Here is a 55828-nt window from a genome sequence, read left to right as displayed (position 1 = left end):
GTTCGGTGTCGGTGACGGCGGAGCGGTAGATGAACTCGTCGCGGAAGGTGACGAGCCCGGGGTTCTCCATGGCTCCGGCGTTGAACTCGGGTACGAAGGCCTGGTCGTAGGAGTCGAAGGGGTAGGGCTCGGTGAACTTCTCCTGGTACCGGTCGAAGCAGTCCTTGGTGAGGGAGAGGATCTCCTCGGCGTCGGTGTCCAGGTGGGGGGCGAGGGACTGGCGGCAGTGGATGCCGAAGGGCAGTCCGGCGTGTTCGGTGGTCACGCTGTGCCAGGGGCCTGCGGCGACGGCGGCGAGGTAGGTGGAGATGAGGGGGGTGGGGGCGGATGCCCAGACGCCGGCGCCGTCCGCTTCTCGGGTTCCGGTGCGGGTGGTGATGCCGTTGGCGAGGACGGTCCAGTGTGCGGGGGCGGTGACGGCGAACTCGAAGACGGCCTTGAGGTCGGGCTGGTCGAAGGCCGGGAAGACGCGCTGGACGTCGTCCATGAACATCTGGCTGTAGACGTACGCCTCCCCGTCGGCGGGGTCGGTGAAGCGGTGCAGGCCCTCGCCGGTGCGGGAGTAGCGCATGCGGGTGTCCAGGCGCAGCTCGTGGGGTCCTTCGGCGAGGCCGGTGAGGGGGAGCCGGTTGTCGTCGAGGGCGGCCGGGTCGAGGGGGTGGCCGTCGAGCGTGGCGGAGCGCAGTTCGTCCGGTTTCAGCTCCAGGAAGGTGTCTCCGGCGGTGCGGGCGGTGAACCGGATGACGGTGGTGGAGTCGAAGGTGTCGCCGCCGGTGGTGAGGTCGAGGGTGACGGCGTAGTGGTGGACGTCGAGGAGCTGGGCTCGGAGCTGCGCTTCGTTGCGCGTGAGTGCGGACATGGGGCCATGCTGCCGCACGGTCCGGCCGGGGCCCCAGCGTGTTTCGCCGGTGCCGTGGCCGGGAGGTCTGCCGGGCGTCTCGGCGCGGTGGGGCCTCCCGGTCGCGGCACCGGGGGTGCTGGGTGCTGGGGGGGGGCTGGGGGGCTGGGCTGCTAGGCCTGCTCTTCGCCGGCCGCGATGGTCTCGTGGTGGCGGATGACCTCGGCGATGATGAAGTTGAGGAGCTTCTCGGCGAAGGCGGGGTCGAGTTTGGCGTTCTCGGCGAGCTGGCGCAGCCGGGCGATCTGGCTGGCCTCGCGGCCCGGGTCGGCCGGGGGGAGCTGGTGCCTGGCCTTGAGGTGGCCGACCTGCTGGGTGCACTTGAACCGCTCGGCGAGCATGTGGACCACGGCGGCGTCGATGTTGTCGATGCTGTCGCGCAGGCGGGCGAGTTCGGCGGCGACGCTGTCGTCGATCCCGTTGTCGAACCTGTTGTCGATGTCGTCGCTGTTGTTCATGGTTCCCGAGAATACGTGGCGGTGGCGGGTGGTTTCCCGGGCAGCCGATCAGTGAGACGGGAACCGGTCGTGTGCTGGTCGGGGACCTGTCGGGATCCGGTCACAGGGGCAGGATCGCGGTGACGAGCCAGCCCCCTTCGGGGGTGGGGCCGGCGGTGAGGGAGCCGCCGAGGGCTTCGGCGCGTTCGGCCATTCCGGCGAGGCCGTAGCCGCCGCCCCGGGCGTTCTCGGAGAGCGGGGCGGGATGGCCGCCGTCGTCGGCGACGCGGACTTCCAGGCCGGTGGGGACGGTGCGCAGGCCGATGCGGACGGCGGTGGCGGTGGCGGCGTGTTTGCCGATGTTGGTGAGGGCTTCCAGGACGATGCGGTGGGCGGTGGCGGCGACGTGGCCGGGGAGCCGGGCCGCGAGGCCCTCCTCGATGTAGAGGACCACGGGCGGGCCGGTGCGGGCGAAGCGCTCGGTGAGGTCGCGTAGGTCGTCGAGGCCCGCGACGGGGCTGGTGGCGGCGCCGGGGGCGGCTGGGCCGTCGTCGTTCTCGCGGAGGATCCTCACGAGGCGGCGCATGGAGCCGAGGGCTTCGTCCCCGGCGGTTTCGATGCGGCCGAAGATCTCGGCGGCGCGTTCGGCGGAGACCTTGGTGAAGCGGGCGGCGCGGGCCTCGACGACGATCCCGGTGACGTGGTGGGCGACGAGGTCGTGGAGTTCGCGGGCGAGTTCCAGGCGTTCGGCGGTGCGGACGGCGCGCAGGTCGCGGACGCGTTGGACGGACTGGAGGCGCAGGAGCAGGGAGTAGGCGGTGACGACGACGGTGAGGACGGAGAAGAGGAGGGTGAAGCGGCCGGGATCGGTGTCGCGTACGGGTACGGCCATGCAGCCGAGGCCGAGGAGGGGGCCGAGGACGGCGGCGGTGCGGGCGGGGGCGCGGAGCAGGATCTGGGAGAGCAGGACGAGCAGGGCGATGGCTTCGCCGCCGCCCCAGACGACGAGGGGGTGGTGGCCGAGGATGAGGAGGAGGGTGACGGTCCAGGTGACGGCGGCGGCGAACCAGGCGCGGGCGAGGAGGGGGATGCCGGGCCAGGGCGCGGCGCTGAGGCAGACGAGGATGCCGGATGCCCAGACGGCGCCGTGGGGGAGGCTGGGCTGGCGGGCGAGGACGACGCCCTCGAAGGTGACGAGGGCGAGGAGGACGAGGGAGAGGCCGAGGCGGATGGCGGCGGCGGGGCGGGGGTGCCGGCGGGCCCATCCCGCGAGCGGGCTCACCGGGAGGCCCCTGCTCCGGCCGGGCCGGGCCCTGGGCGGGCGGCTTGGCCGGGCCCTGGGCGGGCGGCTTGGCCGAAGCCCGGCCCTGGGCGGGCGGCTTTGCACAGCGCCGGGTCGGCTGCGCCGAAGCCCGTTGCCTTGGGGGCGGCTGCGCACAGCGCCGGGGCGGCTGCGCCGAAGCCCGTTGCCTTGGGGGCGGCTGCGCCGAAGCCCGAGCCCCTGGGGGCGGCGTTGAACGGGGCCGGGCCGGCTGCGCCGGGGCTCCCTGGGGCTCCGCCCCAGACCCCGCGCCTCAAACGCCGGCGAGGCTGGATTTGCCCGGCCCGGACCACACGGCAAGCCTGAAGTTGCCCGCCCTGGGGTGCACGGAGGAGCCGGATGCTCTCGCTCGATGGCGCGCGGCGGAGCCGGATGCTCCCGCCCTGGGGCGGCACACGGCGGAGCCGGACGCTCCAGCCCTGGGGCGGCACACGGCGGAGCCGGATGCTCCAGCCCTGGGGCGGCACACGGCGGAGCCGGACGCTCCAGCCCTGGGGCGGCACACGGCGGAGCCGGACGCTCCAGCCCTGGGGCGGCACACGGCGGAGCCGGATGCTCCCGCCCTGGGGCGGCACACGGTGGGGCCGGATGCTCCCGCCCTGGGGCGCGCGGCGGAGTCGGGGGGCGGGGGCGGGTTTGGTGGTGGGTGCGGCCTCATGCCGCATGGGCCAGGCCGCTTTCCCAGGCCCAGGCGGCGATTTCTACGCGGTTGCGGGCGTCGAGTTTGGCCTGGACGTTGGCGAGGTGGGTCTTGACCGTGGACAGGGAGACGAAGAGCTCGGCGGCGATCTCCGCATTGGTGAGGCCGCGCGCGAGGCAGCGTACGACGTCGCGTTCCCGTTCCGTCAGCGGTTCCGCGGGCCGGCGGGCCTGGGAGGCCGGGGTCCGCGGGGCCATTTCGCGCAGCAGCCGGACGGTGATGGCGGGCGAGACGAGGGAGTCCCCGACGGCCGCGGCGCGTACCGCTTCAACCAGCATGGCCGGGCTGGCGTCTTTCAGGAGGAAGCCGGATGCTCCGCCGTGGAGCGCCGCGTGGACGTACTCGTCGAGGTCGAAGGTGGTGACGATGACGATGCGCGGGCCGTCCTGGCCGGAGAGCCGGCGGGTGACCTCGAGGCCGTCGAGCTTCGGCATGCGGATGTCGAGGAGCAGGACGTCGGGCCGGTGCTCGGCGACGGCCGCGAGGGCGGCTTCGCCGTCGACGACGTCGGCGAGGACCTCGATGTCCGGCTGGCTCTCGAGGATCATCCGGAATCCGGTCCTGACCATCTCTTGGTCGTCCGCGATGACCACTCTGATCGCCATGCGCTGCCTGCCCCACTGTCGCCCGCTGCCGCCTGCGCTTCGTTCCCATGGGACCGGTGCGCGCCGGGGCCCGCAACCGCACAGGGGACCATCGGGCGGTACTCCTGGCGACGATACGTGCGTACGGAGCACGCGGCCTCGCCCTTCCGGCCGGTTCGTGCCCGGCCGGAAGGACGAGGACCAGGGGGTGGGGCGGATGCTGCTACATGCTCGCCGCTGCGCTCTTGATCGCGGCGGCGAAGGTGGAGACCTCGGTGTAGACGCCGGGGTAGTCGGGCCGTGCACAGCCCTGGCCCCAGCTGACTATGCCGACCTGGATCCAGGCGTTCGCGTTGTCCCGGCGGAACATGGGGCCGCCGGAGTCACCCTGGCAGGTGTCGACGCCGCCCTGGGCGTATCCGGCGCAGATCTCCTCGCTCGGGACGAGGGAGCTGCCGTACGAGGCCTGGCAGCTGGCGTCGGAGACGAAGGGGACGGTGGCCTTCATCAGGTAGCGCTGCTGGCCTCCGCCCTCGCGGGTGGCGCCCCAGCCGGCGACGGTGAAGGTGCCGTTGTCGTACTGCTTGGTCTCGGCGATCTTGAGGGTGGGCAGGTTGATGGGCTTGGCGAGCTTGATGAGGGCCCAGTCCTTGCCCGTGCCGTTGTAGCCGGGGGCCCTCAGCACCTTGGTGGACTTGACCTTGATGGCGCTGGAGCTGTTGAGGTCGACGACTCCGGCGGTGGCGGTGATGGAGGCGTTGTTGCCGGAGCTGCCGACGCAGTGGGCGGCGGTGAGGACGATCTGCTGGGTGTAGAGGGCGCCGCCGCAGCCCATGGAGAGGCGGACCATGAAGGGGAACTCGCCCTGGGCGGCGCGGGTGCCGCCGACGACGGGGGCCGGGCCGGCGCTGGCGGTGGAGGGCTGGAGGCTGACGGCCGCGAGGGCGACGGCTCCGACGGCGAGGGTGCGCTTCATGAACCGCACGAGGGTAGACACAGTCAACACACTGCCTTTCGTGGGGGGTTGGGCCGTGCGCGTCATCGGGTGAATGACACGTCCATGACACATCCGATGTATGGCGGACATCAAGAACGTGTTTTCGGACAACTTCTCGCCCAGGGGGCGGCATGACGGAGAACAGCAGGCACAGCAGCCCGGTCGAGCACGGATTTCCGCACCTGGAGACGGTCCGCACCTCGATCACCGCGCTGTTCCGCCGGCTGTCCCCCGACGGGATCCGGGCCTACGACACGAGCTTCGCCCCGGCGGACGCGGCCTTCGGCCGGGACGAGGACCTGCACCTGGGAGCCCACCGGGTGGCCTCCGCGATGGTGCGCGCCCTGCGGCTGCCCGACGCGCGCATGGTGGTCGCGTTCCGGCCGATGCGGGACGCGGCGACGGTGGAACTGACCGCGGGCCCGGAGTACTTCGTCGAGGTAAACGACCGCTTCCGGGTGCACCGCCGCGACCTGGCGGCCGCGCTGGCCCACGAGGTGACGCACGTCCTGCTGCACCGCCTGGACCTGCGCCTGCCCACCACGGCGCAGAACGAGATCCTCACCGACACCGCCGCCGCCTTCCTCGGCGCCGGCTGGCTGCTCCTCGACGCCTACCGCGAGGACGCGCTCACCCACCAGAAGCTCGGCTACCTCACCCCGGAGGAGTTCGGCTACGTGCTGGCGCGCCGCGCCGCCCTGTTCGGCGAGGACCCCTCCACGTGGTTCAGCAGCCCGCAGGCGTACGAAGCCTACGTGCGCGGCCGCGAGCTGGCCGGGCGGGAGCGGCGCCGGCCCCCGCTCGCCGAGGCCCCCGCGCGGGCGCGGCGCCGCTACGCGAAGGCCCTGCGCACCGGGACTCCCCCGCCGGACGGGGCGGCGTACCGCTTCGAGCCCGGCGGGTCGGGGCCGCTGGTGAACTTCCCCTGCCCGGTGTGCGGACAGCGGCTGCGGCTGCCGGTGCGCGGGCCGCTGCGGGCGCGGTGCGGGCTGTGCCGCACGGTGCTGGAGTGCGTCACCTGAGCTTCCTGTGGCCGGAGTTCACCCCTGCATGGTCGTGTTCAGGGCGATCCGCCGTGATCCATCACGATTCACCGCCCGGCCACAAAAAGTTTCCTACCGGCCAGTAGACATGGGGGCGGATCTGGCCAACTCTGGTCGCGTCCATGTCACATGCGACCCCAGGAGCGCCCCCACATGCTCATCACCCGCCGCATCCGCCGCACCCGTACGACCCGCGCCGCCGCCGGCGCCGCCGTCGCGGCCGCCGTCCTGACCCTGCTGCCCGCCACCGCCGCCGAGGCCGCGCCGACCCCGGCCCCGGCCGCCGCCACCGCCTCGGCCCAGGCCTCCGCGCCGGGCGGCAACGCGGTCCTCCTCGGCATCGACTACGCCACCTGGCAGCGGGACGTGGCCACCGCCGTCGACGCGGCCCGCCCGGCCATCGAGCGGCGGATCGCCGCCTCGCCCGCCGGTGAGAGGCCCGCGATCGTGCTCGACATCGACAACAGCTCGCTGGAGACGGACTTCCACTGGTTCTGGACGTTCCCGACCCCCGCGATCTCCAAGGTCCGCGAGCTGACCCGGTACGCCGACGAGCGCGGCGTGGCGATCTTCTTCGTCACCGCCCGCCCCGGGATCATCTACTCCCTCACCGAGCGGAACCTCAGGTCCGTCGGCTACCCGGTCACGGGCCTGTACGTCCGCGACCTGCCCGACCTGTTCGACGAGGTGAGCGCGTACAAGACCGGCAAGCGCGCCGAGATCGAGGGCCGCGGCTACACGATCATCGCGAACATCGGGAACAACCAGAGCGACCTGGTCGGCGGCCACGCCGAACTCACCGTCAAGCTGCCGGACTACGGCGGCAAGCTGTCCTGACCCCGCGTACCCGTCCGGCCCGCCGGGGCCGGACGGGTGCGTGCCCCGCTAGCCGCCGGCGCCGTACACCCGCAGCGGCGCCTGCGCCGCCGCGAGGAGCTTCAGCGCGGCCTCGCCCGCCTCGGCCGGGGTCCAGCGGGCCCCCCGATCGGCGGTGGGCCCGGGCCGCCAGCCCTCCATCACCGTGATCCGGCCGCCCTCCGTCTCGAAGACCCGGCCCGAGACCCCGGCCGAGGCCTCCGAGCCGAGCCACACCACCAGCGGGGAGACGTTCTCCGGGGCCATCGCGTCGAACTCCCCGGCGGCCGGCGCGGCCATGCTCTGCGCGAAGGCCTGTTCCGTCATCCGGGTCCGCGCCGCCGGGGCGATCGCGTTGACCTGGACCCCGTACCGGCCCATCTCCTCGGCCGCGACCAGCGTGAGCCCCAGGATCCCGGCCTTGGCCGCGCTGTAGTTGCCCTGCCCCACCGAGCCCAGAAGGCCGGCCCCGGAGGAGGTGTTGACCACCCGGGCGGCCACCGGGCGGCCTGCCTTCGCCTCCGCCCGCCACCACGCGGCCGCCGCCCGCAGCGGCAGGAAGTGCCCCTTCAGGTGCACCCGCACGACGGCGTCCCAGTCGTCCTCCTCCAGGTTCACCAGCATCCGGTCCCGCAGGAACCCGGCGTTGTTGACCAGCGTGTCCAGCCGGCCGAACGCCGAGACCGCGCACTCCACCAGCGAGGACGCGCCCTCGCCCGTCGCGATGTCCCCGCCGTGCGCCACCGCCTCCCCGCCCCGCGCCCGGATCTCGGCGACGACCAGCCCGGCCGGGGACTGCGGCCCCGGCACCCCGTCCAGGCCCGTCCCCAGGTCGTTGACCACGACCCTGGCCCCCTGCTCGGCGAACGCCAGCGCGTGGGCCCGCCCCAGCCCCCGCCCCGCGCCCGTCACGATCACGACACGCCCCTCGGCGATCCGGGTCATCTCAGCCCTCCTTGTTGACGGTTGCCGCATCCAGAAACGCGGGGCGCTCCCCGCCCCCGTGCACGAGCAGGCTCGCCCCGCTCACGTACCCCGCCCGGCCGGAGGCCAGGAACACCGCCGCCTCCCCCACGTCCGAGGGCTCCGCCAGCCGCCCCAGCGGTACGGTCGCGCCGACCGCCGCGATCCCGGCCTCGTCGCCGTAGTGCAGGTGCGCCAGCTCGGTCCGCACCATGCCCAGGACCAGCGAGTTGACCCGTACCTCGGGGGCCCACTCCACGGCCATGGAGCGGGCCAGGTTCTCCAGCCCGGCCTTGGCCGCCCCGTACGCCGCCGTCCCGGGCGAGGGGCGGGTGCCGCTGACGCTGCCGATCATGACCACCGAGCCGCGCGCCGCCCGCAGCCACGGGTAGGCGGCGAGGGAGGCGGTCATCGGCGCCAGCAGGTTCAGCTCGACCACCCTTGCGTGCCGCTGGGCCTCGCCCTCCCCCAGCAGCCGGTACGGGGTGCCGCCGGCGTTGTTGACCAGGCAGTCGAGGCGTCCGTACCGGTCCGCGACCGCCTCGAAGAACTCCTGCACGGCCGCCGGATCGCGCAGGTCGACGGCGGTGAAGGACGCCTCGCGGCCGTCCGCGGACACCGGCTCCTGCGGCGGCCGCCGGGCGCAGACGACGACCTCGGCGCCGGCGCCGAGGAACGACCGGGCGATGCCGGCACCGACGCCCCGGGTTCCGCCGGTGACGACGACGACCCTCCCGTGGAGCTCCATGGGCTGCTACCTTCCTCACCTAACAAATGTTTGGTGGAAAGGTAGCTGATCCTCTCATGGGTGTCTCCACCTCCGGCCCGGGCAAGGGCATCGCACTCGTCACAGTCGACTTCCCACCCGTCAACGCCCTTCCCGTGCGGGGCTGGTACGACCTCGCCGACGCCCTGCGCACCGCCGGCCGCGACCCCGAGGTCCGCTGTGTCGTCCTGGCCGCGGAGGGCCGGGGCTTCAACGCGGGCGTCGACATCAAGGAGATGCAGCGCGACACCGGCCACACCGCGCTCATCGGCGCCAACCGGGGCTGCTACGAGGCCTTCGCCGCCGTGTACGAGTGCGAGGTGCCGGTGGTCGCGGCCGTGCACGGGTTCTGCCTGGGCGGCGGCATCGGCCTGGCCGGCAACGCCGACGCGATCGTGGCCAGCGACGACGCCACCTTCGGGCTGCCCGAGCTGGACCGCGGCGCCCTCGGCGCCGCCACCCACCTGGCGCGCCTGGTGCCCCAGCACCTGATGCGCGCGCTGTACTACACCTCGCGCACCGCGACCGCCGCCGAACTGCACGCGCACGGCTCGGTCTGGAAGGTGGTCCCCCGCGAGGAGCTGCGGGCCGCCGCCCTGGAGCTGGCCGCCGAGATCGCGCGCAAGGACGGCTCGCTGATCCGGCTGGCCAAGGCGGCCATCAACGGCATCGACCCGGTGGACGTGCGCCGCAGCTACCGCTTCGAGCAGGGATTCACCTTCGAGGCGAACCTCAGCGGGGTCGCCGACCGGGTCCGCGACACCTTCGGGAAGGAGCCGAGTTCATGACCGACAAGAGCATGACCCCCGAAGAGGTGGTGGGGCAGCTGCGCAGCGGGATGACCCTGGGCATCGGCGGCTGGGGCTCGCGGCGCAAGCCCATGGCCCTGGTGAGAGCGCTGCTCCGGTCCGAGATCACCGATCTCACGGTGATCTCGTACGGCGGCCCCGACGTGGGCCTGCTGGCCGCGGCGGGCCGCATCCGCAAGCTCGTCGCCCCCTTCGCCACGCTCGACTCGATCCCGCTGGAGCCGCATTTCCGGGCCGCCCGGGAGCGGGCCGCCTTCACCCTCACCGAGCTGGACGAGGCCATGTTCATGTGGGGCCTGCACGCCGCCGCCAACCGCCTGCCCTTCCTGCCCGTGCGGGCCGGCCTCGGCTCCGACGTGATGCGGGTCAACCCGGAGCTGCGGACCGTCACCTCCCCGTACGACGACGGCGAGGAGCTCGTCGCCGTCCCCGCCCTGCGGATGGACGCCGCCCTGGTCCACCTCAGCCGCGCCGACCGCCTCGGCAACGCCCAGTACCTGGGCCCGGACCCCTACTTCGACGACCTGTTCTGCGAGGCCGCCGACGCCGCGTACGTCGCCTGCGAGCAGCTCGTGGAGACCGCCGAGCTCACCAAGGCCGGCCCCCCGCAGTCGCTGCTGGTCAGCCGGCACTCCGTCACCGGGGTCGTCGAGACGCCGGGCGGCGCGCACTTCACCTCCTGCGTTCCCGACTACGACCGCGACGAGGCCTTCCAGAAGCTCTACGCGACCACCCCCTGGCCCGAGTTCGCCGAGCGCTTCCTCTCGGGGGCGAGCGAGCACGACTACCAGTCCGCCGTCCGGACCTGGCACGAGGAGCAGCAGAAGTGACCGCTCGTACCCCTCTTCTCCCGGCCACCCGCGCCGAGTACTGCGTGATCGCGTGCGCCGAGGCGTGGCGCGACAACGGCGAGGTCCTCGCCAGCCCGATGGGCCTGGTCCCCTCCTTCGGCGCCCGGCTGGCGAAGCGGACCTTCTCGCCCGACCTGCTGCTGACCGACGGCGAGGCCATGCTCGTCGGGCTGGACGGCACGGCCGAGGGCTGGCTCCCGTACCGCCGCCACCTGACGATGGTCACCGGCGGCAGGCGGCACGTGATGATGGGCGCCAGCCAGATCGACCGTTTCGGCAACCAGAACATCTCCTGCATCGGCGACTGGGAGCGCCCTGCCCGCCAGCTGCTCGGGGTGCGCGGGGCTCCGGTGAACACCCTGAACAATCCGGTGAGCTACTGGGTTCCCCGGCATTCGACCCGGGTGTTCGTCGAGCGCGTCGACATGGTCAGCGGCGTCGGCTACGACCGGGCCGAGGCGGCCGGGGTGACCCGCTTCCACCGGCTCCCCCGGGTGGTGAGCGATCTCGGCGTCTTCGACTTCACCGGCCCGGGCCACTCCATGCGCCTGGTCTCGGTCCACCCCGGGGTGACCGTCGAGCAGGTCCGGGCGGCCACCGGCTTCGACCTGGCCGTCGCCGACGAGGTCCCGTACACGCGGGAGCCGGCCGGCGAGGAGCTGCGGCTGATCCGCGAGGTCATCGACCCCAAGGGGCTGCGCGACCGCGAAGTGCGGGTCTGATCCGGTGGAGACGGCGCGGAAGGAGACGCCTCGGATGGAGACGGCGCTGACGAAGCTGGTCGGGGTGGCGCACCCGATCGTGCAGACGGGCATGGGCTGGGTGGCCGGCCCCCGGCTGGTGTCGGGCGCGGCCAACGCGGGGGCCCTGGGGATCCTGGCCTCGGCGACGATGACGGTGGAGCAGCTGCGGTCGGCGGTCCGGGAGGTCAGGTCCCGGGTGCCGGAGGGGACCCCCTTCGGGGTCAACCTGCGGGCGGACGCCGGGGACGCGGCCGAACGCGCGCAGCTGATCATCGACGAGGGCGTGCGGGTGGCGTCCTTCGCCCTCGCCCCGTCCAGGGAGCTGATCGCGCGGCTCAAGGACGCGGGGGTGGTCGTCATCCCCTCGATCGGGGCCCGGCGGCACGCCGAGAAGGTGGCCGCGTGGGGCGCGGACGCGGTGATCGTGCAGGGCGGCGAGGGCGGCGGGCACACCGGGGACGTGGCCACGACCGTGCTGCTGCCGCAGGTCGTGGACGCCGTGGACATCCCGGTGGTCGCGGCGGGCGGCTTCGGCGACGGCCGCGGTCTGGTCGCGGCGCTCGCGTTCGGGGCGGCCGGCGTCGCCATGGGCACCCGCTTCCTGCTGACCTCGGACTCCACCGTCCCGGACGCGGTCAAGGCCGAGTACCTGAGGGCCGCGGTCAAGGACGTCACCGTCACCACGGCCGTCGACGGCCTGCCGCACCGGATGCTGCGCACCGAGCTGGTCGACTCCCTGGAACGGGCGGGCCGGGCGCGGGCGCTGGCGCGGGCGGTCCGGCACGCGGCGGGCTTCCGGAAGCTGTCGGGGCTGAGCTGGCCGCAGATGGTGCGCGACGGTCTGGCGATGAAGCACGGCAAGGACCTGTCGTGGAGCCAGGTGCTGCTCGCCGCGAACACCCCCATGCTCCTCAAGGCGTCCATGGTCGAGGGCCGTACGGACCTCGGCGTCATGGCATCGGGCCAGGTCGCGGGCGTGATCGAGGATCTCCCGTCCTGTGCGGAGCTCGTCTCCCGCGTCATGGCCGAGGCACAACAGGCACTCGAAGCACTGCACTCGCTGCGCACCCTGCCACCACCAGGGTGATCCCCCTTCTCCGTCACGGGAGTTGACTCCATGAGCCGTGCCCGCATCCGCCTGGCGACCGCGGCGGCCGCCGCCGCCCTCGCCCTCGGGACCCTGCCCGCCGCCTCCGCCACCGCCGCCCCCGCCACGGCCCCTGCCGCCGACGCGGGCCTCCGCCACCCGTGGGGGGCGGAAACGATCCGCCAGATCCCTCTGCAAGGCGCCGTCAACGTTCGCGACCTCGGCGGCTACCGCACCTACACAGGCGGCCAGGTCCGCCAGGGGCTGGTCTACCGCTCCGACGCGCTGAGCAAGCTGACCGCCGCCGACATCACCGCCGTCTCCGGTCTGGGCCTCAAGAAGGTCGTCGACTTCCGCATCCCGATGGAGCTCCAGTACGACGGCGCCGACAAACTGCCGCCCGGGCTCTCCCCCACCTCGCGCCCGGTCAGCGACCTCGGCCTGTACGGGACCCTCGTCGGCGCGATCTCCAGCGGCGACCCCGTCAAGCAGGAGCAGATGCTCGGCGGCGGGCGCGCCGAGGCCTACATGCGCGACATCTACCGCACCTTCGTGACCAGCCCCGAGAACCGGGCGCAGTTCGCGGCGACCCTGCGGGAGATCGCGGACGGCGGGCAGGGCCCGCTCCTGTACCACTGCACCTCGGGCAAGGACCGCACCGGCTGGGTGAGTTACGTGCTGCTGCGCGCGCTGGCCGTCCCCGAGGCCTCCGCCGAGCGCGACTACCTGGCGTCGAACACCTTCCGCGCCGCGTACGACGCCCAGCTGCGGGCGGGCCTCAAGCAGTCCGGGCGGATGCAGAACCCGGACCTGCTGATCCCGCTGCAGGAGGTCCGCCAGGACTACCTGGACTCCGCGACGGCGCAGCTGGAGGCCGACTACGGCAGCGTCTACGGCTACCTGACGGACGGCCTCGGCCTGGACCTGCGCACGCTGGCGCGGCTCCAGAAGAAGATGGTCCGCTAGCGGGCGCGACGACGCCGGGCCGTGCGCGAAGCACGGCCCGGCGTCGAGGTGCGCGAGTACGGTCAGACCGCGCGGCGGCGGCCCTGTCCGCCGGAGCCGACCCGGCTGCGCGCGGAAGCGGCGGCCGCGCCACCGGAGGCGCCGCCCCCGGTACGCCGGCCCTGGCCTGCGGAGCCGCCGGCCCCGCCGCCGCTGCCCTGGCCGCGGCGGCCCTGGCCCGAGGCGGAGGCCGCCGGGGCCTGCCCGGAGCCGCCGCCACCGGAGCGGCGGCCGCGGCCGCCGGCCGCCGGAGCGCCGCTCGTGGCGGCACCGGTACGGGGACCGCCCGAGCGGCGGCGCGAGCCGGAGCCCGAACCGGACCCGCTGCGCGGCTTGGCCGCGGCCTGCTGCGGCACCTCGAGGACCACGGGGATGCCCGAGGGCTCCTTGGCGCCGGTCAGCCGGGCCAGCTCCTCGTCGGAGGACTTGATCTGCGCGGTGCGCGGGGAGATCCCGGCGTCCGACATGAGGCGGGTCATGTCCCGGCGCTGGTCGGGCAGCACCAGGGTGACCACGCTGCCGGACTCACCGGCGCGGGCGGTGCGGCCGCCGCGGTGCAGGTAGTCCTTGTGGTCGGTCGGCGGGTCCACGTTGACGACGAGGTCGAGGTCGTCGATGTGGATGCCGCGCGCCGCGACGTTGGTGGCGACCAGTGCGGTGACCTCGCCGGTCTTGAACCAGTCGAGGGTCCGGTTGCGCTGCGGCTGCGAGCGCCCGCCGTGCAGGCCGGAGGCGCGCACGCCGTCCGCGAGGAGCTTCTTGACCATGCGGTCGACCCCGCGCTTGGTGTCGACGAACATGATCACCCGGCCGTCGCGAGCGGCTATACGCGTCGCCACGGCCTTCTTGTCGGTCTCGTCCAGGACGTACAGGACGTGGTGCTCCATGGTGGTGACCGCGCCGGCCGACGGGTCGACGGAGTGGCCGACCGGGTCGTGCAGGAACATCTTGACGAGCTTGTCGATGTTCTTGTCGAGGGTCGCCGAGAAGAGCATGGTCTGGCCGTCGGGCCGCACCTGCTTGAGGAGGGCGGTGACCTGCGGCATGAAGCCCATGTCGGTCATCTGGTCGGCCTCGTCCAGGACGGTGATCGCGACCTGCGAGAGGTCGGCGTCGCCGCGGTCGATGAGGTCCTTCAGACGGCCGGGGGTGGCGACGAGCACCTCGGCGCCGCGGCGCAGGGCGCCCGACTGCCGGTTGATCGACATGCCGCCGACGACGGTCGCGATGCGCAGGTTGACGGCGGTGGCGTAGGGCGCCAGGGCGTCGGTGACCTGCTGCGCGAGCTCACGGGTGGGCACGAGGACCAGGGCGAGCGGCTGCTTGGGCTGCGCGCGGTGGCCGGCGGTGCGGGCCAGCAGCGCCAGTCCGAAGGCCAGCGTCTTGCCGGAGCCGGTGCGGCCGCGGCCGAGCAGGTCGCGGCCGGCGAGGGAGTTCGGGAGCGTGGCGGCCTGGATGGGGAAGGGTTCGGTGACGCCCTGGGCGGCGAGGGTCTTCAGCAGCGCCTCGGGCATGTCCATGTCCTCGAACGCGGCGACCGGCGGCAGCGCCGCGACCGTCGGCTCGGGCATGGTGAATTCCTGGGGCCGGGGGGCGGGGGCGGACTTCTGCCGTCCCGCGCCAGCCTTCGGACGTCCCTGGGCCGCACCTCGACCCCGGGTGGGGCGGCGGCTGGGTCGTGCGGAGCTGGAGCTGGTCATGCGAGAAAGCCCTCCTGAAACCGGCAGGTACAACAAAGGTCGAGACAGCAGACAAGCCGGGGCCCGCACCTCGCGGTGCGGGCCCCGGCATGCTGGAAAACTTAGGCGGGGATGATGTTCTCCGCCTGGGGGCCCTTCTGGCCCTGGGTGACGTCGAAGGACACGCGCTGGCCCTCGGTGAGCTCACGGAAGCCCTGGGTGGCGATGTTCGAGTAGTGGGCGAACACGTCCGGACCGCCACCGTCCTGCTCGATGAAGCCGAAGCCCTTTTCCGAGTTGAACCACTTCACGGTGCCAAGTGCCATTTTTGAATCTCCTGAATAGGCGGCAAGGGCCCCATCCGGAGACTCCGGCAAAAACAATAAAAACGCCTGAGGAACATTCCCGTCAGGCGCACATAAAGTTCATGGGTACCACAACTGCAACGAGCTCTAAGCTAGCACACCTCCGCGCGTCCGTGTCGGCCGCCGAATGTGACCTGCGTCCTGAATGTCCGCGAGGCCCGTCCCGTCCCCCCGGTCCGGGCCCGGCTCCAGCGGTTCTACAGCCGTTCGATGATCGTCACGTTGGCCTGGCCGCCGCCCTCGCACATGGTCTGGAGGCCGTACCGGCCCCCGGTGCGCTCCAGTTCGTGCAGCAGCGTCGTCATCAGCTTCACGCCGGTCGCGCCCAGCGGGTGGCCCAGGGCGATCGCGCCGCCGTTCGCGTTGACCTTCTCCGGGTCGGCCCCGGTCTCCTTCAGCCAGGCCAGGACCACCGGCGCGAAGGCCTCGTTGATCTCCACCAGGTCGATGTCGGCCAGCGCCATGCCGGCCTTCTTCAGCGCGTACGCCGTCGCCGGGATCGGCGCCGACAGCATGCGGATGGGGTCCTCGCCCCGGACCGAGAGGTGGTGGACGCGGGCCCGCGGCCGCAGGCCGTGTTCCCGTACCGCCCGCTCGGAGGCGATCAGCAGGGCCGCCGCACCGTCCGACACCTGGGAGGAGACGGCCGCGGTGATCGTGCCGCCCTCCACCACGGGCTTCAGGCCCGCCATCTTCTCCAGGCTGGTGTCCCGGCGGGGGCCCTCGTCGGCCGCCACGTCCCCGAACGCCACCGTCTCCCGGGCGAAGCGGCCCTCGTCGATCGCGCGGACCGCCCGCTGGTGGGACCGCAGCGCGAACTCCTCCATGTCCCGGCGCGAGATCCCCCACTTCTCGGCGATCAGCTGGGCGCCGTGGAACTGGTTCACCGGGGCGTCGCCGTACCGGGCGCGCCAGCCGGCCGATCCCGCGTACGGGCCCTCGGTGAGGCCGAGCGGTTCGGCGGCCTGCCGGGAGGCGAAGGCGATGGGGATCATCGACATGTTCTGGGTGCCGCCCGCGACCACCAGGTCCTGGGTGCCGGAGAGCACGCCCTGCGCCGCGAAGTGCACCGCCTGCTGCGAGGAGCCGCACTGGCGGTCGACGGTGACCCCCGGCACCTCCTGCGGCAGCCCGGCCGCGAGCCATGCCGTGCGGGCGATGTCCCCTGCCTGCGGCCCCACCGTGTCGAGGCAGCCGAACACCACGTCCTCCACGGCGGCCGGGTCCACCCCGGACCGCTCGACGAGCGCCTTCAGCACGTGCGCGCCCAGGTCGGCGGGATGGACCCCGGACAGGCCGCCGCCGCGCCTCCCCACCGGGGTGCGGACGGCTTCGACTATGTAGGCCTCGGGCATGGCGACTCCTTGACGGTTCAGGGGCGTACGGCGATCCCGTCCAGCACCATCGACAGGTACTGCCGGGCGATCTCCTCGGGGCTGTGCTGGCCGCCCGGCCGGTACCAGGAGGCCGCCACCCACACCGTGTCGCGCACGAAGCGGTAGGTGAGGCGGATGTCGAGGTCGGCGCGGAAGACCCGGGCGGCGACCCCCCGCTCCAGTGTCCCGAGCCAGGCCTTCTCGAACTTCTGCTGCGAGTCGGACAGGTAGTGGAAGCGGGGCTGCGCGCTGAGGGTGCGGGACTCCTTCTGGTAGATCGCGACGGCGGCGCGGTGCCGGTCGATCTCCCGGAAGGACTCGGTGACCAGGGCCTCGATGGTCTCCCTGGGGCCGAGGCCGGCGGCCAGGACGGTGTCGTAGCCCTCCCAGAGCTCGGTGAGGAAGGCGGAGAGGATCTCGTCGAGCATCGATTCCTTGGAATCGAAGTGGTAGTAGAGGCTGCCGGCGAGCATCCCCGCGGCGTCGGCGATCTTGCGGACGGTGGTGGCGTTGTAGCCCTGGGCGGCGAACACCTCGGCCGCGGTGTCGAGGAGCTCGCGGCGCCGCTCGGGCGAGGGCGTCACCTGCGGCTTCTTCTTCGGGGCCGGGTCGGCCGCCGGCTGGTTCGTCGACTTGTTCGTAGGCACGCGCCCATTGTGGTGCCAGACGCCGCGGCGGCCTGATCCACGGCTCACCCCTAGGCGCGCTGGCTGCTGACCGACACGGTCTCGCCCGTCATGTACGACGAGTAGCCGCTGGCCAGGAAGACGATGACGTTGGCGACCTCCCAGGGCTCGGCGTACCGGCCGAAGGCTTCGCGGGCGGTCAGCTCGGCGAGCAGCTCCTCGCTGGTCACCTTCACCAGGTGCGGGTGCATGGCCAGGCTCGGCGCGACGGCGTTGACCCGTACGCCGAAGGCGGCGGCCTCCAGCGCCGCGCAGCGGGTCAGGGCCATCACGCCGGCCTTGGCGGCGGCGTAGTGGGCCTGGCCGGTCTGGGCGCGCCAGCCGACGACGGAGGCGTTGTTGACGACGACCCCGCCCCGGCCGGCCGCCTTGAGGGAGCGCAGCGCGGCGCGGGTGCAGCGGAAGGTGCCGTTCAGGGTGACGTCGAGGACGCGGGACCACTGGTCGTCGGTCATGTCGACGAGGTCGGCGGTGCCGCCGAGGCCGGCGTTGTTGACGACGACGTCGAGGCGGCCGTGGGTCTGCTCGGCGTGCGCGAACAGGGCCCGCACCTGCCCCTCGTCGGTGACGTCGCAGGGCAGCGAGGTGACGCGGTCGGCCCCGAACTCGGCGGCGAGCGCCTCCTCGGTCTCCCGCAGGCGGCGGGCGTGGGCGTCGCCGATGACGATCCGGGCGCCCTCCTCCAGGAAGCGGCGGGCGGTGGCGCCGCCGATCCCGGCCCCGGCCGCGGCGGTGATGACCGCGGTGCGGTCCTTCAGCAGGTGGTGGCCGGGGGTGTACGGGGGCTCGTTCATGCGAACTCCTCGACGCTGCTCATGGCCGCACGTTAACCTATCAAACACTTGTTAGGGAAGCGTGCAAGGCGCTCCCCCACGGCGTTGCGCGGAGCCGCTGCGCGGAGCCGTTGCGCGGAGCGTTGCGCGAAGGCGTTCAAGGAGGCGGGCACCTGATGGACCTCACCCAGACGGCGGAGGTCGCGGCCTTTCGGGCCGAGGCCCGGGCCTGGCTGGCCGAGCACGTCCCCGCTTCCCCGCTCCCCTCGCTGGAGACCGAGCGGGGCTTCGCGGCCCACCGGGAGTGGGAGGGGCTGCTGCACGCGGACCGCTGGTCGGCGGTGTCCTGGCCCGAGGAGCACGGCGGCCGGGGCGCGGACCTCGTCAGGTGGCTGGTGTTCGAGGAGGAGTACTGGGCGGCGGGCGCGCCCGGCCGCGTCTCGCAGAACGGCATCAGCCTGCTCGCCCCCACCCTCTTCGACCACGCGAGCGAGGAGCAGCGGGCGCGGGTGCTGCCGCCGATGGCGAGCGGCGAGGTGATCTGGGCGCAGGCCTGGTCGGAGCCGGAGTCGGGCTCCGATCTGGCCTCGCTCACCTCCCGGGCGGTGCGCACGCCGGGCGGCTGGCTGCTGTCCGGGCAGAAGACCTGGTCCTCGCGGGCGGCCTTCGCGGACCGCGCCTTCGGCATCTTCCGCACCGACCCGGACGCGCCGAAGCCGCACCAGGGTCTGACGTACCTGATGTTCGACCTGCGGGCGCCGGGGGTGACGGTGCGGCCCATCGGCCGCCTGGACGGCAAGCCCGCCTTCGCGGAGCTCTTCCTGGACGAGGTCTTCGTACCGGACGAGGACGTGATCGGCGAGCCGGGGCAGGGCTGGCGGATCGCGATGTCGACGACGGGCAACGAGCGGGGGCTCACGCTGCGCTCCCCCGGCCGGTTCCTGGCGGCGGCCGACCGCCTGGTCGCGCTGTGGGGGGCGGCCGGCGACCGCTCCGACACCGCGCTGCGGGACCGGGTGGCGGACGCGGTGGTCGGGGCGCGCGCCTACGAGCTGTTCACCTGGGCCGGCGCCTCCCGGTTCGCGGCGGGCGGGTCGATCGGCGCCGAGTCCAGCCTGAACAAGGTGTTCTGGTCGCAGTACGACATCGCCCTGCACGAGACGGCGCTGGACCTGCTGGGCGCGGACGCGGAGCTCGCGGACGGCGCGTGGGCCGAGCCGTGGGTCTTCTCGCTGGCGGGGCCGATCTACGCGGGGACCAACGAGATCCAGCGCGACATCATCGCCGAGCGGCTGCTCGGCCTTCCGAAGGGCCGCCGCTGATGCGCTTCCTGCCGACCGACGAGCAGTCGGACTTCGCGCGCACGCTGCGCGCGCTGCTGGCCGCGGCGGACGTGCCGGCCGTCGTACGGGCCTGGGCGGGCGGCGAGCACGGGCCCGGGCGGGCGCTGTGGTCCCGCCTCGCCGGTACGGGCCTGTTCGCGCTGGTCGCGCCGGAGGACTGCGACGGCGTGGGCCTGCTGCCGCTCGAGCTGGCGCTCGGCTTCGTGGAGCTGGGCCGGGCCGGGGTGCCGGGGCCGCTGGTGGAGACGGCGGCCGCGTCGGTGCTGTTGTCCGAGCTGGGCGACCGGGGGCCGGCGAAGCGCTTCGTCCCGGAGCTGGTCGCGGGCGGGGCCTCGGCCACGCTGACGCTGCCGGGCGGGAGTCCGTACGCCCTGGACGCGGACGCGGCGACGTACTGCTTCACGGTGTCGGCGGCGGGCGAGCTCCGCCTGGCCGGGGGCGGGGCGGGAGGCGGGGACGAGGCGGGCGGGGCGGGCTCGGCAGCCAGGGCGGGCGGGGCAGGCGGGGCTGTGCTGGCCTCGCTCGATCCGGCCCGCAGGCTCTCGGTCCCGGCCGGCGGGGAGCTCCTCGCCGCGGGGCCGGCCGTGACGGCGGCGGCGGAGACGGCCGCCCGGTGGGCGCGGCTGCTGACGGCGGCCCAGTGCCTGGGCGTCGGCGAGGCACTGCTGGCCGCCACGGTGGAGTACGCGAAGCAGCGCACGCAGTTCGGGGCCCCGATCGGGTCCTTCCAGGCGGTCAAGCACCGGCTGGCGGACACCCTGCTGGGGCTGGAGTTCGCCCGGCCCCTGCTCTGGGCGGCGGCGCTGTCGACGGAGGCGGGGGACGTGGCCGCGGCGAAGCTCACCGCGGGCGAGGCGGCGTACGCGGCGGCGCGCACGGCCCTCCAGCTGCACGGGGCCGTCGGCTACACGGAGGAGCTGGACCTGTCGCTGTGGCTGCGCAAGGCCCGTCCGCTGCGGGACGCGTGGGGCACGCCCTCGGCCTGCCGGGCGGCGGTCCTCCGGGCGCGGGAGCGGTAGTCCGCCGGGCGCGAGAGCGGTCCGCGAGGCACGGGGACGGTGGTCCGCCGGGCGCGAGAGCGGTCCGCGAGGCACGGGGACAGTGCTCCGCCGGGCGCGGGAGCGGTCCGCGAGGCGCGGGGACAGTGCTCCGCCGGGCGCGGGAGCGGTCCGCGAGGCACGGGGACAGTGCTCCGCCGGGCGCGGGAGCGGTCCGCGAGGCACGGGGACAGTGCTCCGCCGGGCGCAGGAGCGGTCCGCGAGGCACGGGAACAGTGGTCCGCCGCGCGCGGGAGCGGTGGTCCGCGCGCCGGGCGAGGCCCGCGCGGGCCCTCACGCGCCGAGGCGGGCCGCGTGCAAGGTGACGACGTAGGACTCCTCGACCGTGCCGTCCGGGAAGAGGGGCAGCAGCCGCTCCCGTTCGGCCGCCATGAACTCCCGGGTGCCGGCCTCGCCGAGCAGGAGGAACGCGGAGTGGCTGGCCTGGTTGTCGAGGTGGGTGTCCAGGGGGATCCGCCGTGACCAGCGGACCTCGCGGGTGGTGAACCCGGCTCCCTCCAGGGATTCGCGGGCGGGCAGCCCGATCGCCTCCGTGCAGGCGCGGATCCGGGCGTCCTGCGCGGCGATCCACGGCACGGAGAGGTCCAGGTCGTTCCACCACAGGGCGAGCGTGCCGCCGGGGCGCAGCACGCGGCGGGCCTCGGGGAGGGAGCGGGCGGGGTCGGTCCAGTGCCAGGCCTGGGCGTAGGTGAGGAAATCGAAGGCGGCGCCCGCCAGCGGCAGCCGGTCGCCGTCCCCGCGCACGACCGGGACCCCCGGATGGGCCCGCCGGAGTTCGGCGGCCATCCCGTCCCCCGGCTCCACCGCGAGGACCTCGGCCCCGCGGGCCCGCAGCAGCCCGGTGGCGATCCCGGTCCCCGCTCCCACGTCGGCGACCCGCGCCCCGGCGAGCGGCCGCCCGGCGAGTTCCTCGACGGCGTCGAGGAGGGCGGGGGGATATCCGGGCCGGTTCGCGGCGTACAGAGCGGCGGCGGCGTCGAAGGACCGGGCGCGTTTCGTCATGCGGCCATTGTTTTCGATCACCGCGGCGGACGCCAACGCGTGGGACCGGCAAGGGATGTGATGGGATCCCCGTGATCGAACGAACGACGACGACGCACGACGCACGACGCACGACGCACGACGAGGTACGGGAACCATGCGAAGGACGACGACCGGGATGGCGCTGGGCGCCGCGGCGGCAGCGGTACTGCTCACCGGCTGCGGAAGCGACACCCCCAACCCTGCGGCGGACAGCGGCGGGCCGGCGGCCTCCCAGAGCCCCGCGCCGGCGGCCAAGGGCGGCGGCGCGACCCACGAGGTGACCCTGGAGGTCGGCGGCACGGGCAGGACGGCCGTCATGTACAGCGGGGTCGACAGCGGCTTCGAGCAGCAGACCCTGCCGTGGTCGAAGTCCGGCACGGTCGAACTCACCGCCGCGGAGCAGAAGGTGGGCTACCTGGTGAACGTGGTCCCGGGCACGGTCACGGGCGCCGACGGCAAGCTCCAGCAGGCCCCCTGCGTCATCAAGGTCGACGGCAGGAAGGTCGCGGAGAGCGACGGGGTCACGACCACGAAGGGCTGCTCCTACACGATCAAGTAGCCGCCGCCCGTCCCCGGTCCCGCGGGGCCCGCGGGACCGGGGACGGGCGGGTCAGGAACGGCGGCGGCGCAGGGAGAGGCCGGCGAGGGCGGCCGTCTGGAGCAGGAGGAGCGCGGCCGTGCCCGCCGCCTCCCAGAGCGGTTCGGCCGGGCGCTTGCCGAGGGCCCAGACCGGGCCGTCGGGGTCCACCGTCACCGCCAGGCGCGCACCGACCGGCAGGTCCGTCGAGACCGTCCCGGGCAGGCCGCGGCCGGCCTCCGTGCGCAGCCGCAGGGACGGGGTGTGGCCGGAGCCGTCCTCCGCCACGGTGCGTTCGGCGACCACGGCCGTCTCCTCGCGGCCGCGGTCGTGGAGGGTCTGGCGGTCCCAGGTGGTCCCGCCGAGCACCGCGACCCCGACCGCGGCGAGCGCGACGGCGGTGCGGGCCACGAACTCCGCGTCGGTGCCGTGCGGTACGCCGGCGCCGACGACGAAGACGGCCAGCAGGACCGGGACCCAGGGCGCCTCGGGCCCCCGTAGCAGCAGGACCGCTCCGAACTCGGCTGCCAGGAGCAGGCCGTTGCGCAGCAGCGCGCCGCCGAGCCCCCGCATCAGTTCAGGCATGGACACATCATGCCTGGGCCGGTGCGGGCACCGCCCGGCGGGCCGTCACCCCGCCCTGCCCGCCGTCATCCCGCCGTCATCCCGCCGTCCACGGCGAACTCCGTGCCCGTCACGTACGACGACGCGTCCGAGCACAGGAAGAGGACCAGCTCCCCGACCTCCTGCGGCCGCCCCATCCGCCCCAGCGGCACGTGCGACCAGTCCCGGCCCTCGACCGCCCCGGCCACCATCGGCGTGTCGATGGCGCCGGGGTGCACCGAGTTGACCCGGATCCGGTCCGCCGCCAGGTCCAGCGCCGCCGACCGCGTCAGCCCGCGCAGGGCGAACTTGGTGGAGCCGTAGGCCGCGTGGCCTGGTATCCCGACCAGCCCGGCCGTCGAGGAGATGTTGACGATCGAACCGCCCCCGCCGGCCCGGAGCACCGGCGCCACCGCCTGGATGCCGAGGAAGGGGCCCAGCAGGTTGACCCGCAGGAGCGCCTCGAACTCGTCGAGCCGCTGCCGTTCGACGTGGGCCGTGCGCCACAGGGCCGCGTTGTTGACCAGGGCCGAGATCGTACCGAAGGCCGCGACCGCCGCCCGGACGACCTGAGCCCAGCCGTCCGCGTCGGCCACGTCGTGCCGGACGTACAGCCCCTGCCCGCCGAGCTCCGCGGCCACCGCCCGGCCCTCTTCCTCCCGTACGTCCGTGACGACGACCCGCGCCCCTGCCTCCGCACACAGCCGCGCCCCGGCCGCCCCCTGCCCGCGCCCGGCACCGGTGATGACGACGACCTTCCCCTCGAGCGAGACGCCCACGGCTCCACCCCTCTCCTACCCGCTCACCTTTCAATCAGGAATATGTCTAACAGTCACAGACTGCGGGAGGAAGGGCCGCTGCACAGCCCCGTCGTGGACCGACCTCGCCGCACGGGCCACGAAGCCCGGCCGCCACCCGTAGTCTCGGCGCCATGGCGGGCAGTGCGATCAACCTCCGCAAGGTCGAGGAGACGGCTCCGGCTCTCGTGAGCCTGTACAAGAGCGCCGGGATCTCCCTGCGCAAGTACGGGCTGGAGGGCGGGCGCGCCGCGGTCTACCTGGTCCTGGACTACTCCGGGTCGATGCGCCCGTACTACGAGGACGGCAGCGTGCAGGCCCTCGCCGACCGGGTGCTGGGCCTGTCCGCGCACCTGGACGACGGTGCCGTGGTACCGGTGGTCTTCTTTTCCACGGACATCGACGCACTGGAAGAGATCTCCCTCGCCGGGTACGAGGGCAGGGTCACCGAGATCGCCTCGCGTCTCGGCCACATGGGCAAGACGTCCTACCACGCGGCGATGGACGCAGTGATCGACCACTACCTGGACTCGGGGTCCACACACCCCGCCCTCGTCGTCTTCCAGACCGACGGCGGACCGGTCAGCAGGCACGCGGCGGAGAAGTATCTGTGCAAGGCGGCCCGCCTGCCGCTCTTCTGGCAGTTCATCGGCTTTGGAAACACCCATAGCACTCAGTTCGACTTCCTGCGCCGGCTGGACGAACTGCCGGTCCCGTCCCGGCGCGTCGTGGACAACGCGGGCTACTTCCACGCGGGCCCGGATCCGCGCGCGGTCCCCGACCCGGAGCTGTACGACCGCCTGCTCGGCGAGTTCCCGGCCTGGCTGGCGGCGGCACGCGGCGCGGGCATCGTGCGCGTCTGAAGCGGCGGGGGCCGGGGACTCGCGCTTTGATGGACGCATGACGACGAACAACTGGGCAGCGTTCGAGAAGGCGGAGCCGGAGTTCGCGGCGGTGGTCCGGGCCCGCTTCGCGCAGTACCCGCACCATGTCCTCGCCACGCTCCGCAGGGACGGCTCCCCGCGCGCGGCCGGGCTGAACGTCGACATCCGGGGCGGGGAGCTGTGGCTCGGCATGATGCCGGGGTCGATGAAGGCCCGGGACCTGCAGCGCGACCCCCGCTTCGCGCTGCACACCAACCCGGGCGAGGGCGAGACGATGCCGGACGGGGACGTGCGGGTCTCCGGGCGCGCGGTGGAGGTGGTGGACCCGCCCGAGCTGCACCGGTACGCGGAGGAGACGGAGAGCCCGCACCCCTTCCACCTCTTCCACGCCGAGCTGACGGAGGTCGTCCGCGTCGGCGTGGAGGGCGACGAGCTGGTACTGCGGTCGTGGACCCCGGCGGGCGGCCTGCGCACGATCCGCCGGGGCGATGACGACGAGCCCGCACGCGAGGACCCGCCGGCCGGTCCTAGCTGAACCGGAAGACGCCGCCGGTCCCCAGGACGGACGGGTCCACGTCGACCCAGTTGCGGTCGATGTTGATGGTGACCCCGCCGTAGGCGGCGTCGTGGTCGCCCCGGAACTGGTGGGCGCGGCGCCGGCCCGCCCACTGCGCGGTGCCGGCGGGCAGGCCCATGTCGGCGTCGGCGACGGAGGCCGCGCCGTTCCAGCGGGCGACCCACAGCACGTCCGGCATCGCGCCCGGGGCCTGGGGGTGGTGGGCGCTCAGCGCCTTGGCCCCGGAGCTCGCCGAGACGTAGGCGGCGGAGCGGTAGCCGAGCTCGTGCAGCCGGATCGTCCAGGCGGTCAGGTAGGCGACGACCGGGGCGTCCCAGGTCCCGCGGTCCGAGTAGTTCTCCAGGTCGTTGTAGAGGACCGTGCCCGTGGGCAGGCCCAGCGACGCGGCGGCGGCCACCGCTCCGTCGGCCGTGGACCGGCCCTGGCCGTCGGCCTCGGAGGGATCGGTGGACAGGCCGGTGCTGGCGCTGTTCCAGGGCTGCGGGCCCACCCAGATCGGCATGAGGTGCCAGCCCGCCTCGGCCTGCCGCCGCACCCAGTCGGCGGTGAGCTGCGGCTGGGCGCAGGCCCGGGCCCGGCCGCCGATGTAGATGCCGACCGCCCGGAAGGGGGAGGCGGCGCGCCAGGCGTCCATGGCCTTCTGGGTGGGGGCGGTGCAGGCGTCGAAGCCCTCGCCGGTGAAGGCCTCCTGGGCGTTGCGGGGCTCCGCTCCGTCGGCGGCGGGCTCGGCGGGGGGTGCGGCGGGGGCCGCGGGGGCGCCGGCCGGCACCGCGCGGGCGCGGGCCAGGACCCGGCGTACGGCGTCGGGCGCGGTCCCGTAGGAGACGGTGGCCATGACCCCGGGCCGCAGCAGGGCGTACCGCAGCTCGTTGCTGTCGGTCCGGGGCGGGGCCTCGGGCAGCGTGGTCCCGGAGTGCACGGTGAGGGTGGGGATGTCGGCGCGCCGCGGGGCCCCGTCGAGGGGTTCGAGGTGCAGCGTGTCGGCGCGGCTGACGGCGGCCCGGCCGGTGCACTCGCTCTGGGTGCCGGCGCGGCCGAGGTACAGGGTGGGCAGGTCGAGGCGCAGGCAGGCGCCGGGCTCGCGGTCGAGGTCGACGATCCGCCAGTCGGCGGGGACGGCCAGGCGCAGCCCTCCGTAGTCGATGGTTCGCGCGTCGGCGGCGGCGGTCGTCGCCGCGGGGAGTACGGGGACCAGCAGGGCGGCGCCGAGCAGGCCGCTCAGCAGCGTTCGGATGGGGGCCATGATCCGGATAGTTACCAGACGGCGGGGACCCTCAACTTCGGCGAGGGGCCCCGCACATGGTCCGTACGGCCTATCGCGGGCGGGCTAGGGCCGCGGCTGGTCCCGGAAGGCGGGGAGGTCGAAGACGCGCTGCTTGCCCGTGTCGTCCATGAGCTCGACGAGCGGCAGCACCAGCTCCCACAGGTCCTGCTCGGCGACCTCCCGGACCAGCGCGTCCAGCTCGTCGTCGCCGAGCCCGGCGGCGGCGCCGGCCACCACCTTGCGCGCGTCGGCGGGCAGTACGCCGGCCAGCGGCAGGAACGCGCCCCACAGCCGGGTGGCCACGACGGCCCGCACCACCCCGGCCAGCACCCCGGGATCGCGCAGGGGCTCCAGCCGGGCCACGGCGAGCCGGTCCTCCTCGCCGAGCAGCGCGACCAGGGGCAGCAGCCTCTCCCAGAGCCCGGCTTCGTGCGTCACCCGCACGAGTGAGGCCAGCTCGGGCCCGTCAAGGCGGGCGGCGAGCTGGGCGATGCGCAGCCGCTGTTCCCCGCCGACCGCGTCGGCGACGGCGAGGGCCTCCTCCCAGAGCCCGGCGGCCGCGGCGGCCCGGACCACCGAGCCGAGGCGGTCGTCGCCCATCAGCTCCAGGATGCGCGGGAGCCGTTCGGGCTGGTCGACGTAGAACCCGGCGCGCAGGACGTCGGTGTCGCCGATCTGCTCCAGGATCCGGCCGAGCACCCCGTCCCGCAGGTGGCCGACGAACCGGCCCATGGTGAGGTGGTCGTGCCGTTCGGCGAGGGCGACGGCGATCCGTACGACGAGCCCCTCCTCGAGCCGGTCCACGATCCCGGCGATCTTCCGCGGGTCGAGGTGCGCGCAGGACTCGGCGGTGAAGGACACCGGCAGCTTCTCGATGATGTCGGCGGCCCGGCCGGCCTCCAGCCGGCCGGCGACGGCGGCGGCGAGCCGCGGGCCCAGGGCCTTCTGCGAGATGGCGGCGGCGACCGCGGCGGGCACCAGCCGGGTGGCGGCGGCGATCCGGTCGAGCATCTCGGGGGCGCCGTCGAACAGCGCGGCGCTCGCCTGCTCCCGGAAGGCGCGTACGTCCTCGCCCGGCAGCCCTGCCAGGAATCCGAGCCCGTCGGCGTCCAGGCCCACCAGCCGGGCGGTCTTCTCCACTTCGGCGCGGCTCGCGGCGCTCACCGGAACAGCACCTTGCGCACGGCGCCGCGGGCGAGGGCGGGCACCAGCCTGAGCGCCTCCTCGGCGGCCTCGTTCAGCCCGTCGGCCTGGCGCGCCCGCTCCGCGCGCACGGCCTCGGCCAGCCGCGCCACGTCGCCGGCGTCGAGCCCCCTGAACGAACCGGGAGGCGGCGCTCCCCCCAACTCCGCTGCCAATCGGCCCAGTTCCTGATCCACACTCACGGGTGACCTCCCGGACGAGAGAAGACGACGGCTCGCGGCGAGCGTGGCCCGGTATTGACTATTAGTCAATACTCGCGGGTAAGCACCCGTACTCAGGCGGCTGTCAGTGCCACTGGCTAACGTCGATGTCGATCACACGACATCACCTGGGGGAACACATGAAGAAGCAGGCCACCGCCCTCGCCGCACTGACCGCGGCCGTCACCCTGGCGCTCGCCCCGGCGCCGGCCCAGGCCGCACCGGGCGGCGAGATCATCGGCTACCCGGGCCCCGACGGGCTGATCTGGATCGCCGAGCAGACGGGCTCCAGCGGCTTCGTCTCCGGCGGCCTCTCGTCGCGGCTGGACACCTTCATCACCTTCGGCTGCGCCGACGGCGGCAGCATCGAGGTGGCCTTCCACCTCGACGAACACCCCGACCGCGACCCGGCCCCCTTCACGGTCGACTGCCCCGGCACCACCCCGACCCTCGTCACGGTCCCCCTCGGCACCGCCCTCCACGGCGGCTTCGGCGCCACGGTGACGACCTCGTCCCCGTCCGTACGCTGGGGCGCCACGGTCGTCCAGCCCGAGTAGCCCCCACAACGCCACCGCGCCCGCCATCCCTGGTCGGGGACATGGCGGGCGCGGTGTCGGAGTTCCGTACCTCGTTGTACGGACCGTATGAGGGGTCCTCCCCGAAGAGAGGGGTGCTGCCCGTCGCGCCGGGTGCGCACCGCCGGTCGGAGGCCGGCGCAGCCGGGCGAAGCCCGGGAGGCCGCCTGCGGCCGAGCGGTGCGAGCACGGCGTCCAGAAGGAGCCATGGCGGGCGCGGTGTCGGAGTTCCGTACCTCGTTGTACGGACCGTATGAGGGGTCCTCCCGAGGGGAGAGGCTGACGGGTGAGACCGTCAGTCCTCCCCGAGGGGAGGGGCTGACGGGTCAGACCGTCAGGGAGCGGTCCGTCGGCTTGACCGGGTACGGCAGGGCGCTCGTGCCCGTCAGGAAGCGGTCCACGCCGCGGGCGGCCGAGCGGCCCTCCGCGATGGCCCAGACGATGAGCGACTGGCCGCGGCCCGCGTCGCCGGCGACGAAGACGCCGTCGACGTTGGTCACGTAGGAGGCGTCGCGCTCGATGTTGCCGCGCGCGTCCAGCTCCAGGCCGAACTGCTCCACCAGGCCGTTGGCCTGGTCGGTGCCCGTGAAGCCCATCGCCAGGGTGACCAGCTGCGCGGGGAGGACGCGCTCGGTGCCGGGCTTCTGGACGAGCTTGCCGTCGACGAACTCGACCTCGACCAGGTGCAGGGCCTTGACGTTGCCGTCCTCGTCGCCCTCGAAGTGGGTGGTGGAGACGGAGTAGACCCGCTCGCCGCCCTCCTCGTGGGCCGAGGTGACCTTGTAGAGCATCGGGAAGGTCGGCCACGGCTGGTTGGGGCTGCGGTCCTCGCCCGGCTTCGGCATGATCTCCAGCTGCGTGACCGAGGCCGCGCCCTGGCGGTGGGCGGTGCCCACGCAGTCCGCGCCGGTGTCGCCGCCGCCGATGACGACCACGTGCTTGCCCTCGGCCGTGACGGGGGGCGCCATGAAGTCGCCCTCCTGGACCTTGTTGGCGAGCGGCAGGTACTCCATCGCGAAGTGGATGCCGTTCAGCTCGCGGCCCGGGACCGGCAGGTCGCGCGAGACGGTCGCGCCCGCCGCGATGACCACCGCGTCGAACCGCTTGCGCAGGTCGGTGGCGGTGATGTCGCGGCCGACCTCGATGCCGGTACGGAACTTGGTGCCCTCCGCGCGCATCTGCTCGATGCGGCGGTTGATGTGCACCTTCTCCATCTTGAACTCGGGGATGCCGTAGCGCAGCAGGCCGCCGACGCGGTCGGCGCGCTCGTACACCACCACGGTGTGCCCGGCCCGGGTCAGCTGCTGGGCCGCGGCGAGACCCGCCGGGCCGGAGCCGATGACGGCGGCCGTCTTGCCGGACAGCCGCTCCGGCGGCTGCGGGGTGACGTTGCCGTTGTCCCAGGCCTTGTCGATGATCGAGACTTCGACGTTCTTGATCGTCACGGCCGGCTGGTTGATGCCGAGGACGCACGCCGACTCGCACGGGGCCGGGCACAGCCGCCCGGTGAACTCCGGGAAGTTGTTCGTGGCGTGCAGCCGCTCGGAGGCCGCGGACCAGTCCTCGCGGTACGCGAAGTCGTTCCACTCGGGGATCAGGTTCCCGAGGGGACAGCCGTTGTGGCAGAACGGGATGCCGCAGTCCATGCAGCGGCCGGCCTGCTTGCTGATGATCGGGAGCAGCGAGCCCGGGACGTAGACCTCGTTCCAGTCCTTCAGCCGTTCGGCCACGGGACGGGAGCAGGCGGTCTCGCGCGCGGTGGTGAGGAAGCCCTTCGGGTCAGCCATGGGTCGCCGCCTCCATCATCTTCTCGGTGGTCTCGGACTCCGAGAGTCCGGCCAGCTCAGCGGCGTCCTTGGCGGCGAGCACTGCCTTGTACGTGGTCGGGATGATCTTGCTGAAGCGGTCCGCCGCGGCGGTCCAGTCAGCCAGGAGCTTCGCGGCCACGGTCGAGCCGGTCTCCTCCTCGTGGCGGCGCACCACATCGTGCAGCCACTGCTTGTCGGCGTCGGAGAGGGCTTCGACGGCCTCCGCGTTGCCGGCGTTGACGTTGTTCCGGTCGAGGTCGATGACGTACGCCGTACCGCCCGACATGCCGGCCGCGAAGTTGCGGCCGGTCTCGCCCAGGACGACCGCCTGGCCGCCGGTCATGTACTCGCAGCCGTGGTCGCCCACGCCCTCCGAGACGACCAGGGCGCCGGAGTTGCGGACGCAGAAGCGCTCGCCGGTGCGGCCGCGCAGGAACATCTCGCCGCCGGTGGCTCCGTAGCCGATGGTGTTGCCGGCGATGGTGGAGTACTCGGCGAGGTGGTCGGCGCCGCGGTCCGGGCGGACCACGATCCGGCCGCCCGACAGGCCCTTGCCGACGTAGTCGTTGGCGTCGCCCTCCAGGCGGAGGGTGATGCCCTTCGGCACGAAGGCGCCGAAGGACTGGCCGGCGCTGCCGGTGAAGGTCAGGTCGATGGTGTCGTCGGGCAGGCCCGCGCCGCCGAACTTCTTGGTGACCTGGTGGCCGAGCATGGTGCCGACGGTCCGGTTGATGTTGCGGATCGCGACCTGGGCGCGGACCGGCTGGGCGGCCTCGGCGGACTCGGCGTTCAGCGCGTCGGCCGCGAGCTCGATGAGCTCGTTGTCGAGGGCCTTCTCCAGACCGTGGTCCTGCTCGATCAGGGCGTGGCGGACCGCGCCCTCGGGCAGCTCGGGCACGTAGAAGAGCGGCTCGAGGTCGAGGCCCTGCGCCTTCCAGTGCGAGACGGCCTTGGTGGTGTCGAGCAGCTCGGCGTGGCCGACGGCCTCCTCGATCGTGCGGAAGCCCAGCTCGGCGAGGAGCTCGCGCACCTCCTGCGCGATGAACTCGAAGAAGTTGACGACGAACTCGGGCTTGCCGGAGAAGCGCTCGCGCAGGACCGGGTTCTGCGTGGCGATGCCGACCGGGCAGGTGTCCAGGTGGCAGACGCGCATCATGACGCAGCCGGAGACGACGAGCGGCGCGGTCGCGAAACCGAACTCCTCGGCGCCGAGGAGCGCGGCGATGACCACGTCGCGGCCGGTCTTGAGCTGGCCGTCGGTCTGGACGACGATGCGGTCGCGCAGTCCGTTGAGCAGCAGGGTCTGCTGGGTCTCGGCGAGGCCGAGCTCCCAGGGGCCGCCCGCGTGCTTGAGCGAGGTGAGCGGGGAGGCGCCCGTACCGCCGTCGTGGCCGGAGATGAGGACGACGTCCGCGTGCGCCTTGGAAACACCGGCGGCGACCGTGCCCACGCCGACCTCGGAGACCAGCTTCACGTGGATGCGGGCGACCGGGTTGGCGTTCTTGAGGTCGTGGATCAGCTGAGCCAGGTCCTCGATGGAGTAGATGTCGTGGTGCGGCGGCGGGGAGATCAGACCGACGCCCGGGGTGGAGTGCCGGGTCTTGGCGACCCACGGGTAGACCTTGTGGCCGGGCAGCTGGCCGCCCTCGCCGGGCTTGGCGCCCTGCGCCATCTTGATCTGGATGTCGTCCGCGTTGACCAGGTACTCGCTGGTGACGCCGAAGCGGCCGGAGGCGACCTGCTTGATGGAGGAGCGGCGCGCCGGGTCGTACAGGCGGTCCGGGTCCTCGCCGCCCTCACCGGTGTTGGACTTGGCGCCCAGCTGGTTCATGGCGATGGCGAGGGTCTCGTGCGCCTCCTTGGAGATGGAGCCGTACGACATGGCGCCGGTGGAGAAGCGCTTGACGATCTCGGAGACGGGCTCGACCTCGTCGAGGGAGATCGACGGGCGGTCGGACTTGAAGCCGAACAGGCCGCGCAGCGTCATCAGGCGCTCGGACTGCTCGTTCACCCGGTCCGTGTACTGCCGGAAGATGTCGTACCGGCGGCCGCGGGTCGCGTGCTGGAGGCGGAAGACCGTCTCCGGGTCGAACAGGTGCGGCTCGCCCTCGCGGCGCCACTGGTACTCGCCGCCGATCTCCAGCGCACGGTGCGTGGCCGCGATGCCGGAGGCCGGGTACGCCTTGGTGTGGCGCGCGGCCACCTCCTTGGCGATGACGTCCAGGCCGGCGCCGCCGATCTTGGTTGCGGTGCCGTTGAAGTACGCGCCGACGAACTCCTCGTTCAGGCCGACGGCCTCGAAGACCTGGGCGCCGCGGTAGGAGGCGACGGTGGAGATGCCCATCTTGGACATGACCTTCAGGACGCCCTTGCCGAGCGCGTAGATCAGGTTCTTGATGGCCTGCTCCGGCTCCAGGCCGGACAGGAAGGTGCCGGCGCGCAGCAGGTCCTCGACGGACTCCATGGCGAGGTACGGGTTGACCGCCGCCGCGCCGTAGCCGATGAGCAGGGCGACGTGGTGCACCTCGCGGACGTCGCCGGCCTCGACGAGCAGGCCCACCTGGGTGCGCTGCTTGGTGGCGATGAGGTGGTGGTGCACGGCGGAGGTGAGCAGCAGCGACGGGATCGGCGCGTGCTCGGCGTCCGAGTGGCGGTCCGACAGGACGATCAGGCGGGCGCCGGCCGCGATGGCGGCGTCGGCCTCGGTGCGGATCTCCGCGATCCGCGCGGCGAGCGCCTCGGCGCCGCCCGAGACCCGGTAGAGGCCCGAGAGGGTGGCGGCCTTCATGCCCGGCATGTCGCCGTCGGCGTTGATGTGGATGAGCTTGGCCAGCTCGTCGTTGTCGATCACCGGGAACGGCAGCGTGACGCTGCGGCAGGACGCGGCGGTCGGCTCCAGCAGGTTGGACTCCGGGCCGATCGAGGACAGCAGCGAGGTGACGAGCTCCTCGCGGATGGCGTCCAGCGGCGGGTTGGTGACCTGCGCGAAGAGCTGGGTGAAGTAGTCGAAGAGCAGCCGGGGGCGCTCGGACAGGGCCGCGATCGGGGAGTCGGTGCCCATGGAGCCGAGCGGCTCGCCGCCGGTACGGGCCATCGGCGCGAGGATGACGCGCAGCTCTTCCTCGGTGTAGCCGAAGGTCTGCTGGCGGCGGGTGACCGAGGCGTGGGTGTGGACGATGTGCTCGCGCTCGGGCAGGTCCGACAGCTCGATCTCGCCGGTCTCCAGCCAGTCGGCGTACGGGGCGGCGCCGGCCAGCCCGTCCTTGATCTCGTCGTCCTCGATGATCCGCTTCTGGGCGGTGTCGACGAGGAACATCTTGCCGGGCTGCAGGCGGCCCTTGCGGACGACCTTGGCCGGGTCGATGTCGAGCACGCCGACCTCGGAACCGAGGACGACGAGGCCGTCGTCGGTGACCCAGTAGCGGCCGGGGCGCAGACCGTTGCGGTCCAGGACCGCGCCGACCTGGGTGCCGTCGGTGAAGGTGACGCAGGCCGGGCCGTCCCAGGGCTCCATCATCGTGGAGTGGTACTTGTAGAACGCGCGGCGGGCCGGGTCCATGGAGGTGTGGTTCTCCCACGCCTCCGGGATCATCATCAGCACGCTGTGCGGCAGCGACCGGCCGCCGAGGTGGAGCAGCTCCAGGACCTCGTCGAAGGAGGCCGAGTCGGAGGCGTCGGGGGTGCAGATCGGGAAGATCCGGTCCAGGACGCCCTCGCCGAAGGCGTCGGACGCCAGCTGGGACTCGCGGGCCTTCATCCAGTTGCGGTTGCCCTTGACCGTGTTGATCTCGCCGTTGTGCGCGACGAAGCGGTACGGGTGGGCGAGCGGCCAGGACGGGAAGGTGTTCGTCGAGAACCGGGAGTGGACCAGGGCCAGCGTCGAGGCGAAGCGGCGGTCGGAGAGGTCCGGGAAGAAGGGCTCGAGCTGGCCGGTGGTCAGCATGCCCTTGTAGACGACGGTGCGGGCGGAGAGCGAGGGGAAGTACACCCCGGCCTCGCGCTCGGCGCGCTTGCGCAGCACGAACGCCTTGCGGTCCAGCTCGATGCCCGTCGTCCCGTTGGAGACGAACAGCTGCGAGAAGGCCGGCATGGTGGCGCGGGCGCCGTTGCCGAGCAGGTCCGGGGTGACCGGAACCTCGCGCCAGCCGAGAACGGTCAGGTTCTCCTCGGCGGCGATGGCCTCGATCTGCTCCACGGCGACGGCCTGTGCGGTGCCGTCGGCGGGGAGGAAGGCGATGCCGACGGCGTAGGCGCCGGCCTCGGGGAGGTCGAATCCGGCGACCTCGCGGAGGAAGGCGTCCGGCACCTGGCAGAGGATTCCGGCTCCGTCGCCCGAGTCCGGCTCGGAGCCGGTGGCGCCGCGGTGCTCGAGGTTCCGCAATACGGTCAGCGCCTGCTCGACCAGCGTGTGGCTGGCCTCGCCGCTGAGGTTGGCCACAAAGCCGACGCCGCAGGCGTCGTGCTCGTTGCGCGGGTCGTACATGCCCTGCTGGGCGGGGCGACCGTCCATGGGCGACCAGGCGGTGTTGCTGAGGCCGGTCGCGGAGTGCGTGGATGCGGAACGCATCGGCTCTCCCGTCGTCGTCGTGGCATATGTGCATAGCCGAGGGACGACGTTGGCCCTCTGCGAAATTTCGTGCAGATTACATGATGACGACAATCCCGCGAAGCGGATATGCCGTTCCAGCATGCGGACACTGCACGGGGCAGAAAAGAGGGGACCTTCGCGGATTCCCAAGGGGTCTCACGACGCGATGACGGGTGGAAGGTCCCGGTACGGGGGCGGGCATCATTGCCCGCAGCCCTGTTGTGGTACCCGGTGGACACGCGAGCGAAACCGCCGAGTAACGGACTACTTATGTTGCGCAGTGCATAGTGTCTCACTCCCTGCCCGGTCAGCCTATGGCTCCGCCGATCCAGGTTCCCAGGATGTACGTCACACCGGCGGCCGCGCCACCGAGGGCGAGCTGGCGCAGCCCGCTGTACCACCAGGACCGGGCCGTGACCCGGGAGACGATCGCGCCGCAGGCGAAGAGGCCCACCAGGGCCAGCAGCACCGCGGGCCACAGCGAGGCGGCTCCGAGCAGGTACGGCAGTACGGGCAGCAGCGCGCCCAGCGCGAAGGAGCCGAAGGACGAGACGGCGGCGACGAGCGGCGAGGGCAGGTCGTCGGGGTCGATGCCGAGCTCCTCGCGGGCGTGGATCTCCAGCGCCTGCTCGGGGTCGCGGGACAGCTGCATGGCCACCTCGCGGGCGAGCGGGGGCTCGACGCCGCGCGAGACGTAGAGCTCGGCCAGCTCCTCCATCTCGTCGACCGGGTGCTTGCGCAACTGCTGGCGCTCGATGTCCAGTTCGGCGAGGACCAGCTCGCGCTGCGAGGCGACGGAGGTGTACTCGCCGGCGGCCATCGAGAAGGCGCCGGCCGCGAGGCCCGCCAGGCCGGTGATGGCGATGGCGTGCGGGGCGACGGCGCCGCCGGCCACGCCGGTCATGAGGGCCAGGTTGGAGACGAGCCCGTCCATCGCGCCGAAGACGGCCGGACGCAGCCATCCACCGTTGACGTCACGGTGGGTGTGGTTGTCGCGGTGCGCGGTGTGCAGCGGCGCTTCGATGTCGATGATGGACATGCGGTGTATCTCCCCTTTTGTGCGAACGAGCGTCATACGGTGTCCCGCTCCCTCGGAACACCTCGAAACTACGCACGAATTCAGCTCCCCGCCAGCAAGGAAGGCCGTACTTACCTGCGGTTTTGCGGGTCGGCGACCGGGTGACGACGGTGTGCGGGGGGTGTTTCGCGACGAGCGACAAACGTCATGACATGGCACAAATCCCCCAAGGGCTCAATATGAGTCCCATCAAATGGAGAGGCGCGCCATGGAGCTGATTGCATGCAATCCGCAGGTCCTCCTCGAACGGGCCAGGGGCGCTCTTCTGGGGCTCGCGGTGGGCGACGCGCTGGGCGCCCCCGCGGAGAACATGAAGCCGTCGGAGATCCGGGCGAAGTGGGGCCGGATCGAGGGCTTCGTGTCGGAGGATCCGGCGGGCACGGACGACACCGAGTACGCGATCTTCTCCGGGCTGCTGCTGGCCCGGCACGGGTCCGCGCTCACCGTGTCCCATGTGGAGCGGGCCTGGCACCACTGGATCGCGGACCTGGACGAGGGCCCCTTCCGGGGCGCGGGCTTCTCCGAGCGCGGCACCCTCGAGAACCTGCGGCGCGGCCTGGCGGCCCCCATCTCGGCCCAGCACCGGCACGCGTGGTCCGACGGCCTGGCCATGCGGGCGGCGCCGTTCGGGGTCTTCGCGGCGGGCCGCCCGGCGGAGGCCGCTCGGCTCGTCGCCATCGACGGCTGCGTCAGCCACGACGGCGAGGGCATCTACGGCGGCCAGGCGGTCGCGGCGGGCGTCGCGGCGGCCATGGCGGGCGCCGGGCCCGCGTCGGTGATCGCCGCGGCCCTGTCGGTGATCCCCGCCGACTCCTGGACGGCCCGGTCCCTGCGCCGGGCCGTCACCGCCGCCCCGCGCGGCGAACGGGCGGTGCGCTCGGCCGTGGTCATCGGCGGCTACCCCTGGACGGACCTCGCCCCGGAGGCGGTGGGCCTGGCCTTCGGCGCCTTCGCCGCCTGCGGGGGCGACTTCCCCTCCTCGGTCCTGACCGCCGTGAACATGGGCCGCGACGCGGACACCACCGCGGCGGTGGCCGGCGCGCTGTCCGGCGCCCTGTCCGGAGCCGCCGCGGTCCCCGCCGAGTGGTCCTCGGCGATCGGCCCGGTCCGCGGCAGCTGCCTGCCCTCGATGCGGGGCTACCACGTCCTGGACATCGCGGACCTCCTCACCCCGGAATACGAGGCCCCCAGATGACCCCGTCCCCGTACAACCCCACCCCGGACCCCCAGCCCCCGACCCCCTCCCCGCAAACCCAGCCCCCGACCCCGCCGCCGCCGCCATCCGAAGCGCCGCCGACAAACCCGCCCACCCTGGCAAGCCCCCCGAGGCCGGCCCACCCCGCCAGCCCCACGGACTTCGGCCCGACGAACCCGGCCGTCCTGGCGAACCCGCCGACGCCGCCCCAGCCCGTCGCCCCGCCGGCCCCCACCCCGGCAAACCCCCCCGTCCCGGCAGCCCTCAACCTGCCGACCCCGGCCGGCCTGGCCGACCCGACCGGCCCGGCCCGCCCCGTAAGCCGCACGGGCCTCGGCCCGACGAACCCGGCCGTCCTGGCAAACCCGCCGACGCCGCCCCAGCCCGTCGCCCCGCCGGCCCCCACCCCGGCAAACCCCCCCGCCCCGGCAGCCCTCAACCTGCCGACCCCGGCCGGCCTGGCCGACCCGGCCGACCTGACCAACCCGGCCACCCCGGCCCGCCCCGCCAGCCCCACGGACCTCGGCCCAGCGAACCCGGCCGTCCTGGCAAGCCCGCCGCGGCCGGCCCAGCCGGTCAGCCCCACGGGCCTCGGCCCGACGAACCCGCTCGTCCTGGCGAACCCGCCGACGCCGACCCAGCCCGTCAGCCCCACGGGCCTCGCCCCGGCGACCCGGCCCGGCCCGGCCACCCCACCGAGGCCCACGGACCCCTCGGACGCGGCGGGCCTGGCGGAGGCGACGTACTCGGTCGGCATGACGAACCCCCCGATCCCGACCCACCCTGTCGCCCCGGCAGCCCTCAACCTGCCGACCCCGGCCGGCCTGGCCGACCCGGCCGGCCCGGCCCGCCCCGTCAGCCGCACGGGCCTCGGCCCGGCGGTCTCCGGCGGGCTGGTCCACCCGCCCGGTCCGGCGAGGGCGGTCGGTCTGGTCGGTTCGCCGACGCATGCGGGCCCCGCGGACGCGGTGGGCCTGGTGGAGGCGGCGTACCCGGCCGGCCTGGCGGTCGCGCCGGACCGGGCCGGTACGGCCGGCTTGGCGGTCGCGTCTGACCGGGCCGGTACGGCCGGTCTGGTGGTCGCGCCGGACCGGGCCGGTACGGCCGGCCTGGCGGTTCCGCCGGGCCCCCCGCCCCCGGCCCGGCGGATCGAAGGGCTGCTCCTCGGGCTCGCCGCAGGCGACGCGGCCGGGTGGCCCGCCGCGCGGCACCGGGCCAGCCGGATGCCCGAGTGGACCCGCCGCCTCACCCGCGAGCTCGACACCTTCGCCGAGCAGAACGCCACCACCACCCTCCCCGTCCCCATCGCCCTCAACCAGCCCCCCGAGCCCCTGCGCCTCGGCCCCTCCGACGACGCCGAGTGGGCCGCCTTCGTCGCCGAGTCCGTGCTCACCGCCTCCGGAGTCCTGCTCAGCGACCTCTCCCGGTCCCGCCGCATGCGCGCCGCCATCGACCTCGCCTGGAACGCCCTCGCCTCCGAGGTCGCCGCCGCGGCGGAACGCGCCCCCGAGGTCGAGTCCGCCGTCCTGCCCCTGCGCGCCCGGATCTCCGTCCGCGCCGGCCTCGGCAACCTCGCCGCCGGCCTGCGCCCGCCCGCCACCGGCCACGACAACCCGCACTTCTTCGACGACGCCGCTTGCGTCCGCGCCTGCGTGCTCGCCGTCGTCCACCCCGGCGACCCGGACGCGGCGGCGGACCTCGCCGAGTTCGACGCCCGCTACACCCAGGACGGCGACGGAGTCCACGGCGCCCGCGCCATGGCCGCCGCCCTCGCGGCGGCCCTGGCCGGCGCCGGGGTCGACACCGCCGTCGAGGCCGCGCTCGCGCAGCTCCCCGCCGCCACCGAGATCGGCCGCAACGCCCGGCACGCCGTCAAGCTCGCCCGCGCCCACACGGGCGGCGGCGGCGCCTTCGCCATCGTCCCCACCCTCGAGCACGAGATCGTGGACCACGTCTACAGCTACGGCATCGCCGCCGCCGAGACCGTCCCCGTGGCCCTCGCCCTCGCGACCGCCGCCCGCGGCAAGGCGGCCGAGGCCGTCCCGGCCGCCGCCTGCCTGTCCCGCGTCGCGGACTCCGCCCCCGCCCTGGCCGGCGCCCTCACCGGCGCCCTCGGCGGCGGCGACTCGATCCCCGCCGCCTGGCGGGAGGCCTGCCGCACCCTGTCCGGCTGCGCCCTCCCCCGCCTCGCCGGCACCGATCTCGTGGAACTCGCCGCGCTCCTCGCTCGCACGGAACTCACCTCGCACAAGGGATGATTCAGACATGACGCTCACGTTGGAGGAAAGGGCCGCCGGCGCCCTCGTCGGGGCCGCCGTCGGCGACGCGCTCGGCGGCCCGGTGGAGGGCTGGAGCCCGGACCAGATCGTGGAACGGCACGGCGGCCGGGTGCACGGCATCGTCGGCCCCTGGCACGAGGACTGGCGCACGGCCCGCCCGATCGCCCCGTACCACAAGGGAGATGGGCACGTCACCGACGACACCCTCATGACCCACGCCCTGGTACGGGTCTACGAGGCGGTACGGGACCACCTCGACGCCTACGCGGTCGCCGAGCACCTGGTGCCGGACCTGATGACCAACCCGCGGTGGATCCCGGAGCTGGAGGCCGAAGCCCTCCCGCTCCAGCGGATCTTCCTCGCCGAGAAGTGGATCGTGGCCCGGCTGCACTACGCACACGTCGACCCGCGCGAGGCCGGCAACGGCAACATCGTCAACTGCGGCGCGGCGATGTACATGGCCCCCGTCGGCATCGTCAACGCGGGCAACCCGGCGGGCGCGTACGCGGAGGCCCTGGACATCGCCGGGGCTCACCAGTCCTCGTACGGGCGGGAGGCCGCCGGGGTGTTCGCGGCGGCGGTGGCGGCCGCGTGCCTGCCGGGGGCGACGGCCGGGTCCGTGGTGGACACCGTGCTCGGACTGGCCAAGGACGGCACGCGCGCGGCCATCGCGGCCGTCGCGGAAGTCGCCTCCCGGCACCGGGACTTCGAGTCGGCGCTGGCCCCGCTGCGGGCGGCGGTCGCCCCGTACGACACGGTGGGCCCCGACTACCGCGCCCCCTCCCTCGGCGCGCGGCGCCCCTCCCGCCTGCACTCGATCGAGGAGCTCCCGATCGCGCTCGGGATGCTGCTGATCGCGGACGGGGCGTACGAGACCTCCGTACTCGGCGCGGTCAACTACGGCCGGGACTGCGACTCCACCGCCACCATGGCCGGGGCCATCGCCGGGGCCCTGGGCGGGGAGCCGGTGATCCCGGCCGCCTGGTCCAAGCAGGTCGCCGAGGCCAGCCGCCTCGACCTGCACGCCCCCGCCGGGGCGCTGGCCGCCGTGGCGCGCGAGGTCTTCGCCCGGGACCGCTCGCGCCGCCGCACCCACGAGTCGGCCTTCGCCACCCTCACCACCGCCCCATGACCGCGCCCCGCCCCACGCCTGCGGCGAAGCCCCCGGACGGCGGAAGCCGACCTCCGGCCGAACCGGCACGACCCACCCGGCCGCAGCCGACCCCGCCCCGCCCCGGCGGCGTGATCCGGGCGGCGGGCGGGCCGGCGCGGCCCACCCGGCCGCAACCCCAAGACCTCACCGACGGCGCACACCCGGCGGCGGACCGGCCGGCGCAGCCCACCCGGCCGCAGCCGCAAGACCTCGCCGCCCCCGCCAACCCGTCCCCACCACCCGCCACGAACCCACCCCCACCACCCACAACCCCAGCCGACGACGCACACCCCGCGGCGGACCGGCCGGTGCGGGTCACCTGGGCGCAGCCCGAGGACCTCGTCGGGCACGAGCTCCGGCAGGCGGCCGAGGACGGCCGGGACCCCGGGCCCGCGTCGCGGGCCTGGCTGGCCGCGGGCGGCCACCCGGCGCCGGCCCGGGCCGGCGCCTCCCCCACTCCGGCCCCGCCGGAACTCCGCGCGCTGGCCGCGCGCCTGCTGGACGAGCTCGCCGCCCTCCCCTCCCCGACGGCCGCCGACGAACCGCAGCCCTGGCCCGCCATCCGCGCGACCTGGCCCCCGGCCGGCCCCGGTGCACCCCAGCCGGCCACCCCCGCCTCCGCCCCGGCCCAGGCCGCCCGGCCCCCGCAAGGCGGCCCCGCCCGTTCCGCGGCACGCCCCCCGACGCGACCCGCCCCCACAGCGGCAGGCCCCACCTCCCACGGGCAGACCCCCCACCCCGCCGAGCCCAAGCCACCGCCGCCCCCCACACCCCCCACGGCAACCGGTGCCCCGGCAACCCCCCACCGACAGGCCCCCCACCCCACCGAGCCCGACCCACCGCCGCCCCCCACACCCCCCACGGCAACCGGTGCCCCCGCAACCCCCCACCGACAGACCCCCCGCCCGTGGGGCCCGGCTCCGGGGCCCGCCCGGGGGCAGGGGCTCGGCGCCGCCCCGTCCGACCCCGCCCTGCGCCGCAGGCTGGAGGCCGCCCCGTCCGACCCCGCCCTGCGCCGCAGGCTGGAGGCCGCTTGGGTGGGGCGGGCCGCCGGGTGCCTGCTCGGGAAGCCCGTCGAGAAGCTGCCGCTCGCCGGGATCCGGGCACTGGCCCGGGCCGCCGGGAACTGGCCGCTGGACGACTGGTTCACCGCCCGCGGCGTCCCGCCCGAGCTGCTGGCCGCGCACCCCTGGAACCGCCGCTCCGCCCCGACCTCCCTCGCCGAGAACATCGACGGCATGCCCGAGGACGACGACCTCAACTACCCCCTCCTCGGCCTGCTCCTGCTCCAGCGGCACGGCAAGGACTTCACCACCGCCGACGTCGCCCGCCTCTGGCTCGACGAGCTGCCCGCCGGGCGCACCTTCACCGCCGAGCGCATCGCCTACCGCAACCTCCTCCTCGGGCTGGAGCCGCCCGCCACCGCCACCCACCACAACCCGTTCCGCGAGTGGATCGGCGCCCTCATCCGCGCCGACGTCCACGGCTGGACCAACCCCGGCGACCCGGCCGCCGCCGCGGCCCAGGCCTACCGGGACGCCGCCCTGACCCACACCGGCAACGGCGTCTACGCCGCCCTCTTCGTCGCCGCCGCCACCGCCACCGCCGCCACCGGCCGGGCCGACGTGCACACCGCGCTGCGGGCCGGGCTGGACGTCGTACCGCCCCGCTCCCGCCTCGCCGCGGCCGTCCGCGACGGGATCCGGGCCGCGCACGAGGAGGCCGACTTCGACCGCGTCGTCGACCGACTGCATGCCTGCTACGGCCACTACCACTGGGTGCACGCCGTCCCCAACACCGCCCTGATCGCCGCCGCCCTCACCCACGCCGACGGCGACTTCACCCGTTCCATCTGCCGTACGGTGTCCGGCGGTTGGGACACCGACTCCAACGGCGCCACCGCGGGAGCCCTCTGCGCGCTGATCACCGGAGAGGTCCCGCACCGCTGGGCCGCGCCCCTGCGAAACCGCCTCGCCACCTCCGTCCCCGGCTTCGACGGCATCGGCTTCGACACCCTCGCCCACCTCACCCACCGGCTCACCACACAGGAGGCAGCACGCTCATGACGGCCATCGCCGTGCTCGGCAGTACGAATATGGACCTCGTCGCCTACGTCCCCAAGGCCCCCCGCCTCGGGGAGACCGTCACCGGGCGCGCCTTCCGCACCATCCCCGGCGGCAAGGGGGCCAACCAGGCCGTCGCCGCCGCCCGCTGCGGCGCGCGGGTGGTGATGATCGGCGCGGTCGGGGCCGACGAGTTCGGCGTACGGCTGCGCTCCGCGCTCACCGCCGACGGGATCGACACCGCGGGCCTGCGCACCGCCGAGGGCGCCAGCGGCACGGCCCACATCACGGTGGACGACGAGGGCGGCAACAGCATCATCGTCATCCCCGGCGCCAACGGCCGCGTCACCGGCCTGGAGGCGGGCGACGAGACCCGGATCGCCGCCGCCGACGCCCTGCTCCTACAGCTCGAACTCCCCCTGGAGGCCGTCCTCGCCGGCGCCGTCGCCGCCCGCGCGCACGGTGTCCGTACGGTGCTCACCCCGGCCCCCGCCCAGCCGCTGCCCGCGGAACTCCTCGCCGTCACCGACCTGTTGGTGCCCAACGAGCACGAGGCCGCCGCCCTCACCGGGCTCACCGACCCGGGCCGGTGCGCGGCGGCCCTGCTGGAGGCCGTACCCGAGGTGGTGGTCACCCTCGGCGCGGCCGGCGTGCTGTACGCCGCCCGCGGCCGCGAACCCCTGTCCGTGCCCGCGCCCCGGGTCCGGGCCGTGGACACCACCGCCGCCGGGGACACCTTCGTCGGCGCCCTCGCCGTGGCCCTCGGCGAGGGCCGTCCGATGCCCGGGGCGCTGCGCTGGGCATCGGCGGCGGCGGCGCTCTCCGTGCAGCGGCCCGGTGCCCAGGACTCGATGCCGACCCGCGCCGAGACCGACGCCTTCGCCCTGGCCGGGCGGGATACGAGGACGCCGCGGGCCCCCGACACCGCCCCCGGCCCCGCCCGCACACCCGGGAACGGCCCCGAAGCCACCCCCACCCCCGGAGCCCCCTCGTGAACCCCGACGCGGCCCGGGCCGGCGCCGGCAGCCCTCCCGTAGGCCCCGACCCGGCACCGGGCACGGCGCCGGGCCCGGGACCCCGCCCTCCCACCGGCGAGGCACACGGCCGGGACGCCCACGGGACCCCCGAACCCGGGCCGGTCTTGCCCGGTTCCGGCCCCGGCCCGACGGACCACCCCGTCGACGCCCGGCCAGGGCACGGGCACGGGCACGGGAACGGGCCCCTGCAAGGGCTCCGCGTGCTCGACCTCGCCACCCTGTTCGCCGGGCCGCTGGCCGCCACCCTGCTCGGCGACTTCGGCGCCGAGGTCGTCAAGGTCGAACACCCCGGCCGCCCCGACCCCTCCCGCGGCCACGGCCCCGCCAAGGACGGCATCGGCCTGTGGTGGAAGCTGCTCGGCAGGAACAAGCGGACGGTCACCCTCGACCTGTCCACCCCCGGCGGCCGCGACACCCTGCTGCGGCTGGCCGCCACCGCGGACGTGGTCGTCGAGAACTTCCGGCCCGGCACCCTGGAGAAGTGGGGGCTGGGCTGGGAGGAGCTCTCGGCCGTCAACCCGCGCCTGGTCCTGGCCCGGGTCACGGCCTTCGGCCAGCACGGCCCGTACGCCCACCGCCCCGGCTTCGGCACCCTCGCCGAGGCGATGAGCGGCTTCGCCGCGATCACCGGGGAGCCGGGCGGCCCGCCGACCCTGCCGCCCTTCGGGCTCGCGGACTCGATCGCCGCGCTCACCACGGCCTACGCGGTGATGACCGCCCTCGCGGGCCGCGACCGCACCGGCCACGGCCAGGTCGTGGACCTGGCCATCGTCGAGCCGATCCTCACGGTGCTCGGCCCGCACCCGCTCTGGTACGACCAGCTCGGCTACGTCCAGCCGCGCACCGGGAACCGCTCCACCAACAACGCCCCCCGCAACACGTACCGCAGTGCGGACGGCCGCTGGCTGGCGGTGTCCACCTCCGCCCAGTCCATCGCCGAGCGGGTGCTGCGCCTGGTCGGGCGGCCGGAGCTGATCACCGAGCCCTGGTTCGCCACCGGTTCGGGGCGGGCCGCCCACACCCACGTCCTGGACGAGGCGGTCGGCGGCTGGATCGCCCGCCACAAGGCCGAGGAGGTGGTCGCGGCCTTCGAGGAGGCGCAGGCGGCCGTGGCCCTGGTCTACGACGTCCGGGACGTGATGGACGACCCGCAGTTCGCCGCCCTGGACACGGTCACCGAGATCGACGACCCGGAGCTCGGCCCGCTGCGGATGCAGAACATCCTCTTCCGGCTCTCCGAGACCCCCGGCGGGATCCGCTGGGCCGGCCGTCCCCATGGCGCGGACACCGACGAGGTGCTGACCGAGCTGGGCCTGACCGGGGCCGAGATCTGCGCGCTGCGCACGGAGGGGGCGCTGTGATCCTGACCTGGCTGTACGCGCCGGGCGACCGCCCGGCGGTGGTGGCCAAGGCCCTCGGTTGCGGGGCCGACGCGGTCATCGTGGACCTGGAGGACGCGGTACCCGTCTCCCGCAAGGAGTACGCCCGCGCCGCCACCGCCGAGCTCCTGCGCGAGCGGCCCCCGCTGCCCGTCCACGTCCGGGTGAACGCGCTCGACTCCCCCTGGGGCGGGGCCGACCTGACCGCCCTCTGCGGGCTGCACGGCCTCGCCGGCCTGCGGCTGCCCAAGATCAACTCACCCGAGCAGGTCATCGCCGCCGCCGACCGCACCGGCGGGGTCGGGCTGCACGCCCTGCTCGAATCGGCGCTGGGCGTGGAGCGTGCCTTCGAGATCGCCCGTGCGCACCCCGCACTGCGCGGGCTCTCCCTCGGCGAGGCCGACCTGCGGGCCGACCTGGCCGTCAGCGCGGAGCCGGGCCTGGACTGGTGCCGGTCCCGGGTGGTGGTGGCGGCCCGAGCGGCCGGGCTGGCTCCGCCGGCCCAGTCGGTGTTCCCGGACATCCGGGACCTGGAGGCGCTGGCCGTCTCCTGCGCGCGGGGCCGTGCCCTCGGCTTCTTCGGCCGGGCCGCGATCCATCCGCGGCAGTTGCCGGTGATCGAGCGGGCCTACCTGCCGGCCGCCGCGGAGGTGGCCGCGGCGGAGGAGGTGCTGACGGCGGCCCGGGCCACGCCGGGGGCGCTGGCGCTGCCGGACGGGCGCTTCGTCGACCCGGCGGTGGTGGCGGCCGCCCACCGCACCCTTGCGCTCGCCGCGCGGATGGCCGGGCGGTAACCACGGCCGGCCCCCTGCCGCGGGTCCGCCTCCCGGGGTCCGCCTCCCGCAGCCGGCCGGCCTGCCACGGGTGGACCCCGGCCGGGCCGGCCGTGCTGCGGCCGGCATGGCAACGGGGGGCCGCGCGGTGCGCGACCCCCCGTACGACCGTTGCGGTCAGAGCTTCTTGGCCTCCGGGGCCTCGGCCGCGTCCGGCTCCGCGGACGGAGCGGCGTCGGCCGGCTCGTCCTTCGTCAGGACGGCCTTCTTCGCCGGGGCCCCGGCGGTGCCGGAGGACTCGTCCCCGGCGGCCTTCGCCTCGACGGCGGCCTTCGCGTCGGCCGCAGCCGGGTCCTTCTCGCCGTCGGCGCCGGAGCGGTCCGGCTCGACGACCTCCTCGCGGCCCGGCCGCAGCCTCGCCGACAGGACGAAGTAGACGACGGCCAGGACGAAGACCACGATCGAGGTCCACACGTTCAGCCGCAGGCCCAGGATGTGGTGGGCCTCGTCGACCCGCATGTACTCGATCCAGCCGCGGCCCACGCAGTACGAGGCCACGTACAGGGCGAAGGCCCGCCCGTGCCCGAGCTTGAACCGGCGGTCGGCCCAGATGACCAGGACCGCGACGCCGATGCACCACAGCGACTCGTACAGGAAGGTCGGGTGGTAGGTGCCGGCGTCCCGGTTCGGGCCGGCGCTGATCTCCACCGCCCACGGCAGGTCGGTGGCCCGGCCGTAGAGCTCTTGGTTGAACCAGTTGCCCCAGCGTCCGCAGGCCTGGGCCAGCGCGATGCCCGGGGCGAGGGCGTCCGCCCAGGCCGGCAGCGGGATGCCGCGCAGCCGGCAGCCGATCCAGGCGCCCACCGCGCCGAGCGCGATCGCCCCCCAGATGCCGAGGCCGCCCTCCCAGATCTTGAAGGCGTCGACCCAGTTGCGGCCCTCGCCGAAATAGAGCTGGTAGTCGGTGATCACGTGGTAGAGGCGACCGCCGACCAGGCCGAACGGCACCGCCCACACGGCGATGTCCGCGACCGTGCCCGGCTTTCCGCCGCGCGCGACCCACCGCCTGTTGCCGAGCCAGACGGCGACGAAGACGCCGATGATGATGCAGAACGCGTAGCCGCGCAGCGGGATCGGTCCGAGATGGATCACGCCGGTCGACGGACTGGGGATGTAAGCAATGTCCATGGCAGAGCCGACGCTACCCTGCCGGGCGGTGCACACCGCAACCCGCCCGGCAAGCCGATACCGAATCAACACACGGCACGGGCGTCGCTCAGTTCCCCGCGGAGCCGTCCGGTCCGCTGTTCGCGGGCGACTTCGACGCCGCCGCCGACCCCCGCGAGGCCTTCGCCCCGGGAGTCGCGCCCGGGGTCTTCGCGCCGGCCGACGGGGAGGACTTCGCCCCGGCCTTCGCGTCACCCTCCTTCGCGTCGCCCTCCTTGGCGTCGCCCTCGCTTGAGTCGCCCGCCTTGCCGCCGCTCCCGCCAGAGGCCCCGGCCGCCGCTTCCACCTGCTCCTTGAGCTTCTGCGGGGTCAGCGGATTGGCCTTGTCGGAGAAGATGTCCTTGCCGTTCAGCAGCACGGTCGGCGTGCCCCGGAAGTTTCCTGCCCGGAAGGCCTCGTGGGCCTTGCCCACCCAGCTGTCGTGCGTGCCGTCCTCGACGCACTTGCGGAAGGCGGGGGTGTCCAGCCCGTCCACCTGGCCGGCCAGTTCCAGCAGCTTCGCGTTCTTGCCGTAGGCGTCGTCGACCTCCTGCGGCTGCTGCTGGAAGAGGAGGTCGTGGTAGGCCGCGAACTTGCCGGCGTCCTGCGCGCAGGCGGCCGCGTTCGCGCCCTTCAGCGAGCCGCTGCCGCCCATGTTCCCGTCGATGAGCGTGACCAGGTGGTAGTCGACCTTGAGCAACCCCTTGGCCTCGAGGTCGTGGATGGTGTCCCGGTAGTTGTCCTCGAAGGCCTTGCAGGCGGGGCAGCGGACGTCCTCCCACACGGTCAGGGTGGACTTGGCCTCGTCCTTGCCCGTCCGGATGGCCAGCGCGTCCTTGCCGGTGGCTCCGGAGGGCGCGACCACCGGACCCGCCTTGCCGCCGCCGTCCTTGCCGGTGTTGGCCGCGATCAGACCGACGACGGCGGCCAGGCCGAGTACGCCGACCACCGCCGCCGACACGATGAGCGTCCGCCGACGCCTGTCCCGGGCCTTCTGCCGGTCGCGCTCCGCCTGGAGTCGCTCGCGGGCCGATCGTTTCGTCGCATCGCGGTTCGCACCGTCGTTCTTCTCGCTCACGTTCGGCCAAACGAAGCGGGGAGGCACTCGCGTGCCTCCCCGCTCCCACTTCCACCCGATCGGGCTACAGAACCCGTTCGGGTGTGCGCTTTGCGTCAGCTCCTGCGTACGCCTTCCGCAAGCTCGCCCGCAAGCGACCGTACGGCGGCCAGCCCGGCCGGCAGGTCCGGCGCGTCCAGCAGCAGCTTGACGAAGGCCGATCCGACGATCACGCCGTCCGCGAAGCCGGCCACTTCCCTGGCCTGCTCGGGGTTGGAGACGCCCAGGCCCACGCAGACCGGCAGGTCGGTGGTCTTGCGGGTCCGCCCGACCAGCTCCTTCGCCTCGGCGCCGACCGAGGCGCGGGTGCCGGTGACCCCCATCAGGGAAGCCGCGTAGACGAAGCCGGAGCCGACCGCCGTGATGGTGGCCAGCCGCTCGTCCCTGCTGCTGGGGGCCACGACGAAGACGGTCGCCAGGCCGTGCTTGTCCGCGTGCTCGCGCCACAGCGCGGACTCCTGGACCGGCAGGTCGGGCAGGATGCAGCCGGCGCCGCCCGCCGCCGCCAGCTCGGCGGTGAACCGCTCGACGCCGTACCGGTCGATGGGGTTCCAGTACGTCATGACCAGGACCGGGGCCCCGGTGGCCTCGTGCGCCTCGCGGACGGTCCGGATCACGTCGGCGATCTTGACTCCGCCGCGCAGGGCGATGTCGTCGGCGGTCTGGATGACCGGCCCGTCGAGGACCGGGTCGCTGTGGGGCAGGCCGATCTCGACGACGTCCGCGCCGCCGGCGATGACGGCCTTGACCGCCTCGATGCCGCCGTCGACGGTCGGGAAGCCCGCGGGGAGGTAGGCGACGAGGGCCGCGCGGTCCTCGGACTTCGCCTTGGCGAGGGTGGCGCCCAGCAGCTCGATGTTGCCGCGCCCGTGCGTGGAGCTCACTTGTCGTCCCCCTCGGAGAACTCGTTGTCGGCGACTTCACCGTCGGTGTCGTACAGCCCGAAGTACCGGGCGGCCGTGTCCATGTCCTTGTCGCCGCGGCCGGACAGGTTGACCACGATCAGGCCGTCCTTGCCCAGCTCCTTGCCCAGGTCGAGGGCGCCGGCCAGGGCGTGCGCCGACTCGATCGCCGGGATGATCCCCTCGGTGCGCGAGAGCAGGCGCAGGGCCTGCATCGCGGCGTCGTCGGTGACCGCGCGGTACTCGCCGCGGCCGGTGTCCTTGAGGTACGAGTGCTCCGGGCCGATGCCCGGGTAGTCCAGACCGGCCGAGATGGAGTACGGCTCGGTGATCTGGCCCTCCTCGTCCTGCAGGACGTACGAGCGGGAGCCGTGCAGGATCCCGGGCTCGCCCGCGGTCAGCGTGGCGGCGTGCTCGCCGGTCTCGACGCCGTGCCCGGCGGGCTCGAAGCCGACCAGGCGGACCTCGGCGTCGGGGATGAAGGCGTGGAAGAGGCCGATGGCGTTGGAGCCGCCGCCGACGCAGGCCGCGACGGCGTCGGGCAGCCGGCCGGCGCGCTCGATGATCTGGCGGCGGGCCTCGACGCCGATCACCCGGTGGAAGTCGCGGACCATGGCCGGGAAGGGGTGCGGGCCGGCGACCGTGCCGAAGAGGTAGTGGGTGCGGTCCACGTTGGCGACCCAGTCGCGGAACGCCTCGTTGATGGCGTCCTTCAGGGTCCGGGAGCCGGACTTCACGGCGATGACCTCGGCGCCCAGCATCCGCATCCGGGCCACGTTCAGGGCCTGGCGCTGGGTGTCGATCTCGCCCATGTAGACGGTGCACTCGAGGCCGAAGAGCGCGCAGGCGGTGGCGGTGGCCACGCCGTGCTGGCCGGCGCCGGTCTCGGCGATGACGCGGGTCTTGCCCATGCGCTTGGTGAGCAGCGCCTGGCCCAGCACGTTGTTGATCTTGTGCGAGCCCGTGTGGTTGAGGTCCTCGCGCTTGAGGAAGATCCTCGCCCCGCCGGCGTGCTCGGCGAACCGGGGGACCTCGGTGAGGGCGCTCGGGCGTCCGGTGTAGTTGACCATCAGGTCGTTCAGCTCGGCCGCGAAGGCCGGGTCGCCCTTGGCCTTCTCGTACTCGACCGCGACCTCGTCCACCGCGGCGACGAGCGCCTCCGGGATGAACTTGCCGCCGAAGTCGCCGAAGTAGCCCTCGGCGTTCGGAACGTGACCCTCGGGGTCCGGGATGAAGAATTGGCTGGACATACCAGTGCTCCTACGGAACGGGATGCGACGAGTGGTTTTCACCGTATTGCGCCGCCCGTCCGCGACACGCGCACCGCACGGGCCCGCGAGGGGCCCGGCCGGTCGGCGCTGTCGGCGGGACGGGAGAGCCGCCGCCCGAGGCCCTCGGGGCCCGGCAGCGGGCCGTACGGGACCACCGCGACGCGGCACGGTACGTCTCGTACCGCCCGCTTCGGGGCCCTCGTTACGACGCGACTCCGCGGCGCCATCGCATGCCGTTGACCTGACCGGGCTCGGAGCCGATCACGTACCGGACCCGCCGCCCGTGCACGCGCCGGGCCGGGGCGCGGCAGCCGCGGGGGCGGCAGCCGCGCGCCAGGGGCGCGTGGGCCGTCGGCACGCCGACCGGGCCGCGGCGGCCGGGTCGGGTGCTGACGGAGGGGCGGTGGCGGGCCATGGGAGCGGTCAGCTCCGCCCGTGGCGCAGGGCGGGGTGGGCTCCGGCGGCGACGAGGTCGGCCACGGCCGCCTTCGGGTCGCGGCCGGTCACCAGGGACTCCCCGACCAGGACGGCGTCGGCGCCCTCGTTGGCGTAGGCGATCAGGTCGTGCGGACCGCGGATGCCGGATTCGGCGATCTTGACGATGTGGGCCGGGATCTCGGGGGCGACGCGCTCGAAGGTGGAGCGGTCGACCTTGAGGTCCTTGAGGTTGCGCGCGTTGACGCCGATGATCTTGGCGCCCGCGGCGACGGCGCGCTCCACTTCCTCCTCGTCGTGGACCTCGACGAGCGGGGTGAGGCCGATGGACTCGGCCCGCTCGATGAGGGAGACGAGGGCCTCCTGCTCCAGGGCCGCGACGATCAGCAGCACGAGGTCGGCGCCGTAGGCCCGGGCCTCCCACAGCTGGTACGCCGTGACGATGAAGTCCTTGCGCAGGATCGGGATGTCCACGCGGGCGCGGACGGCCTCCAGGTCGGCCAGCGAGCCACCGAAGCGGCGCTGCTCGGTGAGGACGGAGATGACCGCCGCACCGCCCGCCTCGTAGTCGGCGGCGAGCCCGGCCGGATCGGCGATCGCGGCCAGCGCGCCCTTGGACGGGCTGGAGCGTTTGACCTCGCAGATCACCTTGACGCTGTCACCGCGCAGCGCGGCGACGCCGTCCTTGGCCTGGGGCGCCTTGGCGGCACGCTCCTTGAGCTCGTCGAGGCTCACGCGGGCCTGCCGTTCGGCAAGGTCTTCGCGGACCCCTTCGATGATCTCGTCGAGCACACTCACGCGAGCGGCCCCCTTCCGGGTCGATGACGGTCGGCCGCCTTGCAGACACGTACAACTGCAAGGTCAGCAATCAAATGGTATCCGCAGGAGGCCTTGCCCTCCGCACGCGGTTGACGCCGTCCCAGTAACTGGACATTCGGAATCGGGGCTTCATCCAGGCCCCGTAAGGGCCTCAGGGGGCCAGCGCAGAACCGAAAGAAAGATTTCGGACAACGGCGAAGACCAGGGCGGCCCCGCCGATACCCCACCAGTACAGCGGCCGCAAGGCGAGCCGGGGCACCGGCCCGCCGCGAACGGCGCGGATCAGCCACAGGAGCATGAACCCCGCGAAGACGAAGTACCCCGTGACGGCCAGGGCATTTGCCCCGAAAGCCGTGATCAGATCGCCATGGGCGAACGCGTGCGCGCTGCGCAGCCCGCCGCAGCCGGGGCACAGGATCCCGGTCAGCCGCAGCAGCGGGCAGACCGGGTAATGGCCCGGTTCGTTCGGATTCACGGTGCCTACGTACGCAAACGCCGCGACGGCCGCGGCCAGGGTGAGCGCGGGTGCGCGCAGGCGCCGGGCCCGGGTCGCCGGCGGGGCGGGCTCGGCCTGCGGCGGCGGGGCGTCGGGGGTGCGAAAGGCGTCCACCCGCTGATTCTTACCGGTCATGACAAAAGGCGCAGCCCGACGGGGCCGCGCCTTTCGGATCCTCGGTACCGCGCTCAGACCTTGGCGGGGACCTTGGAGGCCGCGATGACCTCGGCGAGGTCCTTGTGGGCTGCCTTCGGCGCGCCCATGCCCGCCGCCTTCATCGCCATGCCGACCACACCGCCGATCACGACCACGACCAGGCCGGCCCAGAAGCCGAGCGGGTTCGCGAGCACCATGAAGGCGCCGGAGATGCAGAAGCCGATGAAGGCGATGATGACACCGGTCCAGGCGGCCGGGGTGTGTCCGTGGTCTGTGCCCGCCATGAGTTGCTCCTCGTTGCTCTGTCGCGGTGCTCTGTCGAGCGCGCGGTGTGTCACGGTGTGCGTCGAACGCTCGGTGCCCATTGTCCCGCACCGGGCGGGGCCGCCGTCCACGGGGGTCCGTCAGTTGGTCGGGTCCTCGCCGCGGTCCAGAGCCTTCCACAGATCCTCGGGCCGGTCCGGATCCACCACGGGCTGCTTGCGCCCGCGGGGGGCGCCGTCGCGCTCGTAGCGGCCGCCCATGGCGGGCCAGCCCCGGCCGAAGCGCAGGGCCAGCAGTCCGGCGGCCAGGATCAGGGCCGCCCCGGCGGCCGTGACGTAGGGCCACGCCGTCTGGGTCAGCCCCGCCACCTGGGCGGCGGTGTCCGCGGTCGTACGGGCGGCCTCCGCGTCCAGGGCGCGCCGGCCGTCGGCGGCGAGGATCGCCGCCAGGGCGGCGCCCAGGCCGCTGAGCGCCAGCAGCCCCGACACCAGCAGCCGGCTCTTGCCGCGCACGGCGAAGACGGCGACCAGGGCGGCGAGGCCGACGATGGCCAGGGGCGCGGGCAGGCCGGTGACGGCCGTCCCGTCGGCGGTCAGCTCGAGGGAGTCCGCGCCGAGGGCGGTGGTGCCCCGGGCCCAGACCCGGCCGGAGGCGAGCAGGACGACGGTGGAGCCGAGCGTGCCGAGCAGCAGGGCGACGGCCACGCTGCGGCGGCTGCTCCTGCTCTCGGGGGCCTCGGCTGCGTCGTCGACGGGGGGCGGGGGCGGGGGTACGGCACTCACGTACCCCACTATCCCCTACGCCCTCAGGAGCCGTGGAGGCGGTTCGCCGCTCCCACCGCGCGCAGCACCGCGGCCGCCTTGTTGCGGCACTCGTCGTCCTCCAGCTCGGGCACCGAGTCGGCCACGACCCCGGCGCCCGCCTGCACGTACGCCGTCCCGTCGCGCAGCAGCGCGGTGCGGATGGCGATGGCCGTGTCGGAGTCGCCGGCGAAGTCCAGGTAGCCCACGCAGCCGCCGTACAGGCCGCGGCGGGTGGGCTCCAGCTCCTCGATGATCTGCATGGCGCGGGGCTTGGGCGCCCCGGAGAGGGTGCCCGCCGGGAAGCAGGCGGTGAGCACGTCGAAGGCGGTCCTGCCCTCGGCGACCCGCCCGGTGACGGTGGACACGATGTGCATGACGTGCGAGTACCGCTCGATGCTCATGAAGTCGACGACCTCGACGGAGCCCGGCTCGCAGACCCGGCCCAGGTCGTTGCGGCCCAGGTCGACGAGCATCAGGTGCTCGGCGCGCTCCTTGGGGTCGGCGAGCAGCTCCTCGGCGAGGTCGTGGTCCTCCTGCGGGGTGGCGCCGCGGTGCCGGGTGCCGGCGATGGGGTGGACCATGGCTCGCCCGTCCTCGACCTTGACCAGCGCCTCGGGGCTGGACCCGACCACGTCGAAGCCGTTCTCGAAGCGGAAGAGGTACATGTACGGGGAGGGGTTGGTGGCCCGCAGCACCCGGTAGACGTCCAGGGCGGAGGCCGCGCAGGGGGTCTCGAACCGCTGTGAGGGCACCACCTGGAAGGCCTCGCCGGCCCGGATGCGCTCCTTGATGTCCTCGACGGCCGCCTGGTACGTCTCGCCGCCCCACAGCGCGGAGAACTGCGGCAGCTCGGAGGCGGGCAGCGGGGTCGGGGTGTAGGGGGCGGGGCGGGCGAGGTCCGCCTCCATGGCGTCGAGGCGCGCCACGGCGTCGGCGTAGGCCTCGTCCACCCCGGTGTCGAGGTCGTTGTGGTTGATCGCGTTGGCGATGAGCAGGACGGTGCCGTCCCAGTGGTCCATGACCGCCAGGTCGGAGGTGAGCAGCATGGTCAGCTCGGGGAGCCGCAGGTCGTCGGCCGTGTGCTCGCCGATGCGCTCGAGGCGGCGCACGACGTCGTAGCCGAGGTAGCCGACCATGCCGCCGGTGAAGGGCGGCATTCCCCCGGCCTTCGGCCGGGGGGACCCCCAGCCCGCGAGGTCGCGGGGGGTGTGCAGGGCCTCGACGGTGGCACGGAGCGCCTCCAGCGGGTCGCCGGTGGTGGGTACGCCGACGGGCGGGGTGCCCATCCAGTGCGCCTGGCCGTCCCGGACGGTCAGGGTCGCGGCGCTGCGCACGCCGACGAAGGAGTACCGGGACCAGGAGCGGCCGTTCTCGGCGGACTCCAGGAGGAAGGTGCCGGGGCGTTCGGCGGCCAGCTTGCGGTAGAGCCCGACGGGGGTGTCCCCGTCGGCCAGCAGCCTGCGGCTCACGGGGATGACGCGGCGGTCGGCCGCGAGCTTGCGGAACGTATCGAGATCCATGTGCGTGGGGCCTACCTAGTCGGCGTCGCGGAGCAGGACATCGTCGTCGAAGCAGGTGCGGGCGCCGGTGTGGCAGGCGGCGCCGACCTGGTCGACCTTGACGAGCACGGTGTCGGCGTCGCAGTCGAGGGCGACGGACTTCACGTGCTGGAAGTGGCCGGAGGTGTCCCCCTTCACCCAGTACTCCTGGCGGCTGCGGGACCAGTAGGTGCAGCGGCCGGTCGTCAGGGTGCGGTGCAGGGCCTCGTCGTCCATCCATCCGAGCATGAGCACCTCACCGGTGTCGTACTGCTGGGCGATGGCGGGGACCAGGCCGTCGGCGGAGCGCTTGAGGCGTGCGGCGACGGCGGGATCGAGGCTGCCGGGGCGGGGGGACGTACTCATGGGGCCATTGTGCCGGGCCGCGGCGCCCGGCACGGGCCCCCGTCCGCCTGATGGGCGGGCGCGCGCCGCGTTCCGGCCGTAGGCTGGCCCGCATGTCTACCCATGCGAAGCGCGAACGACTGCTGCTGGCCGACCTGTTGGAGGCGGCCGGGCCGGAGGCGCCGACGCTGTGCGACGGCTGGACCTGCCGGGAACTGGCGGCGCACGTGGTGGTGCGCGAGCGCCGCCCGGACGCGGCGGGCGGCCTGCTGCTGAACGTGCTGAAGAGCCGCCTGGACGCGGTGATGGCCGAGTACACGGCCAAGCCGTACGAGGAGCTCATCCAGCTGATCCGCACCGGCCCGCCGAAGATGTCGCTGTACGCGCTGAAGCAGATCGACGAGGCGGCGAACGCGGTGGAGTTCTTCGTGCACGCGGAGGACGTCCGGCGGGCCCAGCCGGACTGGTCCCCGCGGGAGCTGGACCCGGTGTTCTCGGCCTCCCTGTGGTCCCGGCTGGAGAAGCTGGCCCGCCTGACGGGCCGCCGCTCGCCGGTGGGCCTGGTCCTGCGCCGCCCGAACGGCCAGACGGCGGTGGCGCACAAGGGCGCCCCGGTGGTCACCGTGACGGGCGAGCCGGGCGAGCTGACCCTGTTCTGCTTCGGCCGCCAGGACGCCGCCGCGGTCACCCTGGACGGCGAGAAGGAGGCCGTCGCCAAACTGACGACGGCCACGTTGGGCATCTAGCCGGACGGTCTCACTTCCACGCGGCGGGACGGCTGTACACGGCTCCCGTGGCGGCCTCGGTGACGGTCTCGGGCAGCTGGCTGTTGCGCAGGGCCGCCTCGTTGATGGTGAAGGCGCCGACCGAGTGGAAGTGCGGGCTCGGCTTCGCGTAGCCCGGCGGCAGCGCCAGGTAGATCCTGCGCAGCGGGTCCAGACGCCGGGCGGCCTCGACCGCGGGCACGAGGTCGGAGTCCGCGGACACGATCAGCGCGACGTCCGAGGCCCCCCGCGCGCTGTCCTCGACGAGGCGGGATCCGATGGCCACGTCGGTCCGCTTCTCCTCGAACCGGCGGAAC

54 protein-coding genes (2 of these 54 only partly in view) are annotated in these 55828 nt (G+C 74.0%); 21 read left to right on the top strand and 33 right to left on the bottom strand.

Features of this window, described 5'->3' with window-relative positions; all coding sequences use genetic code 11:
• From pepN to AB0D66_RS11455, 5 genes are all read right to left on the bottom strand, one after another.
• Window positions 1–859: the 5' portion of an aminopeptidase N gene (pepN, locus tag AB0D66_RS11475; protein WP_362300233.1), read on the bottom strand. Its footprint begins 1658 nt before the window's first position; only the first 859 of its 2517 coding nucleotides appear in the window; the start codon lies at window positions 857–859; its stop codon lies off the left edge, out of view.
• A 152-nt stretch (window positions 860–1011) separates the two neighbouring features.
• Complete coding sequence (locus AB0D66_RS11470) at window positions 1012–1356, bottom strand: chorismate mutase (protein WP_362300230.1); 345 nt, start codon at window positions 1354–1356, stop codon at window positions 1012–1014.
• Between the two features lie 100 nt (window positions 1357–1456).
• On the bottom strand, window positions 1457–2617 hold the full coding sequence (locus AB0D66_RS11465) for a histidine kinase (RefSeq protein ID WP_362300227.1): 1161 nt from the start codon (window positions 2615–2617) through the stop codon (window positions 1457–1459).
• Between the two features lie 693 nt (window positions 2618–3310).
• Window positions 3311–3961 (bottom strand): response regulator transcription factor, encoded by a 651-nt coding sequence (locus AB0D66_RS11460; RefSeq protein ID WP_362300224.1) that lies wholly within the window; start codon window positions 3959–3961, stop codon window positions 3311–3313.
• Window positions 3962–4163: 202 nt separating this feature from the next.
• Window positions 4164–4916 (bottom strand): serine protease, encoded by a 753-nt coding sequence (locus AB0D66_RS11455; protein WP_362300221.1) that lies wholly within the window; start codon window positions 4914–4916, stop codon window positions 4164–4166.
• Window positions 4917–5068: 152 nt separating this feature from the next.
• Here AB0D66_RS11455 and AB0D66_RS11450 point away from each other — a divergent pair, with 152 nt between their 5' ends.
• Both AB0D66_RS11450 and AB0D66_RS11445 read left to right on the top strand, forming a co-directional pair.
• Complete coding sequence (locus AB0D66_RS11450; protein ID WP_362300218.1) at window positions 5069–5959, top strand: hypothetical protein; 891 nt, start codon at window positions 5069–5071, stop codon at window positions 5957–5959.
• Between the two features lie 174 nt (window positions 5960–6133).
• Window positions 6134–6817: an HAD family acid phosphatase gene (locus AB0D66_RS11445; RefSeq protein WP_362300215.1), complete on the top strand. Its 684-nt coding sequence runs from the start codon at window positions 6134–6136 to the stop codon at window positions 6815–6817.
• A gap of 48 nt (window positions 6818–6865) precedes the next feature.
• Here AB0D66_RS11445 and AB0D66_RS11440 read toward each other — a convergent pair whose 3' ends face one another.
• Entirely contained in the window at window positions 6866–7780 is a 915-nt protein-coding gene (locus AB0D66_RS11440; RefSeq protein ID WP_362300211.1) for an SDR family oxidoreductase, read from the bottom strand.
• A 1-nt stretch (window position 7781) separates the two neighbouring features.
• A complete protein-coding gene (locus AB0D66_RS11435; RefSeq protein ID WP_362300208.1) occupies window positions 7782–8546 on the bottom strand; it encodes an SDR family oxidoreductase in 765 nt (254 codons plus the stop codon).
• Window positions 8547–8602: 56 nt separating this feature from the next.
• Between AB0D66_RS11435 and AB0D66_RS11430 the strand changes: the two genes are divergently transcribed.
• Genes AB0D66_RS11430 through AB0D66_RS11410 form a run of 5 tightly spaced genes read left to right on the top strand, consistent with a single transcriptional unit; the run spans window position 8603 to window position 13020 of the window.
• Complete coding sequence (locus AB0D66_RS11430) at window positions 8603–9352, top strand: enoyl-CoA hydratase family protein (protein WP_362300205.1); 750 nt, start codon at window positions 8603–8605, stop codon at window positions 9350–9352.
• Entirely contained in the window at window positions 9349–10203 is an 855-nt protein-coding gene (locus AB0D66_RS11425; RefSeq protein ID WP_362300202.1) for a CoA-transferase, read from the top strand. The genes AB0D66_RS11430 and AB0D66_RS11425 overlap by 4 nt, the downstream gene beginning before the upstream one ends.
• A complete protein-coding gene (locus AB0D66_RS11420; protein ID WP_362300198.1) occupies window positions 10200–10946 on the top strand; it encodes a CoA-transferase in 747 nt (248 codons plus the stop codon). The genes AB0D66_RS11425 and AB0D66_RS11420 overlap by 4 nt, the downstream gene beginning before the upstream one ends.
• Window positions 10947–10980: 34 nt before the next feature.
• Window positions 10981–12054 carry a nitronate monooxygenase gene (locus AB0D66_RS11415; RefSeq protein WP_362300195.1) on the top strand — a complete coding sequence of 358 codons (1074 nt, stop codon included), beginning with the start codon at window positions 10981–10983 and terminating at the stop codon, window positions 12052–12054.
• Between the two features lie 30 nt (window positions 12055–12084).
• Entirely contained in the window at window positions 12085–13020 is a 936-nt protein-coding gene (locus tag AB0D66_RS11410) for a tyrosine-protein phosphatase (RefSeq protein ID WP_362300192.1), read from the top strand.
• A gap of 62 nt (window positions 13021–13082) precedes the next feature.
• Here AB0D66_RS11410 and AB0D66_RS11405 read toward each other — a convergent pair whose 3' ends face one another.
• From AB0D66_RS11405 to AB0D66_RS11385, 5 genes are all read right to left on the bottom strand, one after another.
• Window positions 13083–14759 (bottom strand): DEAD/DEAH box helicase, encoded by a 1677-nt coding sequence (locus AB0D66_RS11405; protein ID WP_362300189.1) that lies wholly within the window; start codon window positions 14757–14759, stop codon window positions 13083–13085.
• 101 nt (window positions 14760–14860) lie between these two features.
• Complete coding sequence (locus tag AB0D66_RS11400; RefSeq protein WP_030028954.1) at window positions 14861–15064, bottom strand: cold-shock protein; 204 nt, start codon at window positions 15062–15064, stop codon at window positions 14861–14863.
• A 236-nt stretch (window positions 15065–15300) separates the two neighbouring features.
• Window positions 15301–16458 carry an acetyl-CoA C-acetyltransferase gene (locus AB0D66_RS11395; protein WP_362300185.1) on the bottom strand — a complete coding sequence of 386 codons (1158 nt, stop codon included), beginning with the start codon at window positions 16456–16458 and terminating at the stop codon, window positions 15301–15303.
• A gap of 17 nt (window positions 16459–16475) precedes the next feature.
• Complete coding sequence (locus AB0D66_RS11390; protein ID WP_362300362.1) at window positions 16476–17063, bottom strand: TetR/AcrR family transcriptional regulator; 588 nt, start codon at window positions 17061–17063, stop codon at window positions 16476–16478.
• A 113-nt stretch (window positions 17064–17176) separates the two neighbouring features.
• Window positions 17177–17959 carry an SDR family oxidoreductase gene (locus tag AB0D66_RS11385; protein WP_362300181.1) on the bottom strand — a complete coding sequence of 261 codons (783 nt, stop codon included), beginning with the start codon at window positions 17957–17959 and terminating at the stop codon, window positions 17177–17179.
• Between the two features lie 155 nt (window positions 17960–18114).
• Between AB0D66_RS11385 and AB0D66_RS11380 the strand changes: the two genes are divergently transcribed.
• Window positions 18115–19260 carry an acyl-CoA dehydrogenase family protein gene (locus AB0D66_RS11380; protein WP_362300179.1) on the top strand — a complete coding sequence of 382 codons (1146 nt, stop codon included), beginning with the start codon at window positions 18115–18117 and terminating at the stop codon, window positions 19258–19260.
• A complete protein-coding gene (locus AB0D66_RS11375; RefSeq protein WP_362300176.1) occupies window positions 19260–20300 on the top strand; it encodes an acyl-CoA dehydrogenase family protein in 1041 nt (346 codons plus the stop codon). The genes AB0D66_RS11380 and AB0D66_RS11375 overlap by 1 nt, the downstream gene beginning before the upstream one ends.
• 312 nt (window positions 20301–20612) lie before the next feature.
• Here the strand turns inward: AB0D66_RS11375 and AB0D66_RS11370 are convergent, their stop codons facing one another.
• Window positions 20613–21341, bottom strand: coding sequence for a class I SAM-dependent methyltransferase (locus AB0D66_RS11370; RefSeq protein ID WP_362300173.1), 729 nt, complete (start codon window positions 21339–21341; stop codon window positions 20613–20615).
• Window positions 21342–21477: 136 nt separating this feature from the next.
• Here AB0D66_RS11370 and AB0D66_RS11365 point away from each other — a divergent pair, with 136 nt between their 5' ends.
• Window positions 21478–21921 carry a hypothetical protein gene (locus AB0D66_RS11365; RefSeq protein WP_362300170.1) on the top strand — a complete coding sequence of 148 codons (444 nt, stop codon included), beginning with the start codon at window positions 21478–21480 and terminating at the stop codon, window positions 21919–21921.
• 51 nt (window positions 21922–21972) lie between these two features.
• On the opposite strand, the gene AB0D66_RS11360 is transcribed toward AB0D66_RS11365, so the two are convergent.
• The gene (locus tag AB0D66_RS11360; RefSeq protein ID WP_362300167.1) at window positions 21973–22524 is read right to left on the bottom strand and encodes a hypothetical protein; all 552 of its coding nucleotides are present in this window, start codon (window positions 22522–22524) and stop codon (window positions 21973–21975) included.
• Window positions 22525–22589: 65 nt separating this feature from the next.
• A complete protein-coding gene (locus AB0D66_RS11355) occupies window positions 22590–23321 on the bottom strand; it encodes a glucose 1-dehydrogenase (RefSeq protein WP_362300164.1) in 732 nt (243 codons plus the stop codon).
• A 152-nt stretch (window positions 23322–23473) separates the two neighbouring features.
• Here AB0D66_RS11355 and AB0D66_RS11350 point away from each other — a divergent pair, with 152 nt between their 5' ends.
• Both AB0D66_RS11350 and AB0D66_RS11345 read left to right on the top strand, forming a co-directional pair.
• Window positions 23474–24202, top strand: a complete 729-nt coding sequence (locus AB0D66_RS11350) for a VWA domain-containing protein (RefSeq protein WP_362300161.1) — start codon at window positions 23474–23476, stop codon at window positions 24200–24202.
• 37 nt (window positions 24203–24239) lie between these two features.
• A complete protein-coding gene (locus tag AB0D66_RS11345; RefSeq protein WP_362300158.1) occupies window positions 24240–24758 on the top strand; it encodes a pyridoxamine 5'-phosphate oxidase family protein in 519 nt (172 codons plus the stop codon).
• Here the strand turns inward: AB0D66_RS11345 and AB0D66_RS11340 are convergent.
• The 3 genes from AB0D66_RS11340 to AB0D66_RS11330 all read right to left on the bottom strand — a co-directional run bounded on the left by AB0D66_RS11340 (window position 24751) and on the right by AB0D66_RS11330 (window position 27422).
• Window positions 24751–26043, bottom strand: coding sequence for a DUF1906 domain-containing protein (locus AB0D66_RS11340; protein ID WP_362300155.1), 1293 nt, complete (start codon window positions 26041–26043; stop codon window positions 24751–24753). The genes AB0D66_RS11345 and AB0D66_RS11340 overlap by 8 nt on opposite strands.
• Before the next feature lie 84 nt (window positions 26044–26127).
• Window positions 26128–27228: a hypothetical protein gene (locus AB0D66_RS11335; RefSeq protein ID WP_362300152.1), complete on the bottom strand. Its 1101-nt coding sequence runs from the start codon at window positions 27226–27228 to the stop codon at window positions 26128–26130.
• Window positions 27225–27422, bottom strand: a complete 198-nt coding sequence (locus tag AB0D66_RS11330; RefSeq protein WP_362300149.1) for a hypothetical protein — start codon at window positions 27420–27422, stop codon at window positions 27225–27227. Before AB0D66_RS11330 ends, AB0D66_RS11335 begins: the two co-directional genes overlap by 4 nt.
• 185 nt (window positions 27423–27607) lie before the next feature.
• Here AB0D66_RS11330 and AB0D66_RS11325 point away from each other — a divergent pair, with 185 nt between their 5' ends.
• Entirely contained in the window at window positions 27608–28024 is a 417-nt protein-coding gene (locus tag AB0D66_RS11325) for a hypothetical protein (protein ID WP_362300146.1), read from the top strand.
• Window positions 28025–28368: 344 nt separating this feature from the next.
• Here AB0D66_RS11325 and AB0D66_RS11320 read toward each other — a convergent pair whose 3' ends face one another.
• The 3 genes from AB0D66_RS11320 to AB0D66_RS11310 form a co-directional block, all read right to left on the bottom strand.
• Window positions 28369–29829 carry a glutamate synthase subunit beta gene (locus tag AB0D66_RS11320; protein WP_362300144.1) on the bottom strand — a complete coding sequence of 487 codons (1461 nt, stop codon included), beginning with the start codon at window positions 29827–29829 and terminating at the stop codon, window positions 28369–28371.
• Window positions 29822–34360, bottom strand: coding sequence for a glutamate synthase large subunit (gltB, locus tag AB0D66_RS11315; protein WP_362300359.1), 4539 nt, complete (start codon window positions 34358–34360; stop codon window positions 29822–29824). The genes AB0D66_RS11320 and gltB overlap by 8 nt, the downstream gene beginning before the upstream one ends.
• A gap of 385 nt (window positions 34361–34745) precedes the next feature.
• Window positions 34746–35477, bottom strand: a complete 732-nt coding sequence (locus AB0D66_RS11310) for a VIT1/CCC1 transporter family protein (RefSeq protein WP_362300141.1) — start codon at window positions 35475–35477, stop codon at window positions 34746–34748.
• A 247-nt stretch (window positions 35478–35724) separates the two neighbouring features.
• Here AB0D66_RS11310 and AB0D66_RS11305 point away from each other — a divergent pair, with 247 nt between their 5' ends.
• From AB0D66_RS11305 to AB0D66_RS11275, 7 genes are all read left to right on the top strand, one after another.
• Window positions 35725–36711 (top strand): ADP-ribosylglycohydrolase family protein, encoded by a 987-nt coding sequence (locus AB0D66_RS11305; RefSeq protein ID WP_069919851.1) that lies wholly within the window; start codon window positions 35725–35727, stop codon window positions 36709–36711.
• 1109 nt (window positions 36712–37820) lie between these two features.
• Window positions 37821–38969: an ADP-ribosylglycohydrolase family protein gene (locus AB0D66_RS11300; RefSeq protein WP_362300356.1), complete on the top strand. Its 1149-nt coding sequence runs from the start codon at window positions 37821–37823 to the stop codon at window positions 38967–38969.
• A 7-nt stretch (window positions 38970–38976) separates the two neighbouring features.
• On the top strand, window positions 38977–40122 hold the full coding sequence (locus AB0D66_RS11295) for an ADP-ribosylglycohydrolase family protein (RefSeq protein WP_362300138.1): 1146 nt from the start codon (window positions 38977–38979) through the stop codon (window positions 40120–40122).
• 329 nt (window positions 40123–40451) lie between these two features.
• Window positions 40452–42209, top strand: coding sequence for an ADP-ribosylglycohydrolase family protein (locus AB0D66_RS11290; protein WP_362300135.1), 1758 nt, complete (start codon window positions 40452–40454; stop codon window positions 42207–42209).
• Window positions 42206–43201: a ribokinase gene (rbsK, locus tag AB0D66_RS11285; RefSeq protein ID WP_362300132.1), complete on the top strand. Its 996-nt coding sequence runs from the start codon at window positions 42206–42208 to the stop codon at window positions 43199–43201. Before AB0D66_RS11290 ends, rbsK begins: the two co-directional genes overlap by 4 nt.
• Before the next feature lie 227 nt (window positions 43202–43428).
• The gene (locus tag AB0D66_RS11280) at window positions 43429–44604 is read left to right on the top strand and encodes a CoA transferase (protein WP_362300353.1); all 1176 of its coding nucleotides are present in this window, start codon (window positions 43429–43431) and stop codon (window positions 44602–44604) included.
• The gene (locus AB0D66_RS11275) at window positions 44601–45416 is read left to right on the top strand and encodes a CoA ester lyase (protein ID WP_362300130.1); all 816 of its coding nucleotides are present in this window, start codon (window positions 44601–44603) and stop codon (window positions 45414–45416) included. Before AB0D66_RS11280 ends, AB0D66_RS11275 begins: the two co-directional genes overlap by 4 nt.
• A 156-nt stretch (window positions 45417–45572) precedes the next feature.
• Here the strand turns inward: AB0D66_RS11275 and lgt are convergent, their stop codons facing one another.
• The 11 genes from lgt to hisI form a co-directional block, all read right to left on the bottom strand.
• The gene (gene lgt / locus AB0D66_RS11270; protein ID WP_362300127.1) at window positions 45573–46583 is read right to left on the bottom strand and encodes a prolipoprotein diacylglyceryl transferase; all 1011 of its coding nucleotides are present in this window, start codon (window positions 46581–46583) and stop codon (window positions 45573–45575) included.
• Window positions 46584–46671: 88 nt separating this feature from the next.
• On the bottom strand, window positions 46672–47679 hold the full coding sequence (locus AB0D66_RS11265; RefSeq protein ID WP_362300124.1) for a thioredoxin domain-containing protein: 1008 nt from the start codon (window positions 47677–47679) through the stop codon (window positions 46672–46674).
• Between the two features lie 95 nt (window positions 47680–47774).
• Window positions 47775–48602: a tryptophan synthase subunit alpha gene (gene trpA, locus AB0D66_RS11260; protein WP_362300121.1), complete on the bottom strand. Its 828-nt coding sequence runs from the start codon at window positions 48600–48602 to the stop codon at window positions 47775–47777.
• Window positions 48599–49870 (bottom strand): tryptophan synthase subunit beta, encoded by a 1272-nt coding sequence (gene trpB / locus AB0D66_RS11255; protein WP_362300118.1) that lies wholly within the window; start codon window positions 49868–49870, stop codon window positions 48599–48601. The genes trpA and trpB overlap by 4 nt, the downstream gene beginning before the upstream one ends.
• A 223-nt stretch (window positions 49871–50093) precedes the next feature.
• On the bottom strand, window positions 50094–50306 hold the full coding sequence (locus AB0D66_RS11250; RefSeq protein ID WP_362300115.1) for a tryptophan synthase subunit(beta): 213 nt from the start codon (window positions 50304–50306) through the stop codon (window positions 50094–50096).
• Window positions 50307–50314: 8 nt separating this feature from the next.
• Window positions 50315–51124: an indole-3-glycerol phosphate synthase TrpC gene (trpC, locus tag AB0D66_RS11245; protein WP_362300112.1), complete on the bottom strand. Its 810-nt coding sequence runs from the start codon at window positions 51122–51124 to the stop codon at window positions 50315–50317.
• Between the two features lie 172 nt (window positions 51125–51296).
• Window positions 51297–51776: a DUF2752 domain-containing protein gene (locus tag AB0D66_RS11240; protein ID WP_362300109.1), complete on the bottom strand. Its 480-nt coding sequence runs from the start codon at window positions 51774–51776 to the stop codon at window positions 51297–51299.
• A 53-nt stretch (window positions 51777–51829) separates the two neighbouring features.
• Window positions 51830–52081 carry an HGxxPAAW family protein gene (locus AB0D66_RS11235; protein ID WP_362300106.1) on the bottom strand — a complete coding sequence of 84 codons (252 nt, stop codon included), beginning with the start codon at window positions 52079–52081 and terminating at the stop codon, window positions 51830–51832.
• A 120-nt stretch (window positions 52082–52201) separates the two neighbouring features.
• The gene (locus AB0D66_RS11230) at window positions 52202–52852 is read right to left on the bottom strand and encodes a TIGR02234 family membrane protein (RefSeq protein ID WP_362300103.1); all 651 of its coding nucleotides are present in this window, start codon (window positions 52850–52852) and stop codon (window positions 52202–52204) included.
• Window positions 52853–52866: 14 nt separating this feature from the next.
• Complete coding sequence (locus AB0D66_RS11225; RefSeq protein WP_362300100.1) at window positions 52867–54384, bottom strand: anthranilate synthase component I; 1518 nt, start codon at window positions 54382–54384, stop codon at window positions 52867–52869.
• Window positions 54385–54399: 15 nt separating this feature from the next.
• A complete protein-coding gene (gene hisI / locus AB0D66_RS11220) occupies window positions 54400–54768 on the bottom strand; it encodes a phosphoribosyl-AMP cyclohydrolase (protein ID WP_069923776.1) in 369 nt (122 codons plus the stop codon).
• Window positions 54769–54860: 92 nt separating this feature from the next.
• On the opposite strand from hisI, the gene AB0D66_RS11215 reads away from it, so the two are divergent.
• Complete coding sequence (locus AB0D66_RS11215) at window positions 54861–55493, top strand: TIGR03085 family metal-binding protein (protein ID WP_362300097.1); 633 nt, start codon at window positions 54861–54863, stop codon at window positions 55491–55493.
• 10 nt (window positions 55494–55503) lie between these two features.
• Here the strand turns inward: AB0D66_RS11215 and AB0D66_RS11210 are convergent, their stop codons facing one another.
• Window positions 55504–55828, bottom strand: partial view of an NYN domain-containing protein gene (locus AB0D66_RS11210; RefSeq protein WP_362300094.1) — the 3' portion only. The gene runs 323 nt beyond the window's last position; the window shows 325 of its 648 coding nt (coding positions 324–648); its start codon lies off the right edge, out of view; it ends in the stop codon at window positions 55504–55506.

The organism is Streptomyces sp. NPDC048270 (genome assembly GCF_040652335.1).
Taxonomy (GTDB): domain Bacteria; phylum Actinomycetota; class Actinomycetes; order Streptomycetales; family Streptomycetaceae; genus Streptomyces.
Note: the sequence above shows the minus strand (reverse complement) of the source record. Positions and strands in the feature narration are given on the sequence as shown.

What these genes read in the sequence shown, in the direction of transcription:
- AB0D66_RS11470 (WP_362300230.1), bottom strand. Translation starts at nt 1,356, where the DNA reads ATGAACAACAGCGACGACATCGACAACAGGTTCGACAACGGGATCGAC.
- AB0D66_RS11460 (WP_362300224.1), bottom strand. Translation starts at nt 3,961, where the DNA reads ATGGCGATCAGAGTGGTCATCGCGGACGACCAAGAGATGGTCAGGACC.
- AB0D66_RS11455 (WP_362300221.1), bottom strand. Translation starts at nt 4,916, where the DNA reads ATGAAGCGCACCCTCGCCGTCGGAGCCGTCGCCCTCGCGGCCGTCAGC.
- AB0D66_RS11450 (WP_362300218.1), top strand. Translation starts at nt 5,069, where the DNA reads ATGACGGAGAACAGCAGGCACAGCAGCCCGGTCGAGCACGGATTTCCG.
- AB0D66_RS11445 (WP_362300215.1), top strand. Translation starts at nt 6,134, where the DNA reads ATGCTCATCACCCGCCGCATCCGCCGCACCCGTACGACCCGCGCCGCC.
- AB0D66_RS11440 (WP_362300211.1), bottom strand. Translation starts at nt 7,780, where the DNA reads ATGACCCGGATCGCCGAGGGGCGTGTCGTGATCGTGACGGGCGCGGGG.
- AB0D66_RS11435 (WP_362300208.1), bottom strand. Translation starts at nt 8,546, where the DNA reads ATGGAGCTCCACGGGAGGGTCGTCGTCGTCACCGGCGGAACCCGGGGC.
- AB0D66_RS11430 (WP_362300205.1), top strand. Translation starts at nt 8,603, where the DNA reads ATGGGTGTCTCCACCTCCGGCCCGGGCAAGGGCATCGCACTCGTCACA.
- AB0D66_RS11425 (WP_362300202.1), top strand. Translation starts at nt 9,349, where the DNA reads ATGACCGACAAGAGCATGACCCCCGAAGAGGTGGTGGGGCAGCTGCGC.
- AB0D66_RS11415 (WP_362300195.1), top strand. Translation starts at nt 10,981, where the DNA reads ATGGAGACGGCGCTGACGAAGCTGGTCGGGGTGGCGCACCCGATCGTG.
- AB0D66_RS11410 (WP_362300192.1), top strand. Translation starts at nt 12,085, where the DNA reads ATGAGCCGTGCCCGCATCCGCCTGGCGACCGCGGCGGCCGCCGCCGCC.
- AB0D66_RS11405 (WP_362300189.1), bottom strand. Translation starts at nt 14,759, where the DNA reads ATGACCAGCTCCAGCTCCGCACGACCCAGCCGCCGCCCCACCCGGGGT.
- AB0D66_RS11400 (WP_030028954.1), bottom strand. Translation starts at nt 15,064, where the DNA reads ATGGCACTTGGCACCGTGAAGTGGTTCAACTCGGAAAAGGGCTTCGGC.
- AB0D66_RS11395 (WP_362300185.1), bottom strand. Translation starts at nt 16,458, where the DNA reads ATGCCCGAGGCCTACATAGTCGAAGCCGTCCGCACCCCGGTGGGGAGG.
- AB0D66_RS11385 (WP_362300181.1), bottom strand. Translation starts at nt 17,959, where the DNA reads ATGAACGAGCCCCCGTACACCCCCGGCCACCACCTGCTGAAGGACCGC.
- AB0D66_RS11380 (WP_362300179.1), top strand. Translation starts at nt 18,115, where the DNA reads ATGGACCTCACCCAGACGGCGGAGGTCGCGGCCTTTCGGGCCGAGGCC.
- AB0D66_RS11375 (WP_362300176.1), top strand. Translation starts at nt 19,260, where the DNA reads ATGCGCTTCCTGCCGACCGACGAGCAGTCGGACTTCGCGCGCACGCTG.
- AB0D66_RS11370 (WP_362300173.1), bottom strand. Translation starts at nt 21,341, where the DNA reads ATGACGAAACGCGCCCGGTCCTTCGACGCCGCCGCCGCTCTGTACGCC.
- AB0D66_RS11365 (WP_362300170.1), top strand. Translation starts at nt 21,478, where the DNA reads ATGCGAAGGACGACGACCGGGATGGCGCTGGGCGCCGCGGCGGCAGCG.
- AB0D66_RS11360 (WP_362300167.1), bottom strand. Translation starts at nt 22,524, where the DNA reads ATGCCTGAACTGATGCGGGGGCTCGGCGGCGCGCTGCTGCGCAACGGC.
- AB0D66_RS11350 (WP_362300161.1), top strand. Translation starts at nt 23,474, where the DNA reads ATGGCGGGCAGTGCGATCAACCTCCGCAAGGTCGAGGAGACGGCTCCG.
- AB0D66_RS11345 (WP_362300158.1), top strand. Translation starts at nt 24,240, where the DNA reads ATGACGACGAACAACTGGGCAGCGTTCGAGAAGGCGGAGCCGGAGTTC.
- AB0D66_RS11340 (WP_362300155.1), bottom strand. Translation starts at nt 26,043, where the DNA reads ATGGCCCCCATCCGAACGCTGCTGAGCGGCCTGCTCGGCGCCGCCCTG.
- AB0D66_RS11325 (WP_362300146.1), top strand. Translation starts at nt 27,608, where the DNA reads ATGAAGAAGCAGGCCACCGCCCTCGCCGCACTGACCGCGGCCGTCACC.
- AB0D66_RS11320 (WP_362300144.1), bottom strand. Translation starts at nt 29,829, where the DNA reads ATGGCTGACCCGAAGGGCTTCCTCACCACCGCGCGCGAGACCGCCTGC.
- gltB (WP_362300359.1), bottom strand. Translation starts at nt 34,360, where the DNA reads ATGGACGGTCGCCCCGCCCAGCAGGGCATGTACGACCCGCGCAACGAG.
- AB0D66_RS11310 (WP_362300141.1), bottom strand. Translation starts at nt 35,477, where the DNA reads ATGTCCATCATCGACATCGAAGCGCCGCTGCACACCGCGCACCGCGAC.
- AB0D66_RS11305 (WP_069919851.1), top strand. Translation starts at nt 35,725, where the DNA reads ATGGAGCTGATTGCATGCAATCCGCAGGTCCTCCTCGAACGGGCCAGG.
- AB0D66_RS11295 (WP_362300138.1), top strand. Translation starts at nt 38,977, where the DNA reads ATGACGCTCACGTTGGAGGAAAGGGCCGCCGGCGCCCTCGTCGGGGCC.
- rbsK (WP_362300132.1), top strand. Translation starts at nt 42,206, where the DNA reads ATGACGGCCATCGCCGTGCTCGGCAGTACGAATATGGACCTCGTCGCC.
- lgt (WP_362300127.1), bottom strand. Translation starts at nt 46,583, where the DNA reads ATGGACATTGCTTACATCCCCAGTCCGTCGACCGGCGTGATCCATCTC.
- trpB (WP_362300118.1), bottom strand. Translation starts at nt 49,870, where the DNA reads ATGTCCAGCCAATTCTTCATCCCGGACCCCGAGGGTCACGTTCCGAAC.
- AB0D66_RS11250 (WP_362300115.1), bottom strand. Translation starts at nt 50,306, where the DNA reads ATGGCCCGCCACCGCCCCTCCGTCAGCACCCGACCCGGCCGCCGCGGC.
- AB0D66_RS11240 (WP_362300109.1), bottom strand. Translation starts at nt 51,776, where the DNA reads ATGACCGGTAAGAATCAGCGGGTGGACGCCTTTCGCACCCCCGACGCC.
- AB0D66_RS11235 (WP_362300106.1), bottom strand. Translation starts at nt 52,081, where the DNA reads ATGGCGGGCACAGACCACGGACACACCCCGGCCGCCTGGACCGGTGTC.
- AB0D66_RS11225 (WP_362300100.1), bottom strand. Translation starts at nt 54,384, where the DNA reads ATGGATCTCGATACGTTCCGCAAGCTCGCGGCCGACCGCCGCGTCATC.
- hisI (WP_069923776.1), bottom strand. Translation starts at nt 54,768, where the DNA reads ATGAGTACGTCCCCCCGCCCCGGCAGCCTCGATCCCGCCGTCGCCGCA.
- AB0D66_RS11215 (WP_362300097.1), top strand. Translation starts at nt 54,861, where the DNA reads ATGTCTACCCATGCGAAGCGCGAACGACTGCTGCTGGCCGACCTGTTG.